The following is a 56,768-nucleotide window of genomic DNA, read 5'->3' on the forward strand; positions in this document are numbered from 1 at the left end:
AAGGCGGCTGGACGTGGAGCAGATCAGCGGGTCGGCGAAGGCCGGGCCGAGACCCGGCAGCCGGTCGGGCGGGCGGCAGGCCGCCGACGGCCCCATCGAGGGCGTGTGGCGCTTCCGGGTGCCCGCCGTCGACGCCTCCGTGCCGCGCACCCGCCACGCGGTGCGCGACCGGCTGCTGGCCCAGGGCATGACCGGCGTGCGGTACCAGGAGCTGGTCGACGACGTGCTGCTGATCGTCTCCGAGCTGGTCGGCAACGCGGTGCGGCACGCGGCCGAGCTGTCACCCGAGGTGACGACGGAGCTGTCGGTGCGCCGCGGCTGGGTGCGGGTCTCGGTCGAGGACGGCGACCCGTACCGGCCGAAGGCCCTGGAGAGCGACACCGGCCGCACCGGCGGGCGCGGGCTGCTGCTGGTGAAGAGCATCACCCTGCAGGCCGGCGGGGTGTGCGACGTGGAGCACACGGGGGAGGGCGGCAAGGTCATCTGGGCCTCGCTGCCCGTCCCCCCGGAGCCCACGCACTGACGGCCGGCCCCGCGAGGGCCACGGCCCGCCCGAGGACGGCCGCTCCCGGGAGGACGACCGCCCGCGCGAAGGCGCGGCCGCTACCAGTCCCGCCCGGCGATCTCCCGGATCCCCGGCAGCGCCGCCTCGAAGACCGTCTCGAACCAGACCGAGAAGGGCCGCTCCGCCCGCAGCTCGCGCAGCTCCTGCGCGGTCACGAAGGCGAAGTCGTCCACCTCCTCCGGGTTCGGCTCGACCGGCGCGGTCACCAGCCCGACGAACAGGTGGTTCCACTCCCGCTCGATCAGCCCGGAGGCCTCGTCCGGTAGGTCGTAGCGGACCGTCCCCGCCTCGCACAGCAGCGCCGGCGCGACGCCCAGCTCCTCGGCGGTGCGCCGGGCGGCGGCGACGAACGGCGGCTCGTCCGGGTACGGGTGCCCGCAGCAGGTGTTCGACCAGACGCCGGGGGAGTGGTACTTGCCGAGCGCCCGGCGCTGCAGCAGCAGCCGGCCCTGGCGGTCGAAGAGGAACACCGAGAAGGCCCGGTGCAGCCGGCCCGGCTGCTGGTGGGCCCAGAGCTTCTCGGCGGTGCCGATCGTGACGCCCTCGTCGTCGACCAGTTCCAGCAGGATCTCGGCACCGGCGGGGGCGGCGGCGGAGGCCCGTGGGTCGACCGTCACGTCGGTCTCCACGTCGAGACCGGTGTCGATCTCGGCGGCGAAGTGCGTCGGGTCGGTCGGCAGACTCTGGGGCATGGGGCCTCTTTCGGGAGCGGGAGCAACGGAAGCATCGGGTGCGTCTCGTGCACCGGGTGGAGTGCACGGGACACATCGGGGGCACCGGCGCCGGCCTCCAGTCTGCCGTATGGGTGGCGGTCGGGACGGGTCCCACGCACAACCGGGCGGATCATGGCCCGGGGGAGTCCGGATCCGGGCAGAGAAGGATCCGGGAAGCGCCCGGAAGGGTCATTCGACCCGTAGACCAGTTCGATATCCGTTCCAATCCCGTTCGATCACGGCTCCTCCACCCGGCCGTCACCCCACCGCCTCCCGCCGCGTTCGGGAGGGTGGTCCGGGTCGCCTACCATCACTTACGACACGCTGCCCGGATCTGTGCCGGTCCGGCGCGCCGCCACCGGGCCCGGCCGAACGCCGGTCCGGAGCGATACAGCGCCGCCGCGCCCGTCGGCACATCCCGCGCGCACCGCACGACGCACGACGGATCAGGAGACCCCGCATGATCGGCCTCGTTCTGGCAGCCGGAGCCGGCCGCCGGCTGCGCCCGTACACCGACACCCTGCCCAAGGCGCTGGTGCCGGTCGACGGGGAGCGGACCGTCCTGGACCTCACCCTGGGCAACTTCGCCGAGGTCGGCCTGCGCGAGGCGGCGATCGTCGTCGGCTACCGCAAGGAGGCGGTCTACGACCGCAAGGACGCCCTGGAGAGCAAGTACGGCGTCAAGCTCCACCTGGTCGAGAACGACAAGGCCGAGGAGTGGAACAACGCGTACTCGCTCTGGTGCGCCCGTGAGCTGTTCTCCGAGGGCCTGCTGCTGGCCAACGGCGACACCGTCCACCCGGCCTCGGTGCAGCGCACCATGCTGGAGGGCAACCGGCAGCTCGCCGAGGCCGGCCGGGCCCCCGGCATCCTGCTCGCCCTCGACACGGTGAAGAAGCTCGCCGACGAGGAGATGAAGGTCGTCGTCGACCCGGCCGCCGGCATGCGCCGGATCACCAAGCTGATGGACCCGGTCGAGGCGACCGGCGAGTACATCGGCGTCACCGTGATCAACCCCGCCGCCGCCGACGACCTGACCGACGCGCTGCGCGCCACCTACGAGCGCGACCCGCAGCTGTACTACGAGGACGGCTACCAGGAGATGGTCAACCGGGGCCTGCGGATCGACGTGCAGCCGATCGGCGAGGTGTCCTGGGTCGAGGTCGACAACCACGACGACCTGGCGAAGGCGCGGGAGATCGCGTGCCAGTACTGACCCGGCTGGTCCCGTCGCCGCTGTTCGCCGAGATCCGCGCGGGCGCGCTGGACGCGCTCGGCGGCATCCTGGCGGACCAGCGGCTGTCGGCGTCGGGCCGGATCGCGGTGGCGATCAGCAACGGCTCCGGCGCCGCGATGCGCGAGCGCCTGGAGCCGGCCCTGCCCGGCGCCGACTGGTACAACGTGGACGACGGCAGCCTCGACAGCGCGGTGCGCTTCGCCGAGGAGATGCGCGGCCGGCACTACGACGCGGTCGTCGGCCTCGGCGGTGGCAAGATCATCGACGCCGCCAAGTACGCCGCGGCCCGGGTCGGCCTGCCGGTGGTCGCGGTCGCCACCAACCTGGCCCACGACGGCATCTGCTCGCCGGTCTCCACCCTCGACAACGACGCCGGCCGGGGCTCCTACGGGGTGCCCAGCCCGATCGGCATCATCGTCGACCTGGACGTGATCCGGCAGGCCCCGCGGCGCTTCGTGGCGGCCGGCATCGGGGACGTCGTCTCCAACATCTCGGCCTGCGCGGACTGGGAGTTGTCCCACGGCGTCACCGGCGAACCGGTGGACGGACTGGCCGTGGCGATGGCCCGCTCGGCGGGCGAGAACCTGCTGCGGCACCCAGGAGGCACTCAGGACCAGGACCTCCTGACGGCCCTCGCCGAAGCCCTGGTACTGTCCGGCATCGCGATGAACATCGCGGGCAGCACCCGGCCCTCGTCGGGCGCCTGCCACGAGATCTCGCATGCCCTGGACGTGTTGTACCCCAAGCGTTCCGCCCAGCACGGCGAACAGGTGGGCCTCGGCGCCGCGTTCGCCAGCTTCCTGCGGGGCGAGCGCGAGCTGACCGGCCTGATCGTGGAGCGCCTGGCGCGCCACGGACTGCCGGTGACCGCAGCTCAAATCGGCTTCACCGAAGCGGAGTTCACCGAAGCGGTGCACTACGCTCCGAACACCCGCCCGGGCCGCTACACCATCCTGGAACACCTCGACCTCTCCCCTTCCGCAATCAGGGACGCGTACGCCGACTATGTCCAAGCCGTCAACAGCTGACCCCTCCACCGCGGGCGCCGAGCGGCCCCCGGTGGACCTGACCCGCCGGCCCTCGATCGAGGAACTGCGCGCGGTGATCCACCCGGAGGGCATGCTCCAGCGCCGCAGCGCCGAGCACTGGGCCGGGCGCCTGTACATGCGGAAGATCTCGCTGCGGATCACCCGCGTGCTGTCCACCATGACGGCGATCACGCCCAACGGCCTGACCTACCTGATGATGTTCACCGGCATCCTGGCCGGCGCCGCGCTGGTCGTGCCGGGCATCACCGGCGCGGTCCTGGGCGCGCTGCTGATCCAGGTCTACCTGCTGCTGGACTGCGTGGACGGCGAGGTGGCCCGCTGGCGCCGGCAGACCTCGCTCACCGGCGTCTACCTGGACCGGGTCGGCCACTACATGTCCGAGGCGGCCCTGCTGACCGGCCTCGGCCTGCGCGCCACCGACCTGCTGCACCGCGAGGGCCGCGGCTCCCACTGGGAGTGGGCGTTCCTGGGCACGCTGGCCGCGCTCGGCGCGATCCTGATCAAGTCCGAGACGGACCTGGTGGACGTGGCCCGGGCCCGCAGCGGCATGACGGCCGTCGAGGACAGCGCCTCGGTGCCGCGCTCCTCCTCGGTGGCCAGGGCGCGCCGGGCGGCCTCCTTCCTGAAGTTCCACCGCCTGGTCGGCGCGGTCGAGGCCTCGCTGTTCATCCTGGCGGCCGGGATCGGCGACGCCGTGCACGGCGGGCTGTTCTTCACCCGGCTCGCGGTCGTGGTGCTGGCGGCGATCGCCATGCTGCAGACCGTGCTGCACCTGCTGAGCATCGTCCTGTCGAGCAGGCTCCGATGAACGCTTCCACCACCGCGGAGAACTTCCGCCTCGGCGTCGTCATCATCACCATGGGCAACCGGCCCGCCGAGCTCAACGCCCTGATCGAGTCCGTCCGCGCCCAGGAGGGCCCGGCGGTCGAGTTCGCCGTGGTCGGCCAGGGCATAAAGCTGCCCCCGCTGGCCGAGGGCGTGCGCACCGTCGAGCTGCCGGAGAACCTCGGCATCCCGGGCGGGCGCAACGTCGGCATCGAGCTGTTCGGGCCGCACGGCCGGGAGGTGGACGCCGTCCTCTTCCTGGACGACGACGGGCTGCTGCCCCGCACCGACTCGGCCCGCCTGCTGCGCGAGGCCTTCACCGCCGATCCGGAGCTGGGCATCGTGTCCTTCCGGATCGAGGACCCGGACACCGGCGTGACCCAGCGCCGGCACGTCCCCCGGCTGCGCGCCAGCGACCCGATGCGCTCCTCCCGGGTGACCACCTTCCTGGGCGGCGCCAGCGCCGTGCGCTGCAAGGTGTTCGAGCAGGCCGGGCAGCTGCCCGCCGAGTTCTTCTACGCCCACGAGGAGACCGACCTCGCGTGGCGCGCACTGGACGCCGGCTGGGCCATCGACTACCGGGCCGACGTGGTGCTGCACCACCCCGCCACGTCACCGGCCCGGCACGCCGCGTACTTCCACAACGTGGCCCGTAACAGGGTCTGGCTCGCGAGGCGGAACCTTCCGGCCCCGTTGGTGCCTCTCTATCTGGGAACCTGGTTTCTGCTGACCCTGGCCCGACGTCCCTCCGCGGAGGGACTGAAGGCCTGGATGGGCGGATTCCGGGCGGGCTTCCGCGAACCCTGCGGTCCGCGGCGGCCCATGCGATGGCGTACCGTCTGGCGACTGACCAGGATGGGCCGACCTCCGATCATCTGATTGGATCGAGTGATCGATCGCCGCGGCCGGTGACCACACACCGGCCGGAACCTCCCCCGTGATCCCAGTGGATCCCCATCGGCGCAAGGCCGGCGGACCCCCGCCGACCGGCCGCCCTGACAGATCCCGCGCGAAGGACGAATGTGTCGACAGTGAGTGAACCCGTCAGCCTCTCAGCCCCGAGGGGGGCGGACGCGGGCCTGACCCCCAAGCAGCTTGCGGACAAGTACGGCCTGTCGGTGAGCGGTGCCCGGCCCGGGCTGTTCGCCTACACCAAGCAGCTCTGGGCCCGGCGCCACTTCATCTGGGCCTTCGCCACCGCCCGCCTGGTGGCCCAGTACACGGACGCCAAGCTGGGCCAGCTCTGGCAGGTCGTGACCCCGCTGCTCAACTGCGGTGTGTTCTACCTGGTCTTCGGCGTGATCCTGAAGAGCAAGGACAACTTCCCGCCGAACACCTACATCGCCTGGCTCTGCATCGGCGTCTTCGTCTTCCAGTTCACCCAGAACGCGGTGCAGTCCGGCACCCGGGCGATCTCGGACAACCTCGGCCTGATCCGCGCGCTGCACTTCCCGCGCGCCAGCCTGCCGATCGCCTTCACCGTGATCCAGCTCCAGCAGCTGCTGATCTCGATGGTGGTGCTGGTCATCACCGTGCTGGCGGCCGGCATCAACCCGGGCCGGACCTGGCTGCTGATCGTCCCGGCGCTGCTCCTGCAGACGATGTTCAACACCGGCGTCTCGTTGATCTTCGCCCGGATCGGCGCCAAGACCAGTGACATCTCCCAGCTGATCCCGTTCGTGATGCGGGCCTGGATGTTCCTGTCCGGCGTGATGTTCAGCATCCAGGACCGGGTCCACAGCTGGCCGCACTACATCCAGGTGATCTGCAACGTGAACCCGGCCTCGGTCTACATGGACCTGCTGCGGCACGCCTTCGCGCCGGTCGTCTACAACAAGCACCTGCCCGCGCACCAGTCGCTGCCGCCGCACCAGTGGACGTACGGCCTGGCCTGGGGCGTCGGCATGTTCGTCATCGGATACGTCTTCTTCTGGAAGGCCGAGGAGGAGTACGGCCGTGGCTGACACCGACCTGCGCAAGGACATCACCGACCGGAAGCCCGACATCGCCCGCGAGCCCACCGTCGTCGTCGACGACGTGCACATCGTCTACCGGGTGCACGGCGCAGGCTCCGGCAAGGGCAGCGCCACCTCGGCGCTGAGCCGCATCGTCAGCCGCAAGCGCGCCGCCGGCGTGCGCGAGGTGCACGCGGTCAAGGGCATCAGCTTCACCGCGTACAAGGGCGAGGCGGTCGGCCTGATCGGCTCCAACGGTTCCGGCAAGTCGACCATGCTGGCCGCCATCGCGGGCCTGCTGCCGACCGAGAAGGGCGGCATCTACACCAACGGCCAGCCCTCGCTGCTGGGCGTCAACGCGGCCCTGATGAACGAGCTCACCGGTGAGCGCAACGTCGTGCTGGGCTGCCTGGCGATGGGGATGTCCCCGTCCGATGTGCGGGCGCGCTACCAGGACATCGTCGACTTCTCCGGGATCAACGACAAGGGAGACTTCATCTCCCTGCCGATGCGCACCTACTCCTCCGGCATGGGTGCCCGGCTGCGCTTCTCGATCGCCGCCGCCAAGACCCACGACGTGCTGCTGATCGACGAGGCGCTGGCCACCGGTGACCAGGCCTTCCAGCAGCGCAGCAAGAAGCGCATCGACGAGCTGCGCGGCTCCGCCGGTACGGTCTTCCTGGTCAGCCACGACAACAACTCGATCCGCGAGGTCTGCGAGCGGACCATCTGGATCGAGGCCGGCGAGCTGGTCATGGACGGCCCGACCGAGGAGGTCGTCGGCCGGTACGAGCGCGGCGAGCGCCCGTAAGCCCCGGCTTCCGAAAACCCCTGGCTCCCGAGGGCCGGCCCCGGAATACTCCGGAGCCGGCCCTTCGGCATGCGGCCCGTCGCTAGCCCGGCTGGGCGCCGCCGCGGGGGTGAGCGCCACCGTGCGCCGGGCGGGGCGCTCTTCTCGGGCGCGGCGCGTGGTGTCAGGCTGGGGGCGCGGGGGCGATGTGCCGTACGTGACGCCCGCGCTCGGACGCGTGTCCGAGTCGGACCGGTGGTACCCAGCGGTGTAGAACGGGGGAGTGACTGCAGTGTCGGCTTCGGCCCAGCCCAGAGATACGCCGGTGAACCCTTCCGCGGGACAGACCCTGGAGAAGGCGGGTGCGGAGAACTTCCCGGTCGCCCCCTTCTTCCTGCCCGCGGCCTGGCGCGACGACCTGATGGCCGTCTACGGCTTCGCCCGGCTGGTCGACGACGCCGGCGACGGCGACCTGGCCGACCCGGCCGCCACCGCCGCCCTGCTCGGGGTCGAGCAGCGGCCCCCCGCCACCCCTTCGGCCCAGTCCGGCCCGCCGAGCCCGGCGGAGGTCTCCTTCCGGCTCGCCCTGTTGGACGGGCTGGAGCGCGACCTCGACCGGGTGTTCGAGACCACCCTGCGGTCCGCCGACGCCGAGCGGCCCAGCCACCCGCTGATGACCGCGCTCGTCCCGCTGGTCGACCGGCACGGGCTGACCCCGGAGCCGTTCCGCCGTCTGATCGAGGCCAACCGGGTGGACCAGACCACCACCCGCTACTCCACCTACGACGACCTGGTCGGCTACTGCACGCTCTCCGCCGACCCGGTCGGCCGCCTGGTGCTGGCCATCGCGGGCGTCTCCACTCCCGAGCGGATCGCCCTCTCCGACGCGATCTGCACCGCCCTCCAGGTGGTCGAACACCTGCAGGACGTGGCCGAGGACCTCTCCCGCGGCCGGATCTACCTCCCCACCGAGGACCTCGAACGCTTCGGTGTCACCGAGGAGGAGCTCGCCGCCCCCTGCGCGACCGGAGCTGTTCGGGAACTGATCGCCTTCGAGGCCGAACGGGCCCGCACCCTGCTCGACCGTGGCGCACCATTGGTAGGTACGGTTCGGGGGAGGCTTCGACTGCTCCTGGCGGGATTCACCGCAGGCGGCTACGCGGCCCTGGCGGCCATCGAGGACGCCGGGTACGACGTGCTCGCCCGGCAGGCGAAGCCGGACAAGCGTCGCCTCGCAGTGAAGGCGGCGGCCATCTTCGCGAAGGGAAGGTGAACGCCCGAGTGGCGGCATCACCACTGGCGTCGGCCCAGGTCATGGCGGCGTACCGGTACTGCGAGGCAGTCACCGGACTGCAGGCGCGCAACTTCAGCTACGGCATCCGGCTGCTGCCCGAACCCAAGCGGCTGGCCATGTCGGCCCTGTACGCGCTGGCCCGCCGGGTGGACGACATCGGCGACGGCGACCTCCCGGCCGACCGCAAGGCCGAGGCGCTGGTGCGCACCCGGGAACTGGTGGACGAGGTCCGCTCCGGGACGGTCGCCGAGGACGACACCGACCCGATCAAGGTCGCCCTGGCCGACGCGGCCCGGCGCTTCCCGATTCCGCTCGGCGGCTTCGACGAGCTGATCGACGGCGTGGAGATGGACCTCAAGGGCGCCGAGTACCAGACGTACGAGGAGCTGAAGGTCTACTGCCGCTGCGTGGCCGGCGCCATCGGCCGGCTCTCGCTCGGCGTCTACGGCTGCGAGGACCCGGAGCGCGGGGCGCGCTACGCGGACACCCTGGGCCTGGCCCTGCAGCTCACCAACATCCTGCGCGACCTGCGCGAGGACGCCCTGAACGGCCGCACCTACCTGCCCACCGAGGACCTGGTCCGGTTCGGCTGCGAGCAGGGCTTCGCGCTGTCCAGGCCGCCGGCCGGCGCGGACTTCACCGGACTGGTGGCCTTCGAGGCCGCCCGCGCCCAGGCCGCCTTCGAGGAGGGCCTGCGGCTGCTGCCGATGCTCGACCGCCGCAGCCGGGCCTGCACCGCCGCGATGGCCGGGATCTACCACCGGCTGCTCGGCCGGATCGCCGCCGATCCCGAGTCGGTGCTGCGCGGCCGGGTCTCGCTGCCGGGCTGGGAGAAGGCGTACGTGGCGCTTTCCGGGCTCGCCGGGGGGCGTTCTTGATTCTCGCGACGGTTCTGTCACGCTGTGTCAGCGGGGAATCACATCCGGGTAGAGCCGCGTTGACCACGATGCTGACCACGACAGTGCCGGCCGCCAGCGCGCCGGCCACACCGACCGCCGTCGGGCGGTCCAGCGAGGGGGAGGGACGATGACCGGGCGAGCCGTTGCCGCGCGCCCGGCCGCCGTCGTGGTCGGCGGTGGCCTGGCCGGGATCACCACCGCACTGCGACTGGCCGAGGCGGGCCACGACGTCACCCTGGCCGAGGGGCGGCCCCGGCTCGGCGGCCTGGCGTTCTCCTTCCAGCGCGGCGAGCTGACCGTCGACAACGGCCAGCACGTGTTCCTGCGCTGCTGCACCGCCTACCGCGGCCTGCTGGAGCGCCTCGGCGCCACCCGGCTGACCCACCTGCAGGTCCGCCTGGACGTCCCGGTGCTCTCCGTCACCGGCCCCGAGGAGGCGCCGGTGCGCACCCTGGGCCGGCTGCGCCGGGCCGGCCTGCCCGTTCCGCTGCACCTGGCCGGCAGCCTCGCCCGCTACCCGCACCTGTCGCCGGCCGACCGCGCCCGGGTGGTCCGCGGCGCGCTCGCCCTGAAGGGCCTGGACCTCGCCGACCCGGCGCTGGACCGGCTCTCCTTCGGCGAGTGGCTGCGCCGCAACGGGCAGAACGCTGCCACCACGGCCGCGCTCTGGGACCTGGTCGGCGTCGCCACCCTGAACGCCCGGGCCGACGAGGTGTCGCTGGCGCTCGCCGCGATGGTGTTCAAGACCGGCCTGCTCTCCGACCCGGGGGCCTCCGACATCGGCATGGCCGCCGTCCCGCTCGGCGTGATCCACCACGACCGGGCGCTCGCCGAGCTGGAACGCGCCGGCGTGCGGGTGCTGCTGCGCGCCCGGGTCGCGGAACTCAAGCCGGCCACGCCCCAGCACGCCGTCCGGCTGGAGGACGGGCAGCTGCTCACCGCCGACACCGTCGTGCTGGCCGGTGCCCAGGACACCGCGGCCGCGCTGCTGCCGTCCGGCGCCGTCCCCGGGCAGGAGCGGCTGGCCGGGTTCGGCACCACGCCGATCCTCAACGTGCACGTGGTCTACGACCGCAAGGTGCTGCGCCGGCCCTTCTTCGCCGCGCTCGGCAGCCCGGTCCAGTGGGTCTTCGACCGCACCACCCACTCCGGCCTGGCCGGCACCGGGCTCGGCCGCGCCCACCCCGGTGCCCAGTACCTGGCGCTCTCGCAGTCCGCCGTCCAGGACGAGATCGACCTACCGGTGGCCGAGCTGCGCCGCCGCTACCTGCCCGAGCTGGCCCGGCTGCTCCCGGCCGCCGCCGGCGCCGAGGTGCTGGACTTCTTCGTCACCCGGGAGCGCACCGCGACCTTCGACGGGGCGCCCGGCAGCGCCGAGCTGCGCCCCGGGGCCGCGACCGGCGTCCCCGGCCTGCTGCTGGCCGGCGCGTGGACCGCCACCGGCTGGCCCGCGACCATGGAGGGCGCCGTGCGCAGCGGCCACGCCGCCGCCGACGCCGCGCTGGCCGCGGCCGGCGCCCGGGTGCCGGTGGACCGGGGTGACGGGCGGTGGCCCAGGTGACGGCGGGCCCCGTCGCCGGGGAGCCCGCCAGAGCCGACGGGCGTACCGTCGGCCCCATCGGCCCCATCGGCCGTGCGGACACCGTTCGCTCCGCCACCACCCGCATCGACAGCACCGGCATCGACACCAGCCGCACCGACAGCACCCGGCCGCCCCGGGCGGTCCGGCACCACGAGGGAGAGGGAACGCACGTGGAGTCACGCACCGGCTTCGCCGTCGGAGGCACGGCGCACGCCGAACCGGTCTCGGTGCCGGAGCTGCTCGCCCGCAGCCGTACGCTCTGCACCCCGCCGCTACGGGCCACCGTCGCCCGTCTGGCCGCACCGATGGACACCGTCGCGGCGTACCACTTCGGCTGGATCGACCGGGACGGCACCCCGGTGGAGGGGGACGGCGGCAAGGCCGTGCGCCCGGCGCTGGCCCTGCTCTCGGCCCAGGCCGCCGGTGCGGCGCCCGAAGTGGGCGTGCCCGGTGGGGTGGCTGTTGAACTGGTGCACAACTTCTCCCTGCTCCATGATGATCTGATGGACGGTGACGAGACCCGGCGGCACCGGGCCACCGCCTGGACGGTCTTCGGTCCGGCCCAGGCGATCCTGGTCGGCGACGCCCTGGCGACGCTCGGCACGGAGGTGCTGCTCGACGCCGGCGACACCGGCGGTACCAGCCCCGCCGACGCCGCGCGTGCCGTCCGGCTGCTCACCACGGCGACCCGCCGACTGATCGACGGCCAGGCCATGGACGTCGCCTTCGAACAGCGCGACAGCGTCACCGTCGCCGAGTGCCTGGAGATGGAGGGCGGCAAGACCGCGGCCCTACTGGCCGCCGCCTCGGCGATCGGCGCCGTCCTGGCCGGGGCCGACGACAAGGTCTCCGGCGCGCTCCAGCGCTACGGCCACCACCTGGGCCTGGCCTTCCAGGCGGTGGACGACCTGCTCGGGATCTGGGGCGCGACCGAGGTCACCGGCAAGCCGCACTGGGGCGACCTGCGCCAGCGCAAGAAGTCCCTGCCGGTCGCCGCCGCGCTCGCCGAGGGCGGGGCGGCCTCGCGCCGGCTCGCCGAGGAGCTTGCGGACCCGAAGGGCCGGGGCGAGGAGAGCGAGCCCGAGCTCGCCGCCCGGGCCGCGCTGATCGAGGAGGCCGGCGGCCGCGCCTGGACCCAGGAGGAGGCCCGCCGCCAGCACACGACTGCCCTCGCCGCCCTGGACGAGGTGCCCATGTCCGACGGGGTGCGCGAGCACTTCGTCGCACTCGCCGAATTCGTGGTGGTACGAGAGAGGTGACGTTACGTTGACAGCAACCGCGGACGGCCGGCTCGACCCTGAGTACGATTCCGAGCCGGTCGCGGTGGGCGACCGCCCCCCGGCCCTGCTGGGTGCGGGGCGGTGGCAGCCCGAGGACACCGTCCGGCCGCGGCCGGACGGTGAGGCGGACGGGCAGCCCGGCGACGCACGCGAGGCACTGGCGCGCGCCACCACCCACCTGCTCTCGCTGCAGTCCTCCGAGGGCTGGTGGAAGGGCGACCTGGAGACCAACGTCACCATGGACGCCGAGGACTTACTGCTCCGCCAGTTCCTGGGCATCAGGACGGAGGAGCAGACCCGGGCCACCGCCGAGTGGATCCGGTCCCAGCAGCGGGAGGACGGCACCTGGGCCACCTTCCACGGCGGGCCGGCCGAACTGTCGACCACCGTCGAGGCGTACGTCGCCCTCAAGCTCGCCGGCGACGACCCGAACGCCCCGCACATGCTGGCCGCCGCGCGGTACGTCCGCTCCGCCGGGGGCATCGCGGCCGCCCGGGTGTTCACCCGGATCTGGCTCGCGCTCTTCGGCTGGTGGCCCTGGGAGCGGTTGCCCGAGATGCCGCCCGAGATCATCTTCCTGCCCAAGTGGTTGCCGCTGAACATCTACGCCTTCGGCTGCTGGGCCCGCCAGACCATCGTCCCGCTGACCGTCGTCTCGGCCCACCGCCCGGTCCGTCCGGCCCCCTTCGCGCTCACCGAGCTGCACACCGACCCGGAGCACCCGTACCCCGACCGGCCGATCGCCCCCGCCACCAGCTGGGACGGCCTGTTCGAGCGCCTGGACAAGGTGCTGCACGCCTACCACCACCGGGCCTTCCGGCCGCTGCGCCGGCTCGCCGTCGCCCAGGCCTGCCGCTGGATCGTCGAGCGGCAGGAGGCCGACGGCTGCTGGGGCGGCATCCAGCCGCCGGCCGTCTACTCGCTGATCGCCCTGCACCTGGAGGGCTACGAGCTGGAGCACCCGGTGATGAAGGCCGGGCTCTCCTCCTTCGACCGCTTCACCGTGCACACCGAGGACGGCATGCGCTGGATGGAGGCCTGCCAGTCCCCGGTCTGGGACACCTGCCTGGCCACCATCGCGCTGGTGGACGCCGGGTTGCCGGCCGACCACCCGGCGCTGGTCTCGGCCGTCGACTGGATGCTCGGTGAGGAGATCCGCAAGCGCGGCGACTGGTCCGTCCAGCGGCCCGCCCTGCCGGCCGGCGGCTGGGCCTTCGAGTTCGAGAACGACACCTACCCCGACATCGACGACACCGCCGAGGTGGTGCTCGCGCTGCGCCGGGTCGCCCACCCCGACCCGGCGAAGGTCGACGCGGCGGTGGAGCGCGGCGTGCTGTGGAACCTCGGCATGCAGTCCAAGAACGGCGCCTGGGGCGCCTTCGACGTCGACAACACCAGCCTGCTGCCGAACAAGCTGCCGTTCTGCGACTTCGGCGAGGTGGTCGACCCGCCGTCCGCCGACGTCACCGCCCACGTGGTGGAGATGCTCGCCGAGACCGGCCGGGCCCGCGACCCGCGGACCCGGCGCGGCATCGAGTGGCTGCTGCGCAACCAGGAGGCGGACGGCTCCTGGTTCGGCCGCTGGGGCACCAACTACATCTACGGCACCGGCTCGGTGCTGCCCGCCCTGGTCGCGGCCGGCGTCCCGGACGAGCACCCGGCGATCCGCCGGGCGGTGCGCTGGCTGGAGGACCGGCAGAACACCGACGGCGGCTGGGGCGAGGACATGCGCTCCTACGAGGACCCGGCGCGCTGGGCCGGGCGCGGCGACTCCACCGCCTCGCAGACCGCCTGGGCGCTGATGGCGCTGCTCGCGGCCGGCGAGGGCCCGGACGGCCGGGCCAACCCGGCGGTGGAGCGCGGCGTGGAGTGGCTGGTACGCACCCAGCTGCCCGAAGGAACCTGGGACGAGCCGCAGTTCACCGGCACCGGTTTCCCGTGGGACTTCTCCATCAACTACCACCTGTACCGGCTGGTCTTCCCGGTCACCGCGCTCGGCCGCTACCTCAACGGCGCCCCGGGCATGGTGAAGCCCGGCGGTACCCCGGCGATCGGGGCGGCGCGGTGACCACCGCACCCCTGCTGGTGCTCTGCGCGCTGGGCCCCGAGGTGTGGGCCCTGCGCGGCGGCGACTGGCGCGGCGCGGCCGGCGGGCCCCCGGTGCTGGTGCGCACCGGGGTCGGCCGACGGCGCGCCGGGACGGCCGTCCGCCGGCTGCTCGGCTCCGCCCCGGGCAGCTACGGCGCGGTCGTGGTGGCGGGCTTCGGCGCCGCCGTCGGACCGGGCGTGGCACCGGGCGACGTGGTGGCCGCCGACGGCGTGCGCGACGCCGAGGGCCACCTCTACCCGGTCGACTCCGGGCCGGAGCTCGCCCGGGCGCTCAAGGAGCAGGGCCTCACCGCGCACACCGGGGTGCACCACACCGCCGACCACGTGGTGCGCGGCATCGAACGGCGCGCCCTGCACCTGCAGGGCGCGCTCGCCGTCGACATGGAGGCCGCCGCCGTCCTCGCCGCGCTGCGGGAGGTGCGTCCGGTCTTGCCCGCGGCCGTGCTGCGGGTGGTGGTGGACACCCCCGAGCACGAGCTGCTGCGCCCGGGCACCCTGCCCGCCGGGGTGCGCGCCTGGCGGACCCTGCGGGCGACGGTACCCGCCCTGGTCGACTGGTACCGGCAGGAGCCCGGCGACGGCTCCGCAGACCTGAACCACCCCACATCCTCGACGCTCCCCCAGGAGGCGAGCTAGCCATGGCCATGCCGTTGCGCCAGACCGTGCGGGTCGGCACCTATCTGATGCAGCAGAAGCTGCTCAAGCGACGGGACAAGTTCCCGCTGATCGTCGAGCTGGAGCCACTGTTCGCCTGCAACCTCGCCTGCGAGGGCTGCGGCAAGATCCAGCACCCGGCGGGCGTGCTCAAGCAGCGGATGCCCGTCGCCCAGGCGGTCGGCGCGGTCCTGGAGTCGGGTGCCCCGATGGTCTCGATCGCCGGCGGCGAGCCGCTGATGCACCCGCAGATCGACGAGATCGTCCGGCAGCTGGTGGAGCGCCGTAAGTACGTCTTCCTCTGCACCAACGCGCTGCTGCTGCGCAAGAAGATGGACAAGTTCAAGCCCTCGCCGTACTTCACCTTCGCGGTGCACATCGACGGCCTGCGCGAGCGGCACGACGAGTCGGTGGCCAAGGAGGGCACCTTCGACGAGGCGGTGGCGGCGATCAAGGAGGCCAAGCGGCGCGGCTTCCGGGTCACCACCAACAGCACCTTCTTCAACACCGACACCCCGCAGACCGTCATCGACGTCCTCGACTACCTCAACGACGAGCTGAAGGTCGACGAGATGATGATCTCCCCGGCCTACGCCTACGAGAAGGCCCCCGACCAGGAGCACTTCCTCGGCGTCGAGCAGACCCGGGAGCTCTTCCGCAAGGCCTTCGCCGGCGGCAACCGCAGGCGCTGGCGCCTCAACCACAGCCCGCTCTTCCTGGACTTCCTGGAGGGCAAGGCCGACTTCGAGTGCACCCCCTGGGGCATCCCCAACTACTCGCTGTTCGGCTGGCAGCGGCCCTGCTACCTGATGGCCGACGGCTACGTGCCGACCTACCGCGAGCTGGTCGAGAAGACCGACTGGAGCAAGTACGGGCGCGGCAAGGACCCGCGCTGCGAGAACTGCATGGCCCACTGCGGCTACGAGCCGACCGCCGTCCTCGCGACCATGGGCTCGCTCCAGCAGTCGCTGCGCGCGATCACCGAGACCGTCACCTCCAACCGCGGGCGCTGAGCCCGGGCCCGCGATGCCCGGGTCCGACGCCGTACCGTCCTGAGCTCCCGTCCGGCCCGGGCCACCGTGCCCGGGCCGGCTCCGCCCCGCCGGGCGGAGGCACCACCGCACCGCTTCGAGTCGTGAGGTGTACCCATGTCACTGCTCTCCCGCGTCACGTCCCCGGCCGAGCTGCGCAAGCTCCCCGCGTCCGAACTGCCGCTGCTCGCCGACGAGATCCGCGACTTCCTGATCGACGCCGTCACCCGCACCGGCGGCCACCTCGGGCCCAACCTCGGCGTGGTGGAGCTCACCATCGCGCTGCACCGGGTGTTCGACTCGCCGTACGACCGGATCGTCTTCGACACGGGCCACCAGAGCTACGTCCACAAGCTGCTCACCGGCCGCCAGGACTTCTCCCGGCTGCGGATGAGGGGCGGCCTGTCCGGCTACCCCTCGCGGGCCGAGTCCGAGCACGACCTGGTCGAGAACTCGCACGCCTCCACCGCCCTCTCCTACGCCGACGGACTGGCCAAGGCCGCCCAGTTCCTCGGCCAGCACGACCGGCACACCGTCGCGGTGATCGGCGACGGCGCGCTCACCGGCGGGCTCGCCTGGGAGGCGCTCAACAACATCGCCGACGCCAAGGACCGGCCGCTGGTCATCGTCGTCAACGACAACGAGCGCTCCTACGCCAGGACGATCGGCGGCCTCGCGCATCACCTGGCCACCCTGCGCACCACCCAGGGCTACGAGCGCTTCCTCGCCCTCGGCAAGGGGGCGCTGCAGCGCACCCCGCTGGTCGGGCAGCCGATCTTCGACGCGCTGCACGGCGCCAAGAAGGGCTTCAAGGACGCCTTCGCCCCGCAGGGCATGTTCGAGGACCTCGGGCTGAAGTACCTCGGGCCGATCGACGGCCACGATGTGGGCGCGGTGGAACAGGCGCTGAGGCAGGCCCGCAACTTCGGCGGACCGGTCATCGTGCACTGCCTGACCGTCAAGGGGCGCGGCTACCTGCCCGCCGAGCAGGACGAGGCGGACCGCTTCCACGCCGTCAACCCGATCGACCCGTACACCTGCCTGCCGATCTCGCCCAGCGCCGGGGTCTCCTGGACCTCGGTGTTCGGCGAGGAGCTGGTCGCGCTCGGCGCCGAGCGGCCCGACCTGGTGGCGATCACCGCCGCGATGCTCCAGCCGGTCGGGCTGGCGCCGTTCGCCAAGGCGTACCCCGACCGGACCTTCGACGTCGGGATCGCCGAACAGCACGCCGTCACCAGCGCGGCGGGCCTGGCCACCGGCGGGCTGCACCCGGTGGTGGCGGTGTACTCGACCTTCCTGAACCGGGCCTTCGACCAGGTCCTGATGGACGTCGCCCTGCACCGGCTGGGCGTCACCTTCGTGCTGGACCGCTCCGGGGTGACCGGCTCGGACGGGGCCTCGCACAACGGCATGTGGGACATGTCGATCCTCCAGGTCGTCCCCGGGCTGCGGCTCGCCGCGCCGCGCGACGCCGAGCAGCTGCGGGCCCAACTGCGCGAGGCCGTCGAGGTCGGGGACGCGCCGACGGTGGTCCGCTTCCCCAAGGGGAACGTCGGGCCGGCCGTCCCGGCGGTCGAGCGGATCGGCGGGACGGACGTGCTGCTGCGCACCGGACCGGTGCCGGAGATCCTGCTGGTGGCCGTCGGCAGCACCGCCTCCGCCTGCCTGGACGCCGCCCGGCTGCTGCTCGCCGAGGGCTTCACCGCGACCGTGGTCGACCCGCGCTGGGTCAAGCCGGTCGATCCGGCGCTGCCCGAACTCGCCGCCGCCCACCGGCTGGTGGTCACCGTCGAGGACAACGGCCGTACCGGCGGCGTGGGTTCGGCCGTCTCCCAGGCGCTGCGCGACGCCGACGTGGACGTCCCGGTGCGGGTGCTCGGCCTGCCGCAGGAGTTCCTCGACCACGCCGCGCGCGGCGAGATCCTCGAGGAGGCCGGTCTGACCGGCACCGGGGTCGCTGCCCAGACCGCCGTCTTCGCCAAGAACCTGCTACCGACCCGAGGAGCGAACCCGCGCCATGCCGGCTGACCCAGACCGCCCCGCCTTCGACCTCGCCGCCCTGCTCGCCGAACGTCGGGGCGAGCGCTACGAGTTGCACAGTCGCTACCTCAACCCGCAGCTGCCGCGGATGCTGCGCACGATCGGCTTCGACAAGTACTACGAGCGCGCGGAGGGCCAGTACTTCTACGACGCCGAGGGCAACGAGTACCTCGACATGCTGGCCGGCTTCGGCATCTTCGCGCTCGGCCGCCACCACCCGGCGGTGCGCTCGGCGGTCCAGCAGGTGATGGACCTGGACCTGCCGGACCTGCTCCGCTTCGACTGCTCGCCGCTGCCCGGACTGCTGGCCGAGCGGCTGCTGTCGTACGCGCCCGGCCTGGACCGGGTGTTCTTCGGCAACAGCGGCACCGAGGCGGTGGAGACCGCGCTGAAGTTCGCCCGGTACGCCACCGGGCGCAAGCGCGTCCTCTACGCCGACCACGCCTTCCACGGGCTGACCACCGGCTCGCTGTCCGTCAACGGGGAGAGTGGCTTCCGCAAGGGCTTCGAACCGCTGCTGCCGGACACCGCCATCCCGCTCGGCGACATCGGGGCGCTGGCCAAGGAGCTGAAGCGCGGGGACGTCGCGGCGCTGATCGTGGAGCCGATCCAGGGCAAGGGCGTCCAGGCGCCGCCGCCCGGGTGGCTGCGCGCGGCCCAGGCGCTGCTGCACGAGCACAAGGCGCTGCTGATCTGCGACGAGGTGCAGACCGGGATCGGCCGCACCGGCGAGTTCTTCGCCTACCAGCACGAGGAGGGTGTGCTGCCCGACCTGGTGTGCGCGGCCAAGGCGCTCTCCGGCGGGTACGTGCCGATCGGGGCGACGCTCGGCAAGAGCTGGATCTTCGAGAAGGTGTACTCCTCGATGGACCGGGTGCTGGTGCACTCGGCCAGCTTCGGGTCCAACGCCCAGGCGATGGCGGCCGGGCTGGCGACCCTGGAGGTGATGCGCGAGGAGAAGGTGGTGGAGAACGCCCGGCAGGTCGGCGACCGGTTCCGGTCGCGGCTCGCCGAGCTGGTCGACCGGTACGAGCTGCTCGCCGAGGTACGCGGCCGCGGGCTGATGATCGGCATCGAGTTCGGCCGGCCCAAGTCGCTGAAACTGCGTACCGGTTGGACGGCCCTCCAGGCGGCGCGCAAGGGGCTGTTCGCGCAGATGGTGGTGGTCCCGCTGCTCCAGCGGCACCGGATCCTGACCCAGGTGTCCGGGGACCACCTGGAAGTGATCAAACTGATCCCACCGCTGATCATCACCGACCGGGACGTGGACCGGTTCCTGGACGCCTTCGCCGAGATCATGGACGAGGCCCACCGGGGCAACGGACTGATGTGGGACTTCGGCCGGACCCTGGTGAAGCAGGCGGTGGGCAACCGGTAGGGCCGCGCGGAGTGGGAAGTCGGCCGGACCGACTTCCCACTCCATGGGAGACACCGCGTCAGAGCTCGGTCCGGCGACGCCGGATGACCACCACGAGGTCGACGACGGCGAACAGGGTGATCAGCCCGAGGGCGATCGCGAAGCCGGTCAGGGTGCCCCGGCTGGGCGCGCCGTCCACCGGCGAGGAGGCCGCCCAGAACGCGAAGCCCGCGGTCCCCAGCGCGAACAGCGGGGTGAAGGTCAGCGAGAGCAGGTAGCGGAGCTTGAGATCGCTGCGGGCGGTGGCCGGCTCGGTGCCGCTGCGCCACCGTCGCCGGGTGGTGGTGCGCATCGCCGTTCACCTCCGGGCCGTGCGGGTGGGGGCTACGATTCCAGCGTACGTCCGAGGGGGAGAGCCGGGGAGGCATGATGACGGGATCGGACGCCGCGGGGGCGGGCACGACGGGGGAGGACGCCGAGGGGTACACGGGGCTGCGGATCGAGCGGGCCCGGGAGCTGGCCCGGCGGCACGGGTGGGCCTCGGTCCGGGTGCTGGAGCCTGGGCAGCTGATCACCATGGAGTACCGGGAGGGGCGGCTCAACCTCACGGTGCGGGACGGCGTGGTCGAGCGCAGCTGGGAAGGGTAGGGGCCCGTCCGTGCGGTGGGGCTCAGCGCGCGAACCGTCGATGGAGCCGTTGTTCGGCGACGGCGACCAGGGGTTCCAGCAGCGGCAGGGAGAGCAGCACCAGCAGTCCGGCGGCCCAGCCGGCCAGCACGTCGGAGACCCAGTGGGTGCCCAGGTAGACGGTGGTCAGGCCGATCGAGCAGGCGGTGGCGGCGGCGATCACCGCGCCGGTGCGCCGCCAGCGGACCGCCAGGTAGGCGAGCACGCCCCAGGTGACCACGGCGTTGGCGGTGTGGCCGGAGGGGAAGATGGTGCCGCCCGAGAACAGCTCGGGCGAGCCGACGTACTGGGCGTAGTGCGGGCCGAGCCGGCCGGTGACGATCTTGACCGCGCCGACCGTGACGTTGAGCAGCAGCAGGGCGACGCCCATGACCAGCAGCGGGCGCAGCCGGCCGAGCCGGCGGGCGCGCCAGAGCAGCCAGGCGAAGGCGGCGATGGCGCTGGGCCCGCGCTGGCCGACCACCACCCAGGAGTTGAGCAGCGGCTCCAGGCTGGGCCACCGCTCGTACGGGCGCAGCAGGCGGACCGACCAGTCGAGGTCGACCAGGTCGGTGTTGAGCAGGACGCCGGCCAGGACCAGCAGGTAGACCGCGAAGGTCCCGGCGAACAGGGCGGCCCGGCGGCGGCTCATCGGGGGCCAGCCGGGCTCGCCGCGGTCGGGGCCGGTCGGGCTGGGGTCGGTCAGGCCGGGGCGGGTCGGGCCGGGGCCGGTCGGGCCGGGCAGGCGGGCCGGGGTGCGGCCGGGGACCGGGAGTTCCCGACGTTCGGCGGTGCGGCGTTCCGGCTCCTGCCGCGGAATGCGAGCGGCGGTACTTCTGGATTGCACGGGGTGACCATACCCATTCGACCGGGGGTATCCCGGAGCGAATTGTCATTTTCCCGGGAAATCGACAATTGGGTCGCTGTCAGGTGACCCGGGGAGTGATTTCCAGTATTCCAGGATCGAATGCCAGTGTGGTCTTCGAATGATTCTGCAAAAGCCCCGGTAAAGAAAACAGAGCGGGAGGCCGGCTCGCCCGGCTTCCCACTCCGTGGTAACCCTGTGTAGGTTCGGTGCTCAGTCGAGGGGGCCGCCCGCGACGTAGATCACCTGTCCGGAGACGAAGCCCGCGCCCTCGCCGGCGAGGAAGGAGATGGTGTTGGCGACATCCTTCGGCTCGCCGACCCGCTGGACCGGGATCTGGGAGGCCGCGGCGCGCTTGAAGTCCTCGAAGTCCATGCCGACCCGGGCGGCGGTGGCCGCCGTCATGTCCGTGGCGATGAAGCCGGGGGCGACGGCGTTGGCGGTGATGCCGAACTTGCCCAGCTCGATGGCCAAAGTCTTGGTGAAGCCCTGCAGGCCGGCCTTGGCGGTGGAGTAGTTGGCCTGGCCGCGGTTGCCCTGGGCGGACGAGGAGGACAGGTTGACGATGCGCCCGAAACCGGCGTCCACCATGTGCTTCTGCACCGCGCGGGTCATCAGGAAGGCGCCGCGCAGGTGAACGTTCATGACCGTGTCCCAGTCGGACTCGGACATCTTGAAGAGGAGGTTGTCGCGGAGCACGCCCGCGTTGTTGACCAGCACGACGGGGGCGCCGAGCTCGGCGACCACGCGGTCGACGGCGGCCTGGACCTGCTCGGCGTCCGAGACGTCGGCGCCGACGGCCAGGGCCCGCCCGCCGGCGGCGGTGATCCGGTCGACGGTGTCCTTGCCGGCGGCCTCGTCCAGGTCCAGGACGGCGACCGCGTAGCCGTCGGCGGCCAGCCGGACGGCGGTGGCGGCGCCCAGCCCGCGGGCGGCGCCGGTGACGACCGCGACCCGGGTGGCGGTGCTCTGCTCGGTCATGCGCGCTCTCGTCTCTCTCGGGGGTGCCTCCGGGGAGTGCCCCCGGAGAGGGTGCCCACACCCTACCGGCGGGTAGGGGTGGCGGCCAGGGCGGAGAGGCGCAGGTGACGGTCGGTAAGGACCGACCGGTCGGCTTTCTGCTGAGAACGGGTTACTGCAAGGGCGTGGCAGCGCGTAAATATGCCAATGTTGCCGAACCTGCGTCTACTATCCGCCCCTGCCTGCCAGCAAGGGCCCGCCGTTTGTATAGTGTCCGCCAGCAGCCACCGGCTGCACGGCTGGAGCGCCCTCCCTCATAGCTGGACGCCCACTCGCCGTTACTGCCCCACCCGGGTGTCCCACACACACCGGGTGTGACATCGGGACGGATACATGGTGCTGGGGGAGATCCCGACAACCCGCGGGTCCGCGCGACTGCAGCAGTCGCCCGGACACCTCATTCGCGTTGCACAGCAGGTTCACACCCGGCTGTGGTCCGAGCACGTCGGAGCCGATCTCACAGCTCCGCAGTTCGCGGTCCTGCTGGTGCTCGCCCTCGAACCGGGCGCGGACCAGCGGACGGTCGGCGAGCGCGCCTCGCTCGACAAGGCCACGATGGCGGAGATGGTCGCGCGGCTGGTCCGCCGCGGCCTCGTGCTGCGAAGGCGCGACCCGGCCGACGGCCGGCGCAAACTGCTCGCCCTCTCGCAGGGCGGCGCCCAGGCGGTGCGTGAGGCCACCGGTGGTGTGGTCCGCGTCCAGCGGGTGCTGTTCGAGCCCCTCACGCCGGAGGAGCAGGTCGAGATCGTCCGGGTGATGGCCAAGATAGCCAGGCTGGAGCCCGCGGCGGTGGCCGTCTTCTCCGACGCGCGGCCGATACTGGACGCCCAGCGGGCGATCGGCTACCTGATCAGGGTCGGCCAGCAGGTGCACACCAAGCTCTGGTCGGAGCACGTCGGCGCGGAGCTAACGGCTCCGCAGTTCGCCGTGCTGGACGCGCTGGAGCTGGAACCGGGCGCGGACCAGCGCACGGTCGGCGAGCTGGCCTCGCTGGACAAGGCCACGATGGCCGAGATGGTCAGCCGGCTGGTGCGCCGCGGTCTGGTGCAGCGCCGGCGTGACCCCTCGGACGGGCGGCGCAACCTGCTCTCGCTCTCGCCGGCGGGTCAGGACCTGTTGCACCGCTCGGCCGCCGGGGTGGCCGAGGTCCAGCGGCTGCTGCTCGCACCGCTGGCGGAGGAGGAGCACGAGGCTGCACTCGCGCTCATCGCCAAGGCGGCCAGGCTCTAGCCCAAGCTTTGGTAACAATAGCCAAAACGATTCACCAAAGCTCCTGAAGTCCTCGGTTGTCGACATCGGCCGCCGTTGGCGCAGGTGAATCCGGGCACACCGAAGTGCCGCTCGTCCCTGACCGGAACGGGCGGTACTTCGATATGACCGACTGTCAGAACTGTCAGAACTGTCAGAACTGCCAGGACCGTCAGAGCTGTCAGAGCTCTCGGAACCGTCAGGACCGTCGGGACTGTCGTTGTCGGGGGCGCCGGGCCGGTTCGGCCGGCGCCCCCACGGCCGGCGTCAGTTCCAGTCGAACCCCTGAGGGTCCGGGCCGATCCGCTTGCCGGTGGCGACACCGGCGACCGCGGCGAGGTCCTCGGCGTCCAGCTCGAAGCCGGTGACGTCGAGGTTCTCCCGGATGCGGGACGGGGTGACCGACTTCGGGATGGCGATCACGCCGTTCTGCAGGTGCCAGCGGAGCACCACCTGGGCGATCGTGCGGCCGTGCTTCTCGGCGATCTTCGCCAGCGCCGGCTCGGCCAGCAGCTCCCCGCCCTGGCCCAGCGGGCTCCACGCCTCGGTGGCGATGCCGTGCTGGGCGTGGAAGGCGCGCAGCTCCTCCTGCGGGAAGTACGGGTGCAGCTCGACCTGGTTCAGCGCCGGGACGACCGAGCCCTCGTCCAGCAGGCGGGTCAGCTGCTCGGGGCCGAAGTTGGACACGCCGATCGACTTGACCCGGCCGCCCTCCTTCAGCTGCTCCAGGGCCTTCCAGACGTTCAGGAAGGTGCCGTGCATCGGGCGCGGCCAGTGGATCAGGTACAGGTCGATGTAGTCGAGGCCGAGCTTCTCCAGGGAGGCGTCGAACTCGCGCAGCACCGCGTCGCGGCCCTGCTCGCCCGACCAGTCGCGGGTGCCCGAGTTCCACAGCTTGGTGGTGACGTAGAGGTCCTCGCGCGCGAGGCCGCCCGCCAGTGCCTCGTTGATGGCCGCACCGGTGCCGGTCTCGTTCTCGTAGATCGCGGCGGTGTCGATGGAGCGGTAGCCCGCCTCGATCGCGGTGCGGACCGCGGGGGTGGCCTCGGCGTCCGGCACCTGCCACACACCGAAACCGAGCTGCGGGATCTGCGCGCCGTCGTTCAGGGTGACGCTGGGGATGTTGCTCACGGGAAGGGGTGCCTTCCTGGTCGTCCGTTGGTTCCAGAGGGGCAACTGGTGCCCCGGCACGATTGTTCCCGCCGTTCGGGCGAATCTTTGGCGAAGCTTTACGACGGCGTGGCGTGCACCGGGGGCGTGCGCCGGGGCCGCCGCGACCGGGGCGGCGGAAAACCTGTTGCGCGGATCACACCGGGCTTGGCAGGCTCGCGGACATGACCTCCTGAGACTCGGGTCCTTCGTGCCCATCCCTTGTCCGTCCGGCGCCTGCGTCGGACGTGTCGACGTCGCCGCGCCGCTGCGCCGCGCGTCCATCGCCCGTCCTCGTGCGTGAGCGGGGCGGCCGCGCCGTACGGCCTGCGCCCGTGTCTCCCGCATCTGCGTAACTCCGTACCTCCGCTCCTCGGTACCTCCGCACCTGCCGCAGCTTTCGCACCTTTCACACCTTCCGCATCGGAGTGTCATGCCGCTCACCCCCCTGCCGCTGGCCGACCCCGGCAGTCCTGACCTCTCCTCACCCCTCGCCTTCCTCCGCTGGCTGCAGCGCGCCCAGCGGCGCGGGCAGATCCGCGCCACCTGCTGGGCACTGGTCGAGATGGGCGCCCAGGCCGCGCTGCCGGTGTCGCTCGGGCACGGCGTCCAGGCCGCCGTCGACGGCGACGCCGGCGGCATCTGGCGGGCCGGCGCGCTCGCCCTGCTGCTGTCCGCCGTCGCCGCGGGCGGCACCGTGCTGCTGCACCGGCAGGCGGTCTGGAACTGGATCCACGCAGCTTGCCACGTACGGCAGTTGGTGGCCGGCCATGCCTCGCACCTCGGGGCCGGGCTGTCCCGGCGGATCGCCACCGGCGAGGTGGTCGCGGTCGGCAGCGGGGACGTCGAGCGGATCGGCTGGTACGTCGAACTGGTCGCCCGGGTCCGGGCCGCGGTGATCGTCTGGCTGGCCGTCAGCTCGGTGGTGCTGGTGGTCGAGCCGGTGCTCGGGGTCGGGGTGCTGCTCGGCGTCCCGGTGCTGGCCGCCTCGGTCTGGCCGCTGATCGGGCCGTTCGAACGGCGTTACGAGAAGCAGCGCGAGCTCGGTGGCAAGGCCACCGAGCTGGCCGCCGACACCGTGGCCGGGCTGCGGGTGCTGCGCGGCATCGGCGGCGAGGAGCTGTTCCTGGAGCGGTACCGGGCGGCCTCCCAGAAGGTCCGCGCGGCGGCGGTGCGCTCGGCCCGGGTGTGGTCGCTGATGCAGGCCCAACAGGTGCTGCTGCCCGGCCTGTTCGTGGTCGGGGTGACGTGGTGCGGCGCCCGCCTGGCGGCCTCCGGCGAGCTCGGCGTGGGCACCCTGATCGCGGTCTACGGCGCGACCGCCTTCCTCGCCGCGCCGCTGCGGATCCTGGGCGAGGCCGCGCACGCCTGGAGCGTCGCCCGGGTCTCCGCCGGACGGGCCGTGCGGTTGCTCTCGCTCAGCCGGACCAGCGGCGGGGCCGAGGGCGTGCTGACCCGGCCGGGCCGGTCCGACCTGCACGACCCGGTCACCGGGCTGACCGCCCGGGCCGGCGAGCTGACCGCGGTGGTCTGCGGGGACCCGGACTTCGCCGGGGCGCTCGCCGAGCGGCTCGGCGGGCACGTCCCGCCGGCCGAGGGCGAGCCGGAACTGCCCTCCGTCCGGCTCGGCGGCACCGAGCTGGACACCGTGCCGCTGGCCGAGGCCCGGGCGGCGGTGCTGGTCCACGACAAGGAGCCGGTGCTGCTCTCCGGCACGCTGGCCGAGCTGTTGGACATCCCGTCCTCCGGTCGGGTCCCGGCGGCCGAGGCGCTCGCCGCGGCCCGCTCCGAGGACGTGCTGGAGGCGCTCGTGGACGGCTCGCCGGAGTGCGCGGGCGACCCGATGCGCGCCCGGATCACCGAGCGCGGGCGCTCCCTGTCCGGCGGGCAGCGCCAGCGGCTCGCGCTGGCCCGCGCACTGCTGGTCGACCCGCCCGTGCTGGTGCTGGACGAGCCGACCAGCGCGGTGGACGCCCACACCGAGTCCCGGATCGCCGGCGGGCTGCGGGACATCCGGGCCGGGCACACCACCGTGGTGTTCGCGACCAGCCCGCTGCTGCTCGACCAGGCGGACCGGGTGGTACTGGTGCGCGACGGCCGGGCGGTCGCGGCCGGCCGGCACCGCGAACTGATGCGCACCGAACCGGCCTACCGGGCCGTGGTCACCAGGGACGAGGAGGCCGCGTCGGTATGAGCACCGCCGTCAACCGTCCGGCCCAACGAACGAGGAGTACGTCATGAAGCCTCCCGTCCACGAGGAACAGGGGCCGGCCACCACCCTGCCGGTCGGCTCCCCGGCCGCCGTCCGCCGCTATCTGGGGCTGCTGGCGCGGCGGCACCGGGGCGGGTTCGCCGCCGTGGTGTCGCTGCACTCGGTGGCCACCCTGGCCGGGCTGGTCGGGCCCTGGGTGCTGGGCAGCCTGGTCGAGTCGCTGGCCACCGGCACCGCCGGGGCCACCATCGCGGTGGCGGTCGGCTGGTACCTGCTGGCGCTCGCGGTGCAGTCCGCGTTCACCGGCTGGTCGCGGATGCGCGGTGCCGTACTCGGCGAGCGGGTGCTGGCCGACCTGCGCGAGGACTTCCTGGTCCGCTCGGTCGCGCTGCCGACCGGCGTGCTGGAGCGGGCCGGCACCGGGGACCTGGTCTCGCGGGGGACCACCGACATCGACCGGCTGGACAAGTCGGTGCGCGAGGCGGCGCCCGAACTCGCCGTCGCGATCGTGTCGTTGCTGCTGGTGATCGGCGCCCTGCTGGTGACCTCGCCGCTGCTCGCGCTGACCTCGCTGGTCGGGCTGCCGCTGCTGCTGGCCAGCTCCCGCTGGTACTTCCGGCGCGCCCCGCAGTCCTACCGCAACGAGGCGGCCGGGTACGCGGCGGTGAGCAACGTGCTGGCCGAGACGGTGGACGCCGGGCGGACGGTCGAGACGCTGCGCCTCGGCGAGCAGCGGGTCCGGCTGACGGACCGCAAGCTGCGCGAGTGGCTGGCCTGGGAGCGCTACACCCTGTGGCTGCGCTCGGTCTGGTTCCCGACCATCGAAGCGGTCTACACCTCGGCCGTGCTGGCCACCCTGGTGGTCGGCGGGCTGTTCACCCTCAAGGGCTGGCTCACCGTCGGCCAGTTGACCACCGGCGTGCTGTACGCCCAGATGCTGATCGGCCCGGTGGACCTGATCCTGCGCTGGTACGACGAGCTGCAGATCGGGCAGGCCTCGCTGGCCCGGCTGGTCGGCGTGCACGAGGTGCCGGAGCACGAGGGGGACGAGTCGGCGCATCCGGAGGGCCGCCGGGTCGAGGCCCGGGACGTCCGCTTCGGCTACCGCGAGGGCGCGGACGTCCTGCACGGGATCAGTCTGGACGTCGCCCCGGGCAGCCGGGTCGCGCTGGTCGGCCCGTCCGGGGCCGGGAAGTCCACCCTCGGGCGGCTGCTGGCCGGGATCTACGCGCCCGGCCGCGGCAGCGTCACCCTCGGCGGGGCGGCGCTGTCCCGGATGCCGGCCGAGCGGGTCCGCTCCGAGGTCGCCCTGGTCAACCAGGAGCACCACGTGTTCGTCGGCACCCTGCGGGACAACCTGCGGCTGGCCGCGCCCGAGGCGGACGACACCGAACTGCGGGCCGCGCTGGACGCGGTGGACGCCGGGGCCTGGGTGGACGCCCTCCCGGAGGGGCTGGACACCGAGGTCGGCTCCGGCGGCACCTCGCTGACCCCGCCGCAGGCCCAGCAGCTCGCCCTGGCCCGGTTGGTGCTGGCCGACCCCCACACCCTGGTGCTGGACGAGGCCACCTCGCTGCTGGACCCGAGGGCCGCCCGGCACCTGGAGCGCTCGCTGTCCCGGGTGCTGGAGGGCCGGACGGTCATCGCCATCGCCCACCGGCTGCACACCGCGCACGACGCGGACGTGATCGCGGTGGTCGAGGGCGGGCGGATCAGCGAGTACGGCAGCCACCCGGAGCTGGTCGCGGCCGGCGGCCCGTACGCGGCGCTCTGGCGCTCCTGGCGGGACGAACGGTAGGGCGCACCTTCGGACTCCCGCCCGGGGGAGTCCGAAGAACCGCCCGGGAGAGGCGCGGCAGTGTAATGGGTGTCCGAAACCCGTGCGGCGCCGGATTGCCCCGTGCGGGTTACTCCATGGTCCGGAAGGGCGCGTAACCGGGCAAATCGTCAGCCCGGCCAGCAGACTGCTCCGGTGACCAAGATTTCAGACGGCTCGTCCCGCCCCCAGCGCAGCGAGATCGGCGGGATCCCCACGCGGTACATCGGGATCGGCGTCATCGTCGTCCTCGCGGTGTGGTTCCTGTTCGCCAACCTCGACAAGGTCGAGATCCAGTTCTGGGTGTTCACCGTGACCGCGCCGCTCTGGATCGCGCTGCTGGCGACGCTGGTCGCCGGCGGCGTGCTGGGCTGGCTGCTGAAGGGACGGCGCGCCCGGTGAGCACCGTTCCCGAACCGGCCCCGACCGGTTCCTCGGCCTTCACCCCGCTGATCGAGATGCGCGGGGTCAACAAGCACTTCGGCGACCTGCACGTGCTGCAGGACATCGAGCTGACGGTCGGCCGGGGCGAGGTCGTCGTGGTGATCGGCCCGTCTGGCTCCGGCAAGTCCACGCTCTGCCGGGCGATCAACCGGCTGGAGCCGATCGAGCGCGGCACCATCGTGATCGACGGCCAGCCGCTGCCCGCGGAGGGCAAGGGGCTGGCCAAGCTGCGCGCCGAGGTCGGCATGGTGTTCCAGTCCTTCAACCTGTTCGCGCACAAGACCGTGCTGCAGAACGTCTCGCTCGCCCAGATCAAGGTCAGAGGCCGCGCCAAGGCGGAGGCGGATGCCAAGTCCCGCTCGCTGCTGGAGCGGGTCGGCCTCTCGGCGCACGCCGACAAGTACCCGGCCCAGCTCTCCGGCGGCCAGCAACAGCGGGTCGCGATCGCCCGCGCGCTGGCGATGGACCCCAAGGCGCTGCTGTTCGACGAGCCGACCTCGGCGCTCGACCCCGAGATGATCAACGAGGTGCTGGACGTCATGCGCCAGCTCGCGAGCGAGGGCATGACGATGGTCGTGGTCACCCACGAGATGGGCTTCGCCCGGGCTTCCGCGAACCGGGTGGTGTTCATGGCCGACGGCCGGATCGTCGAGGACCGCGCCCCGGAGAACTTCTTCAGCGCCCCCGAGAGCGAGCGTGCCCGGGACTTCCTGTCCAAGATCCTGAAGCACTGAGGGCGGCGCCGTGAACCGTATGACGACGCCCGCCGCGCGGGCGCGCGGCCGCCTGACCGCCGCCGCCCTGCTGCTCGCCGTACTGGTGGCCGGCTGCGGCAAGGCCGGCACCCCGCCGCCCAAGGGCCCCCAGCCCAGCGCGCTGCCCAGCTACCAGGTGCGGGACGCCTCCTCGATCACCGGCTCGCCGACCCTGGACGCCGCCCGCAACCGGGGCCACCTGGTGGTCGGCGCCAAGGAGGACCAGCCGTACCTGGGCCAGAAGAACCCGGCCACCGGTGTGTACTCCGGCTTCGACATCGAGATCGCCAAGATGGTCGGCGCCTTCCTCGGCTTCCCGCCGGAGAAGATCCAGTTCAAGACCATCGCCTCGGCCAACCGCGAGACCGCGCTGCAGAACGGCCAGGTGGACTACTACGTCGGCACCTACACCATCAACGACAACCGCAAGAAGCTGGTCGGCTTCGCCGGGCCGTACTTCATCGCCGGGCAGTCGCTGCTGGTGCGCAAGAACGACAACAGCATCCACGGGCCGCAGGACCTGGACGGCAAGAAGGTCTGCTCGGCGGCCGGCTCGACCCCGTACCAGCGCATCCAGTCGCAGTACCCCAAGGCGCACCTGATCGGCTACGACACCTACTCGGCCTGCGTGGACAACCTGATCACCGGCCAGGTCGACGCCGTCACCACGGACAACGCGATCCTGCTGGGCTACGCGGCCAAGGTGCCGGACGAGCTCAAGGTGGTGGGCCCGCTGTTCTCGACCGAGCCCTACGGGATCGGCACACCGAAGAACGACACCGTGCTGCGCGGGGCGCTGAACGACGCGCTGGCGCACCACGAGCAGAACGGTGACTGGAAGAAGGCCTTCGACGCGACCCTCGGCCTGTCCGGGGAGCCTGCGCCGAACCCGCCGACGATCGACCGGTACTGAGGGGGCTGCGCCGTGAAAACGCTGACCGACAACTGGTCGACCTACTGGGACGGCTTCCTCGGCACGCTCTCGCTGTTCGTGGTGAGCGCCGTGCTGTCGCTGGTGCTGGGCGTGCTGATCGCGGGCTTCCGGGTCTCGCCGGTCCGGCCGCTGCGGGTGTTCGGGACGGTGTGGGTGACGGTGCTGCGCAACACGCCGCTGACCCTGCTGTTCTTCATCGTGGTGCTGGGCCTGCCCCGGTTCAACATCACCCTGCCCTTCTACGCCTTCGCCGTGCTCGCCCTCGGCTTCTACACCTCGGCCTTCGTCTGCGAGTCGATGCGCTCGGGCATCAACACCGTGCCGTCCGGGCAGGGCGAGGCGGCCCGCAGCCTGGGCATGAGCTTCGGGCAGACGATGGGCCTGGTGGTGCTGCCGCAGGCGTACCGCTCGGTGGTGGCGCCGATCGGCAGTGTGATGATCGCGCTGGCGAAGAACACGGCGATCGCCGGCTCGTTCAGCGTCACCGAACTGCTGGGCACCTACCGGACCATCAACGAGCTGGGTTACAGCATCATCTGGACCTTCCTCTGGATCGCCGTCGGCTACCTGATCATCACCCTGGCCATCAGCGCCGTCTTCAACCTGCTGGAACGACGAGTGGCGGTGTCCCGATGACCGTTGAATCCTCGGCGCTGTACGACATCCCCGGCCCGAAGGCGCTGGCCCGGCACCGGCTGTACGGCGGGATCGCGCTGCTGCTGATCGCGGCGCTGGTCGGCTGGGTCGTGTACATGCTGTTCCACACCCACCAGTTCATCTACGCAAAGTGGGAGCCCTTCGAGTACCGGGGCGTGCAGGACCTGCTGCTGCGCGGGCTGGGCAACACCCTGCGGGCCTTCGGCTGGACGGTGCTGTTCGCGCTGCCGTTCGGCGCGCTGTTCGCGGCCGGCCGGCTGTCCGACCACCGGGTGGTGCGCTGGTTCGCCACGCTGGTGGTGGAGTTCTTCCGGGCCATGCCGGTGCTGGTGATGATCTTCTTCGTCTTCGTCGCCCTCAAGGTGCAGCCGCTGTGGGCGCTGGTGGCCGGGCTGGTGCTCTACAACGGTTCGGTGCTGGCCGAGGTGTTCCGGGCGGGTGTGCTCGCGGTGCCCAAGGGGCAGCGGGAGGCGGCGTACGCGCTGGGCATGCGCAAGACCCAGGTGATGACGTACGTGCTGGTGCCGCAGGCCAACCGGGCGATGCTGCCGGCCATCATCAGCCAGCTGGTGGTCGCGCTCAAGGACACCTCGCTGGGCTTCCTGATCACCTTCGAGGAGTTCCTGCACGCGGGCAAGCTGATCGCCACCAACCTGGACTACGACCTGCCGTTCATCCCGGTGGTGATCGTGATCGCGCCGATCTACATCGGCATGTGTCTGCTGCTGTCCTGGCTCGCCCGCTGGGTCGAGCAGCGCAGTCGGCGCAGCCCGAGCGTGCGGGGCGGGGCGCCGGTGGCCGAGGCCGGGGTGACTATGGGGCTGCCGCCGTCGGCGCAGTAGCGCGCGTGCGTCGTGGGCCCGCGGTGGTGGTCGGCGTGTCGTGAGGCCCTGGTCGGGGAAGCCTGGTTCGAGGCTGAACCATAGGTGCGGATGGGGTCGGGGCCTGGACCTCCAAATTCCTCTTATGATTGCGGAGGCAGGCGACAGACGACCGGGCGGAGGGGCCATGGAGCCGGTGTTCGACTCGCGGCACATCAGGACGTTCCACGAGGTCGTCCGGGCCGGCTCCTACTCGGCCGCCGCCCGGGAGCTCGGCTACACCCAGCCCGCCATCACCCAGCAGATGAAGGCCCTAGAACGCACCGTCGGCGTCCCGCTGTTCACCCGCGCCGGGCGCGGTCTGCGGCTCACCGAGGCGGGCGAGGCGCTCTCCCGGCACGCCGAACTGATCCTCGGCAGCCTCTCCGCCGCCCAGCAGCAGCTCGCCGCGCTCGCCCGGCTGCGCGCCGGGCGGGTACGGGTCTGCGCCTTCCCCAGTGCCAACGCCACGCTGATACCGGAGGCGATGGCCCGGCTGCTCGCCGAGCACCCCGGCGTCCGGGTCGAGCTGCTGGAGGCCGAGCCGCCGGACTCCGTCCAGCGGCTGCTGCGCGGCGAGTGCGACATCGCGCTGGCCTTCCGCTATCCCGGCCAGGCCACCGAGGTGCCGGACGGGCTGGACGAGATCCCGCTGATGGAGGACCTGCTCACCGTGCTGCTGCCGGTCGGGCACCCGCTCGGCCGCCGGCACGCCGTCCGGCTGGCCGACCTCGACGGCGAGCGCTGGATCGCCGGCTGCCCGCGCTGCCGGGCCAACCTGCTGCACGTCTGCGCGGAGGAGGGCTTCGCGCCGGACATAGTGTTCTCCACCGACGACAACCTCGCGGTGCAGAGCCTGGTCGCCGCCGGGGTCGGGATCGCGCTGATGCCCGCGCTGGTGCTCTCCTTCATGTGCCACCGCAAGGTCACCGGGCGGGCCGTCGAGCCGCACCTGCGGCGGCAGGTGAGCGCGTACGTGCTGCGCGAGCACCGGCGGATCCCGGCCACCGCGCTGGTGCTGGACCACCTGCGGCAGGCGGCGGCGAGCCGGGTCGGGTGCTGAGGCCCGTCCGACTCCGGCCTGTGGCCGGTCCGAACTCGGTCGATCCATAAGCACGAGTGGGGGTATTGCTTAGAAGCCCTCGTTGGACGTGATAGGTCGGTCGGTCCGAACCTGCTGGTATGACATCCTCAGCCACGGTCGGCAGCGACCGGCTCACCGAGCGGATGACCGCGCTGGTCAGCGAGATCCGCGCCGTCGTGGACCGCGGACTGCCACCCGAACTCACCGCGTACCTGGTCGGCGAACGCCTCGCCCCGCACCTGCTCACCGCCCCCGACGGGCCCGACGCCCTGCTCACCCCCGCCCAGCGCGAGGGCGACCCGCAGCGCTACCGCCAGCACGTCCTGCACGCCGAGGCGGACGGCAGCTTCTCCGTCGTCGCGCTGGTCTGGCTGCCCGGACAGCACACCCCGATCCACGACCACGTCTCCTGGTGCGTAGCCGGGGTCCACCAGGGCCAGGAGAGCGAGACCCGCTACCGGCTGGTCTCCGACGGGCGCAGCTCCCGACTGGTCGAGACCGAGCACGTGGCCGGCCCGGCCGGGACGGTCGCCGCCTTCGCCCCGCCCGGCGACATCCACCTGGTGCGCAACGCCTGCAGCACCACCGCCATCTCCATCCACGTGTACGGCGCGGACGTCTCGCGGCTCGGCACCAGCATCCGGCGGGTCTACCAGCTCCCCGCCGACCAGGAGCGGTGAGCCGCGACGTGGCACTGACCCTCCGGGAGCGGGCCGCCCGCACCCGCTCTCTCCCCCCGCTCGGCGGGGACGCCCCCGGCCTGCTGCTCGCGGCGGTCGGGGTGGCCGCCGCGATCGCCGTCCACGCGGCCGTCCCGGCCGTGCCCAAGCTCACCGCCGCCGTCGTGCTCGGCATGGCCGCGGCCCACCTGCCCGGGCTGCGCCCGGTGGTTCGCGGGGTCGCCCGGCCCGGGCTGTCGATGGCCGGGAAGCGGCTGATGCGGCTCGGGATCGTCCTCCTCGGGCTCAAGCTCAGCCTGGACGACGTGCTCGGCCTCGGCTGGGCCACCGTCGCCATGGTGCTCACCGTGGTCGCCGCGACCTTCGCCGGCACGCTCTGGCTGGGCCGGCGGCTCGGACTGCCCGGCGACCAGCCGCTGCTGGTCGCCACCGGGTACTCGATCTGCGGGGCCTCGGCGATCGGCGCGGTCAGCCAGGCGGCCGGTAGCGAGGAGGAGGACGTCGCCTCCTCGGTCGCGCTGGTCACCCTCTGCGGGACGCTGGCGATCGCCGTACTGCCGCTGCTGCAGCACCCGCTGGGGCTCGGCGAGATCGAGTTCGGGCGCTGGGTCGGTGCGAGCGTGCACGACGTCGGGCAGGTGGTCGCCACCGCGCAGACCGGCGGGCCGGGAGCCCTGCGCGAGGCCGTGCTGGTCAAGCTGATGCGGGTCGTGCTGCTGGCGCCGCTGGTCGCGGGCGTCGCCGTGGTGGCGCGGCGCAACGCGCGCGGGGCCACGGCGGACGGTGTCGCCAAGAGTGGCAGCCGGCCGCCGATCGTGCCGCTGTTCGTGGCCGGGTTCCTGGCGATGATCGTGCTGCGCACCACCGGGGTACTGCCCGAGCGGGCGCTCACGCTGGCCGGGGACGCGCAGGAACTGCTGCTCGCCGCCGCCCTGTTCGGGCTGGGGAGCGCGGTGCACCTGCCGACCATGGTGCGGACCGGTGGACGGATCGCGCTGCTCGGGCTCGGTTCATGGGTGGTCGTCGCCGGTGTGTCGTACGCGGGCGTGCTGATCACGACCTGACGGCGGCGGCTTGCGTCCGGGCCGGGTCCCTTCGGGGGCCCGGCCCCGTCCGTAGGCTCGGCCCTGTCGGGCCCGGCCCGTGTCCGTGGGGCCGGTCGATTTTCACGGGCCGGGCGGGTGCGGACTCGGTTATTGTCGGGCGGGTGATCGCCCGCACCGGGACGATCCTGCTGCCGAGTCCGTCGAGGAGGACGTATGACCACCGCACTGCCCGAACGGGACGGCCACGAGGCCGTCGTCACGCTCGACCGGCGGGAGGGCCCGTTCGGCGAGGTGGTGTTGCGGCAGCGCGGACGGCACTACGAGATCATCGCCAACGGGTGCTTCCTGATGGACACCGCCGACGGGCGCTCGGAGCGGCTGCTGATCCAGGCGGCGCTGGACGAGCTGGACCGGACCGGCGCCGGCGTGGCCGCGCCGTCGGTGCTGATCGGAGGGCTCGGGGTCGGCTTCTCGCTCGCGTACGCGGTGGCCGAGCCGCGATGGGGGCGGATCGCCGTCGTCGAGCGGGAGAGCGCGATCATCGACTGGCACCGCAGCGGCCCGCTGGGCGGCTTCTCCGGCGGTGCGCTGGACGACGAGCGGGTCGCGGTGATCCACACCGACCTGCTGGAGTACCTGGCGGCGTCCGACGGCGAGTGCTACGACGCGCTGTGCCTGGACATCGACAACGGGCCGGACTGGACCGTCACCGACTCCAACTCCGGGCTCTACGGGGCGGACGGGCTCGCGGTGCTGTGGCACCGACTGCGGCCCGGCGGGGTGCTGGCGGTGTGGAGCGCGCAGCCGTCGTCGGACTTCGAGGAGGCGCTGCGGGCCGCGGGTTTCGCGGACGTGGTCAGCCGGGAGGTCCCGGTGAGCCGGGGCGTGCCGGACGTGGTGCACCTGGCGCGGCGCTCCGGCTGAACTGGGCTGCTGCTCGCTCCTGTTGGCGGCGGAGGCCGTCAACTGGCCGGAGGCTCGTTCGGGTTGGGGTTTGCCCGAGGGTTGTGGCCGACTGCTAGCGTGGGCGCCTGCGGTGCACTAGTGCGGTCGGTCGAGCGGGCGGTGGTGGTTGTGGTGGACGGCGGGACGCCTTCGGAGCGGATCGCGGCCGAGCTCCGACGCCGGATCGCGGCAGGGGAGTTGAAGCCGGGCGGCCGTGTGCCCTCCACGCGGCGGATCACGCAGGAGTGGGGCGTGGCGATGGCCACCGCGACCAAGGTGCTGAACCGGCTGCGGGAGGAGGGGCTGGTGCGGGCCGTCCCGGGGGTGGGGACGGTGGTGGTGGCCCGGCCGGCGCCTGTGGCGGCTCGTCCGGCTGCGACTACGGCTGCGGCTGTCGCTGAAGCCGCGGCTCCTGCCGCGGGTCGGGACGCAGCGCGGGCGCCGGGTGTGGCGGGCGTGCGGCGGGCGAAGGGCGGGGAGCGGGAGCTCGGCCGGGAGCGGATCGTCGAGGCCGCGGTGCGGGTCGCCGACACCGAGGGTCTGGCGGCACTGTCGATGCGCCGGGTCGCGACCGAACTGGGCGTCGCCACCATGTCGCTCTACCGTCATGTGCCGGGCAAGGACGAGCTGTTGCGGCTGATGATGGACAAGGTCTTCGGTGAGCAGCCGCTCCCGGGGGCGCCGGCGTCGGACTGGCGGACGGGGCTGGAGGAGGTCTCGCGGCTGCAGTGGCGGATCTACCGGACCCACCCGTGGCTGGCCTCCACGATGTCCTTCACCCGGCCGGTGCTGGCGCCCGACGCGGCGCTGCACACCGAGCGGGCGATTTCCGTCCTGGCGGGGCTGGGGCTGAGCTGGGAGGAGATGGCCCAGGCGTCGGTCAGCCTGGCGGCCTTCACCTGCGGGCTGGCTGTCCACTTCGAGCGGGAGGCGCAGGCCGAGCAGGACAGCGGGATGTCCGCGGACGAGTGGATGGACCGGCTGGACGACGAGGACCACGACCGGCTGATGGCGGACCCGGAGCGCTTTCCGATGTTCGACGCACTGAACCGGGGGCCGGAGATCGACCTCAGCCTGGACGCGTTGTTCGAGTTCGGGCTGGCACGGATGCTGGACGGGGTGGGGGCGCTGATCGAGGCGCGGGGGAAGGGCGGCGAGAAACAGATGACAACCGACAGCTGACACCTGACAGATGACAACTAACAGATTTCAGCGAACGAAATCTGAAATCTGTTAGTTGTCATCCATTATCCGTCGACAGTCGGCGGCCCGGCTATTGCCGTCCGTCAGCCGAACGGGCGGTGCTCCGGCGCCGCGTCAGCCTCCGCCTCGGTCTCCGCCTCCGGCTCGTCCGCGGTCGGGGCCAGGCCCGCGATGCCGAAGGGGTCGAAGTCCGGCGGCGGGATCATCACCGGAGTGCCCTTGCGCTTGGCCGGCTCCTCCGCGTTCGCTGCGGGCGCGGTCACCGGCGTGGTCTGGGCCGGGATCAGCGGTGGGGTCGAAGGCGGCGGCGGGACGGCCGGGCCCTGAGAGGCGAGGGCGGTGCCGAAGGGGTCGGGCTTCTGCTCGGCCGCGACCGTCGTCCCGAACGGGTCGGGGGCCGCCGTTCCGGCGCCCGCGGCCGGCGTAGCGGGTTCGTCCGCGGTCGGGGCCAGGCCCGCGATGCCGAAGGGGTCGAAGTCCGGCGGCGGGATCATCACCGGAGTGCCCTTGCGTTCCGCCGGCTCCGCGCTGACGGCAGCGGCGGCGGCGTCCGCCGCCGCCTCCTCCTGCGCGACGGGCGCGAATGGGTTGAAGTCCGCGGGCGGGATGCGCACCGGCGTGCCGCGCAGGTGCACCGGCTTCTCCTCCGGCTCCTCCTCCGGCTCCTCCGGCACGGGCGCAGCGGTCGAAGCGGCGGGAGGCGCCACCGGCACCGGCACCGGTGCGGCCTCCTGCGCGGGCGCGGCCGCCGCCGTCAGCGGCACGCCGTCCCAGCCGAACTGGATGCTCTTCAGCAGCTCCGCGAACGCCTCCGTGTACAGCTCCCAGTCCTCCGGCCGGGCCGTGGACAGCTGGGCGCACAGCACCGTTCCGCCGTCCGGCAGCGGCACGAACGCCTGGACGGCCGAGGTGACCACCCAGCGGCGCTGTCCGTCGGCGGCCAGCGGCCCGGGCACCGGGACGGTCCGCCCCTCGACCAGGACGGCGGCCGGACCGGCCGGCAGCAGCACCGTCCAGACCTCGGCGTGCCGCCGTACGGTGGCCAGCTCGGTGGCGAAGGCGGTGATCGGCAGCGGGTGGCGGGCGAGCGAGATGACGAGGGTGGCCTCGGAGGCGCGCCCGTCGACCTCCAGCGCGCACACGCCCGCATAGCGGACGCCCGCGTCCTGGACCAGGTCGGTCAGGGTCGCCGAGATCACCGCGAAGTCGCGGCGCGGCTCCGGGCCGGTGGCGCTGAACAGCTCCTCGGCGACCTCGGCCAGGTGCCCGGTCAGCTCGGCGGCCGCCGCCACGGTGGCCCGGTCGGCCCCGTCGGCGTCCGTGGTCCCGTCGCCGCCGTCCGGAAGCGGGGGCACCGTACGGGCGGAGACCCCGGGGGGCCCGCCGGGGGAGGTCAGCGGGTGGAAGCCCGGCGGGACGACCAGCCGGACCTCGGTGCCCGCGCCGGTGGCGAGTTCGACCGGCTGCCGGGTCTGCCGCCCGGCCGCCAACGCGGCCAGCGCCGGGGCGAACGGCGGGCGCAGCTTGGCGTCGGCGAACTCGCCGGTGACCGGCAGCTGGAACAGCGCGGCCGAGGTGGTGCCCCGGTCGGCGATGGCGCCGCGCACCGCCCCGCCGCCGTAGCGGTGGTGCAGCGCGGTCGTCACCCGGTCGGCGATCCGCGCGCCGGTGCCCGGCCGGGCCGTGCCGGCGGTGATCACCGTGCCGAGCCGGTCGAGGGCCTCGTGCACCGGCCCGTTGGGGGCCAGCGGCAGGCCGAACAGCGCCTCGGCGGCGGGGTGTTCAGCCGGTTTCAGGGCGCTCAGCGAGGCCGCCGGGTGGCGCGAGGTGTGCTCGTCGAAGAGGGCGTCGGTGAGGGTGCCGAGGGTCGCGCAGACCTGCTCGGCCGCCGCGAAGGGGTTGGCCTCCGCGCTGAACTGGACGTCCTGGGTCAACTGGTGAGCCCCCCGCTCTGCTCCGTCTGCCGTCGGTGGTTCGGGTGGGACGGGGCCCGCCGGGGCGGCGCGCCGTCAAGTCCCCGCCCATTCCTATCAGAGCCGACCGTCGTCGCCGAACCGCAGGATCACCCGATGATCACTCCGCGGGGTCCTCGGCGGAACCCTCCATGGCCTGCGCGGACGCTTCGCCCACCGACCCGGCGGGCTGTGTCCCGGTGGCCAGCGCGGTGACCGCGTCGAGGATGCCGGGCACGGCGAACAGCCCGGCGAGGTCCTGGACCAAGCGCCCGGTCGGTCCGTCGGGCCGCTCATCGGCGAAGAAGGATGCCAGCTCGGCGGCGAGCGCGGGCTCCCTGGCGGCGGTCAAGGTGAGCGAGGCGACGAACTCCTGCACCAGGTGCAGCTGCAGTTCCTCCAGCGGAACGGACCGTTCGGCCAGCCACTCCAGCGAGGTGATCTCGGCGTTGGCGATCCAGGCCCGGACGGTCAACCGCAGCCCGGCGCTCGGCGCGGGGATCGCCAGGTGGCTGAGGATCTGGTCGTGCGCGGCCCGGCGCACCTCGTCGATCACCGCCGAGGTGCCCGCGCTGGCCGCCACCGAGCCGCCCCGCAGCAGTGCGGCGAAGCCCGGCCCGTGGCTCTGCACGAAGTCCAGGTAGCGGCCCATCACCCGGTACAGCCGATCCGACAGCGGCCCCTCCATCGGCTCCTCGAACCGGGCCGAGAGTTCCCGCCCGGCGCGCCGCAGCGAGGCCTCGTAGAGCGCCTGCTTGCCCGGGAAGTAGTGGTACACCAGCGGCCGGGAGGCGCCCGCGGCGGCGGCGATGTCGTCGATCGACACCTCCTCCGGCGGACGCCGGCTGAACAGCTCCAGCGCCACGGCGATCAGCTGCTCCCGCCGCTCGTCCACGCTCAGCCGCCGGCGCGGCCGCTCACCCGCGGCGCCCCGGTCGGGGGCGGCGGCGGTCCGTGCTGCGCGGTCGGCCGTCGGCGACGGCGTACGGGAGGCCATGCGCGTCAGCCTATCCGGCGCCCGCCCGCGGGCCCATGCGGCCTGGCCCGCCCTGCCTGACCGCGCTGCCTAGCCCTGGCGCTCCAGGTAGCGGCGGTGGGCCTCCAGGCCGTCGGGGACGAAGGTGTCGCGGGCGAGGCGCTCGGACAGTTCGGCGGGGGTGAGCCAGGCGTGCCAGGCGACCTCGGACTCCTGCGGGGAGACCGGGCCGTCCCACTCCGCCTCGTACATGTCGCACCACCAGGAGAGCTTGCCGCCGTCGGGCTCCCGGAAGAGGAACTTGAAGATCGGGCGCGGCGCGATGCCGTGCACCCCGAGCTCCTCCTCGGCCTCGCGGACGGCGGCCTCGGCGTAGGTCTCGCCGGAGCCGACCACGCCGCCGACCCACATGTCGTACGCGCCGGGGGCGAACAGCTTGGTGTCGGTGCGGCGATGGACGAAGATCCGGCCGGCCGGGTCGCGGACCATGATGAAGACGCAGCGGTGGGTCAGCCCCTGCCGGTACACCTCCCCGCGCAGCGCGGTCCCGATCACCCGGTCGTTGTCGTCGACGATGTCCAGCAGCTCTTCGGCAGGGTTGGTCATGAGCGACAGGTTAGGGTTTCGGGGCCCGCTTCGAACGCGGGATCGATCAATTGGACGGCGACGAACGACCTGAGGACGGCACGCGGTGGTGGACATCTGGGGCGAGACGGCCGAGGGGTTCGAGCCCGTACGGGAGGCCTTCGCGCGGAACTTCGCCGAGTACGGCGAACTGGGCGCGGCGTTCGCGCTGTACCTGCGCGGGCGCAAGGTGGTCGACCTGTGGGGCGGGGACGCCCGGCCCGAGGTCGGCGGGCGGCCGGCGCCCGCGGTGCCGTGGACGGCGGACACCGCCCAGGTGCTGCGCTCGGTCACCAAGGGGCTGACCGCGGCCACCGCGCTGCTGCTGGCCGAGCGCGGCCTGCTCGACCTGGACGCGCCGGTGGCCTCGTACTGGCCGGAGTTCGCGGCGGCCGGCAAGGGCGCGGTGCCGGTGCGCTGGCTGCTGTCGCACCAGGCCGGGGTGCCGGCGCTGGACGTGCCGCTGCGCCTGGAGGACGTGCTGACCTGGGAGCGGGCGGTGGCCGCGGTGGCCGCGCAGGCGCCCGCCTGGGAGCCGGGCACGGCGCACGGCTACCACCCGTACACCTTCGGCTGGCTGGTCGGCGAGGTGGTGCGCCGGGTGAGCGGCCGCACCGTCGGCCAGTACTTCGCCGAGGAGATCGCCCGGCCGCTCGGGCTGGACCTGTGGATCGGGCTGCCGGCCGGCGCCGCGCCCCGGGTCGGCAAGCTGGTCGACCTGCCCGCCCCGGAGGCGGCCCGGACCGGCCCGAGCGGGCTGCGGCTGCGGCCCAAGCAGTCCGTCCGGGACGCCTACCAGGACCCGACCTCGCTGACCGCCCGCGCCTTCGCCTCGGTGCTGCCCGGGGTGAACATGAACGACCCGGCCGTGCAGGCCGCCGAGATCCCGGGGGCGGGCGGCATCGGCACCGCCCGCTCGGTGGCCCGGTTCTACGCGGCGCTGATCGGCGTGGCCGACCGTCCGGACGGCTCCGGCGCACTGCTGCCGCCGCTGTTCGGCCCGGAGGTGCTGGCCCGCGCGGTCGGGCCGGTGGTGAACGGCCCGGACCAGGTGCTGATCGTCAACTCCACCTTCGGCCTGGGCTTCTGGCGCCACGGCCCGACCGCGCCGATGACGTCCCCGGCGAGCTTCGGCCACCCGGGCCGGGGCGGCTCGCTGGGCTTCGCCGACCCGGAACTCGGGCTCGGCTTCGGGTACGTCACCAACGGCATGCAGCCGGGTGTCACCGGGGACGTCCGCTCGCGCAACCTGATCCGCGCGGTGCGGGGGTGCCTGGGGCTGTCCTGAGACCGGCCGGGTGCCGGGTCAGGCCTGGCCGGTCTCGAAGCGGCTGATCTTCCCGTCGTCGACGGTGAACCGCCAGGCGGTGCGCATCTCGCCCCAGGTCTCGTTGGTGAAGTTGGCGACCAGCGCGTGGCCGCCGGAGGACTCGGTCTGGACGTCGATCCGGCCGTTCGGCCCGAAGATCTCCCGGTCCACCCACTCGTTCAGGTCGCGGTCGGAGCCGTCGTCGGACATGGTCGCGTCCGTGGTGAGCACGTGGAAGAAGGCCTCACGGTCGCCCGCGTTGATCGCGGTGACGAAGGCGCGCACGGCGGGGTCGGTGAGCTTGGCGGGGGCGATGGTCATGCCGGACTCCCTGGGAGGGATCGGGAACGGGGAGTCCTGTCTACGGCGTTCGCGGGGGCTGCCCGGGCATGTCGGCGGCGCGTCGGGAAAATCAGCCGATTCATGTGCTTGGATCCCGAACCAGGCGAAATTCCCGGAACAGGGGATTTGCCCCGAAAGCCCGCCGCGGGGAGTGGCGGTGGAGCGGGAGACCGGACGAGGTCTCCCGCTCCACTTCTGCCGGGGCCTGCCAGCCGAGGGGCCTAGAAGAAGCCGACCGCGTCGGGGGAGTAGCTGACCAGCAGGTTCTTGGTCTGCTGGTAGTGCTCCAGCAGCGCCTTGTGGTTCTCCCGCCCGATGCCGGAGTTCTTGTAGCCGCCGAACGCCGCGTGCGCCGGGTAGGCGTGGTAGCAGTTCGTCCAGACCCGGCCGGCCTGGATGGCGCGCCCGGCCCGGTGGGCGGTGTTGATGTTGCGGGTCCACACGCCCGCGCCGAGCCCGTACTGGGTGTCGTTGGCGAGCGCGACCGCCTCGTCGAAGCCGTCGAAGCGGGTGACCGAGACGACCGGTCCGAAGATCTCCTCCTGGAAGACCCGCATGCTGTTGACGCCCTCGAAGACCGTCGGCGTCACGTAGTACCCGCCGGACAGCGAGCCGCCGAGGTCGGCGCGCTCGCCGCCGACCAGGACCTTGGCGCCCTCGGCCTGGCCGATCTCGAAGTAGGACAGGATCTTCTTCAGCTGTTCGGCGCTGGCCTGCGCGCCGACCTGGGTCTCGGTGTCCAGCGGGTTGCCCTGGCGTATCGCGCGCACCCGGGCCAGCCCGTCGCCGAGCAGCCGCTCGTAGACCGAGGACTCGATCAGCGCGCGGCTGGGGCAGGTGCAGACCTCGCCCTGGTTGAGGGCGAACATCGCGAAGCCCTCGACGGCCTTGTCGTAGAAGGCGTCGTCGGCGGCGGCGACGTCCGCGAAGAACAGGTTGGGGCTCTTGCCACCGAGCTCCAGGGTCGCCGGGATCAGGTTGTCGGCGGCGGCGCGGGCGATCAGCCGGCCGGTGCTGGTCTCGCCGGTGAAGGCGAGCTTGCGGACCCGCGTGCTGGCGGCCAGCGGGGCGCCCGCCTCCTCGCCGAAGCCGGTGACGATGTTGAGCACGCCCGGCGGCACCAGGTCGGCGGTCAGCTCGGCCAGCAGCAGTACCGAGGCCGGGGTCTGCTCGGCGGGCTTGAGCACCACCGCGTTGCCGGCCGCGAGCGCCGGGGCGAGCTTCCAGATCGCCATCAGGATCGGGAAGTTCCACGGGATGATCTGGCCGACCACGCCCAGCGGCTCGTGGAAGTGGTACGCCACGGTGTCCTCGTCCAGCTGGGAGAGGCTGCCCTCCTGGGCCCGCAGCGCGCCGGCGAAGTAGCGCAGGTGGTCGACGGCGAGCGGGAGGTCGGCGGCCAGCGTCTCGCGCACCGGCTTGCCGTTCTCCCAGCTCTCCGCGACGGCCAGCTGCTCCAGGTTGGCCTCCATCCGGTCGGCGATCCGCAGCAGGACCTGCGCCCGCTCGGCGGCGGAGGCGCGGCCCCAGGCCGGGGCGGCGGCGTGCGCCGCGTCCAGGGCGGCCTCGACGTCCTCGGCGGTGCCGCGGGCGACCTCGGTGAACACCTCGCCGGTGACCGGCGTCGGGTCGCCGAAGTACTCGCCGCGCACCGGGGGCGCCCATCCGCCGCCGATCCAGTGGTCGTACCGGGAACGGTAGGCGACGATGCTGCCGGGAGCGCCGGGGGGCTGGTAGACCGTCATGTTCTGTGTCTCCTCGCGACGTCGGGCGCCCCCGGCGCCGATCGGACCGGGGGCGGCGCGCCGGGCCGCCCGGTCAGGGGGCGGTCCGGCGGGAGGGTGCGGACACGCAGTCGGGCGGCGCCCCGCCGGGGCGCCCGCCGACGAGCACGATAGCCGTCGGGTGTGCGGCGCGGCTACGGTCCGTACGCCGGACCCGTACGGAGGGTCCGCGTTCCGGCCGTTCCCGGGGCGGCCGCGCCCGGCGGTGCTCCGACGTCGGGGCCGGGGTTCGCTCAGACCGTGTGGTACCGGCCGGTGCGGGCTTCCCAGCTCAGGTAGCCGGCCAGCCAGGTGAGCAGCCCGTCGGCGTACCGCTGGGCTATCGTGCGTTCGATCCGGGACAGGCCCAACTCCCGGAAGACGTCGGGCAGTCGCTCGTGCAGCTCGGCGCAGCGCTCGACCATCAGCTGCGCCTCCGCCATCACCGCGGAGCAGGCCTCCTCGGCCGAGCAGTGGCGCTCGCGCTGGACGATCATCACCAGGTTGTTGACGTCGCCGCGCGGGGCTTCGAGCGGGAAGGAGCGCACGTCGTTGCTGAGGGACGGTATGTCGGCGGCCAGTTGCCGGATCTGACGCAGCACCGGGTGGTGCAGCACCGAGGCGGGGACCTCGAACACGCCGATCCGTTCGACCATGTCGAAGATGGTCTCCATCGCCGCGGTGCCCCGTCTGAGCACCAGGTAGCCGTCCCGGTCCGGCGGCCGGGCGGAGATCCGGCCGGCCGCCTCGGCCGGGTGACTGGCGAAGTAGTACTCCCAGTTGTAGGCGGCCCGGGCCTGCCAGCGGGCGGGCATGCCGCGCACGCTGCGGCTCCACAGGTCGGCGAAGGCGGTCTCGACCGGGGAGCGCTGGTCGGGCCGGGCGCCGTGCAGGACGGCGATCAGGCGCTCGCAGATCGGGGCGACCTCGGTGGGGCGGCGGCCGAGCGGGCCGTCGAACTGGTCGTCGAAGAGGAAGTAGAAGCCCATCAGGTCGGCCGCCAGGGCGAGTTCGTCCGGGCCGGCGTCCGGGTAGCCGAGCGCGGCGAGGTCGACCACCTCCCAGTGCGCGTAGCCGGGGTGGTCGGCGTCGGGCAGCAGCGGGTGGCGGATCAGCCAGTCCCGGTGCAGCGCGGTGGCGTACGGGCCGTGCGGACTGCGGCGGTACGGGAACGGGATCTGAAGTGAACTGTCGTCAGACATCGGACTCCCGGTGCAGCGGAGGGTGGGGGCGCTTGTGGTTCGAGCACTTCTCGTGGGGGAGTTGACGCGACGGGGCGCGGCGGGTGAGGGTGGGTCACGCAAGATCATCCGCGCCTCGCGGGCCGTAGGGTATCTGATGCAATGATCGGACGTTAGGGATATAGGGCAATTGCCCTTGGCAAGCCGCCCGAACCCTCACCGTCCGCCCCAGCCTGCACGAATGCCGCACGGGGAGCCGTACGCGGCGCTAACCTCGGCTCCACGAACAGTGATGGACCGGCTCCCTCCGCGCGGCGGCGGAGCCGTCCCGCGAGCGGGTGAGGCGGAGGGCAAGACGGTGACCGATCAGGGTAACGAACTTCGGACGGGAACCGGTTCCGGCGGGGGCGACGGCGGAGCCGCGGTCCGGGTCCGGCTGCGCGACCGCGACGCCGAACTGCGCTCCGTCGAGGCGGCCGTCGACCGCCTCTGCCGCGAGTTCGCCGCCGGCGGCACCGAGATCGGCGAACTGCTCGCCTTCTCCGGCCGTCCCGGCATCGGCAAGACCAGCCTGCTGCACGAGGTCCGACGGCTCGCCAGCCTGCGCGAGGGCGCCACCGTGCTGTTCGCGCGCGGCGGCGAACGGCAGTTCAAGGAGCCGTACCACGTGCTGCGCCAGCTCCTCCAGCCCGTCCTGACCCGGCTGGAGCCCGACGAGTTCAGCCAGGTCATGGGCACCTGGGAGGAGGTCGTCGGACCGGCCATGGGCCTCAAGCAGCCCAAGGCCGGCGCCCGCCGCCTCGACCCCCAGGGCGTGCGCGACGGCCTCGACTACGTCCTCACCCAGCTCGCGCCGCGCCGCGCGCCGATGGTGATGATCGTCGACGACCTGCACTGGGCGGACGCCGAGTCCCTCTCCTGGCTCGCCAAGTTCGCCGTCCGCTCCGGCGAACTGCCCGTACTGCTGGTCTTCGCCTTCCGCGAGGACGAGAACGACTGGCCCACCGAGACCCAGGACCTACGCCGGGGCGTCCTCAACCTCGCCAGCCGCAAGCACGAGCTCAGCCGGCTCACCCTGAACTCCGTCACCGACATGATCCGCGCCGAACTCGGCGACAAGGCCGAGGACGCCTTCTGCTACGAGTTCTGGAACGTCGTCAACGGCAACCCCTTCGAGGCCGGCCGCCTGCTCGACCAGGTCCGCGACCAGGAGCTCGAACCGGTCGAGGAGAACTCCCGTCAGCTGCGCGAACTCGCCGTCGACGCCACCGGGATGACCCTCAAGAGCTGGCTGGACCGGCTCGGCCCCGCCACCCTGCGCTTCGCCTGGGCCTGCGCCATGCTGGGCACCGACATCCGGGTCGACCTCGTCACCCGGATCTCCACCCAGAGCACCGAGGGCGCCCGCGAGTCCATCAAGCAACTGCGCAAGCAGCGCGTGCTCACCCAGGCCCCCAACGGGAACCTCGAGTTCGTCCACCCGCTGATCGCCAGCTCCATCTACAACACCATGCCGGAGGCCACCCGCCTCGGCATGCACGGCATCGCCGCAGTCGAGATCGAGAACGCCGGGCTCGGCCTGCTCGCCGCCTCCCGCCACTTGGTCGAGACCCACTCCGGCGAGGGCGACGACCGGATCGTCAAGAAGCTGCGCCGCGCCGCCGTCGAACACCAGCTGATCGGCGCCCCCGAGGCCGCCCAGCGCTGTCTGCACCGCGCGCTCAACGAGCCGCCCGCCGACGACATCAAGGCCGAGGTGCTGTACGAGCTCGGCTGCTCCGCACTGCTCACCGACCCCGGTGCCACCGTCAACCAGCTCAGGCTGGCCCTCGACCCCGACGAGGGGCCGCTGCGCCCCGAACTGCGGGTGGACGCCACTTTCCGGCTCTCCGAGGTGCTCGCCCACAGCGGCGAACTGGGCCAGGCCGCCCTGGTCTGCCAGGAGGAGGCCGAGCAGACCATCGACCCGGCCCGGCGCCAGCGGCTCCAGGCGGCCTCGTTCAGGTGGCACGCCTTCCGCAAGTCCGAGGAGGACGGCCCCGGCCGCTCCGCCCGGCTCGCGGAGCTGTGCCGGAACCTGACCGGCCGGGAGGCCGCGGACCGGGCCGTGCTGGCCATGCGCGCCTGGGACCTGACCCTGCGCGGCGCCTCCTCCGCCGAGGCGCTGGCGCTCGCCGACGAGGTCCTGGACGGCGGCCGGCTGCCCAAGGGCCTCGGCTGGACCGACACCACCTGGGGCTTCGAACTGCCCTCGATGCTCTGCCTCACGTACATCTACAACGACCGCATCGCCCAGGCCGAGCGGCTGGCCGCGGACGCCATCATCCAGTTCGAGCTGGCCGGTTGGAGCGGCGCCCACCGGGGCTTCGCGTACTTCCTGATGGGGCTGGCGCGGTTCCGCCGCGGACTGCTCGCCGAGGCCGAGGACTTCCTGGGCCGGGCCTACCGCATCTCCGAGCGGATCGGGGCCAAGCTGCCGCTGGCCTGGGACGCCGTCGGCGTGCTGGTGGACACCCTGATCGCCCGCGGCCGGGTCGAGGAGGCCTGGGAGGAGGCCAACAGGTTCGGGTTCCACCCGCCCTACCACGCGACCGCCATGGTGCTGCCGGACGCCGCCTCGCTGTACGGCAAGCTGCTGGTCGCCAAGAAACGGCACGCCGGTGCGGCCGCCGCGCTCACCGAGGCCGGGGCCCAGCTGGAGGTCCGCGGCTGGCGCAACACCGTGTGGGCGCCGTGGGCCGGGCACCTCGCAATCGCGATCGCGGCCGACGAGCCCGAGCGCGCCCGCGAGTACGCCCAGAAGGCCGTCCGGGACGCCCGCGCCTTCGGCACCGCCTCGGCGATCGGCAGCGCACTGCGGCTGCAGGCGCGGATCGAGGACGGCCAGCAGGCGGTGGAGCTGCTGGAGCAAGCCGTGGAGCACCTCGGGCAGTCCCCGGCCGGGTACGAGCACGCCATCGCGCTGGTCGACCTCGGCGCCGCGCTGCGCCGGGTCGGGCGGCTGGAGGACGCCCAGGAGTACCTGTACCAGGGCATCGAGCTGGCCCAGCACTGCTCGGCGGAGAAGCTGGTCGACCGGGCCCGGCGGGAGCTGGCCAACTACGGACTGCGGCCCAACCGGCTGGGGCTGCACGACTTCAAGGAGACGCTGGAGGCGCTCAGCGGGCCGGAGCGGGAGGTGGCCAACCTGGCGGTCAAGGGCGTGCCGCCGCAGCGGATCGCCGAGCAGCTCGGGGTGCACCTGAGCCTGGTCAACCGGCGGCTGGCGGCGGTCTACCGCAAGGCGGGCACCGGGCCGGACGGGCTGGCCTCGGCGCTGGGGCTGCAGCAGCGGCAGGTCGAGGAGCCGGGGGAGTAGCGGCGCGCGCGACACGGCGGCGGCCGGTGGACGTCGGCGGCCGTGAGGCGGTGGCGGCCGGTGGCGTTCGGGCGGCGCGCGGAGGCGTGGAAGCGCCCCCGCTGCCGCCGCCGTCGCTAGGCTGACGGACACCACGGGGGGTCGCCGCGAAGCCCCCTGGACGGACCGGGACCGGGCGGAGTCGGCGCACTGCCGCCGCCAGTGAGGAGCAGGCCATGGCGAGCGAGGCCACCACGGTGCGCCGCGAACCCCTCGACCCCTCGGGTGCGGGCGCGGCGATCCAGCGCTGGACGCTGACGGCCGGCCCGTACGAGGCGAGCGTGCTCACCCTCGGCGCCACCCTGCACACCCTCAGTGCGCCGGACCGGGCCGGGCGCCCGGCCCAACTGCTGCTTTCCACGGATGAGTTGGCGCAGATCCTGGGCCCGGCGCGGCACTACGGCACGGTGGTGGGCCGGTACGCCAACCGGATCGACGGCTCCAGCGTCACCATCGACGGCCAGGACCACCCGCTGGCCCCGACCGGCGGCGGGATGACCATCCACGGCGGGCCGGACGGCTTCGCCCAGCGGATGTGGGCGGCCGAGCCGGTCGAGGGCGGGGTGCTGTTGCGGCTGCACAGCCCGGACGGCGACCAGGGCTTCCCCGGCGCGCTGGACGTCACCGTCTCCTACACCCTGTCGTACGCCCCCGGTACCGGCGGTGAGCTGGTGATCGCCTACCGGGCCGTCACCAACAGGCCGACCGTCGTCAACCTGACCAACCACGCCTACTTCAACCTCGCGGGTGAGGGCAGCGGTGACGTCCTGGGCCAGCTGCTCACCCTGGACGCCGACGAGTACACCCCGGCCGACGAGCGGCAGATCCCGTACGGGCGGACCGAGCCGGTGGCCGGCACGCCCTTCGACTTCACCGTGGCCACCCCGATCGGCAAGTCGGTGCACGACGACCACCCGCAGCTGGCCGGCCCGGGCGGCTACGACCACAACTGGGTGCTGCGCGCCCGCCCGGTGGACGGCGGCCCGGCGCGGGCGGCGCTGCTGGAGGACCCGGTCAGCGGCCGCACCCTGGAGGTGCTGACCACCGAGCCGGGCGTCCAGGTCTACACGGCGAACAAGTTCCAGGGCGCGGTCACCGGCGCGAGCGGGGTGCCGTACGGGCCGTTCGCCGGGATCGCGCTGGAGACCCAGCACTTCCCGGACTCCCCGCACCACCCGGCCTTCCCGAGCACCGAGCTGCGGCCGGGGGAGGAGTTCCGCTCGACCACCGTGCTGCGGCTGGGCGTGCACTAGCCCGGGGCCCGGCCGACGTAGGCCCCGGTCAGCGCAGGTCCCGGCGCATGCAGAGCCGGGGCCAGCGGTCGAGGCCGTGCTCGGCCTCCTTGCGGCGGATCTCGCGCAGGCCGGGGGTGAGTTCGGCGTCGGTCAGCGGGCGGAAGCCGCAGCGGGCGTAGTAGGGGGCGTTCCAGGGGACGTCCGCGAAGGTGGTCAGGGTGAGCGCGGGGGCGTCGGTGTCCTCGGCGAGGTGCTCGATCAGCGTCCGGCCGATGCCCCGGCGGGCGTGGTCGGGGTGGACCGAGACCTGTTCGATGTGCAGCGCGCCGTCCACCGGCTCGGCCAGCAGGTAGCCGGCGATCGTCCCGTCGGGGGCCTCGGCGACCAGGGCGGTGCCGTGCTCCAGGTAGGGTGCCAGCTCCTCCGGGGCCGGGGGTTCGTCCTCCGCGATCTCCGGCATCCCGATCTCGGCGAAGAGGGCCCCGGCGGCCCGCTCCAGTTCGCCCAGCAGGGGCAGTTCGTCCTCGGTGGCGGCTCTGATGCGCATGCGTCCAGTCTGCTGCAAGCGCCTTTCAGCCACCCAGGGTGGTTGCTTCGGCCACCCAGGCCGGGGTGAATCGGGCGAAGGCGGACATCGCGTCGCGCCGTCAACTACCGTGCGGCTACGTCCAGGACACGTGGGCGTAACGATCGCCATTTCTTGCAGAAACTTGCTGCAAGGACTTTCCGTCGCTGTTGCGCCGCTGTTAACTTCCTTCCGAGCCCGACGGCAGCAACGGTGCGGTCGGCACGAGGCAGCCATTATGCGCCTGTCTCCGAACATCTCGGGCACCCCCACCCTCCCAAGGAGTTCTCATGCGGCGTGGCATCGCGGCCTCTGCCCTCGTTGTGGCCCTCGCGGTCTCGATGGCTGCCTGTGGCAGCAGTGGCGGCTCCGGCTCGGACGGCAAGGCCGACGGCCCGGTCACCCTCACGTACTGGGACACGTCGAACGCCACCAACGAGGCTCCGAACTACCAGGAACTGGCCAAGAAGTTCGAGGCGGCCAACCCGAACATCAAGGTCAACTTCGTCAACGTGCCGTTCGACCAGGCGCAGAACAAGCTGCAGACCGCCATGGGGGCCAAGGGCGCACCGGACGTGTTCCGCTCCGACGTCGGCTGGACCGCCGCGTTCGCCAAGGCCGGCTTCCTGGAGCCGCTGGACGGCACCCCGGCCGCCGCCGACACCTCCGCCTTCCAGCCCAGCCTGATCCAGCAGGCCAAGTACGACGGCAAGCTGTACGGCGTCCCGCTGGTCACCGACACCCTCGGCTTCCTCTACAACAAGGACCTGTTCGCCAAGGCCGGCATCACCGACGCCCCCAAGACCTGGGACGAGCTGAAGACCGACGCCGCCACCATCAAGGACAAGGCGGGCGTCGACGGCTTCTGGCTGAAGGCCGCCGACGGCTACTACGCGATGCCGTTCCTGTTCGGCGAGGGCACCGACACCGTCGACGCCGCCAACAAGAAGATCACCATCACCTCGCCCGAGGCCGTCAAGGGCATCGAGACCTACAAGTCGATGTTCACCTCGCCCGGCACGGCCAAGGCCGACGTCACCACCGACGCCTACGCCCACATGATGGACGCCTTCAACAGCGGCAAGGTCGCGGCGATCATCCAGGGCCCCTGGGAGATCACCAACATCTACAAGGGCTCCGCCTTCGCGGACAAGAAGAACCTCGGCATCGCCCCCGTCCCGGCCGGCTCCGGCGGCAAGGCCGGCGCCCCCACCGGCGGCCACAACATCGCGGTCTACGCCGGTGCCGACAAGGCCCACAAGGCCGCCGCCGAGAAGTTCGCCGCCTTCATGACCTCGGCCGAGAGCCAGGCCTTCATCGCGCAGAAGAACTCCACCCTGCCGACCCGCTCCGACGCCTACACCGCCGACGTCAAGGCCGACCCGGGCATCGCCGGCTTCCAGGCCATCCTCGGCAGCGCCAAGCCGCGCCCCGAACTGCCCGAGTACGGCTCGCTGTTCGACTCGCTCGGCACCAACCTGGGCAAGGCCGTCCAGGGCACCAGCACCCAGGACGCGCTGAACACCGTGGCCACGGACTACGCCAAGCTCCTGCCGGGCTTCGCCAAGTAGTCCCCGCAGCCCGGCCCGCCGACACCGGCGGGCCGGGCCGTCGGCTCCCCCGAGAATTCCCCCCGAGAAGGTGCAAACGATGTCAGTCGCCGTGCAGGGCGCCACCGGCAAGGGCAGCCGGGAGCGCGATCAGCGTCCGGGCCTGCTGGAACGCCTCAAGCGCTCCTACGCCAAGCACTGGTACGCCTATGCGATGATCACCCCGGTCGTGCTGGTGCTCGGCGTCCTGGTGTTCTACCCGCTCGTCCAGGGCGTCTGGCTGACCCTCACCGACGCCAACAGCCTCAACGTCGCCCGCAAGATCGGCGTCAACGAGATCCCGGCCAGCTACCACTACATCGGCTTCCACAACTACGCCGACATCCTCTGGGGCCCCGGCTCGTACGACCGGTTCTGGTCCCACTTCGTGTGGACCATCGGCTGGACGGTCATTTGCGTCTGCCTGCACTACACCCTCGGCCTCGGCCTCGCCGTACTGCTCAACAAGAAGCTGCGCGGGCGTGCCGCCTACCGGATGCTGCTCATCCTCCCGTGGGCCGTCCCGACCTTCGTCACCGTCTTCTCCTGGCGCCTGATGCTCGCGGACGGCGGCGTCGTCAACACCATGCTCTCCGCGCTGCACCTGCCCGAGCCCGGCTGGCTCACCGACCCGTGGGCGCAGAAGGCGGCCGCGATCCTGGTCAACACCTGGGCCGGCGTGCCGTTCATGATGATCTCGCTGCTCGGCGGCCTGCAGTCGATCCCGGCCGAGCTGTACGAGGCCGCCGAGATGGACGGCGCCACCCGCTGGCAGCAGTTCCGCCACATCACCCTGCCCGGGCTGCGCAGCGTCTCCTCCACCGTCGTGCTGCTCGGCGTGATCTGGACGTTCAACCAGTTCAACGTCATCTTCCTGCTGTTCGGCAAGGGCGCCCCCGACGCCCAGCTGCTGGTCACCTGGGCCTACCGCCTCGCCTTCGGCCAGATTCCCCAGGACTTCGCGCAGTCCGCCTCGTACGGCGTGATCCTGCTGTCCATCCTGATCGTCTTCACCGCCTTCTACCGGCGCTGGCTCGCCCGCAACGAGCAGGCCAACGGCTGAGGCGCCGGACCCAGTTGACCCACGAAGGCAGGTAACCCCGATGAGCACCACCACCGAACGCCCCGCCGCCGCGGCGACCGCGGCCCCGGCCGCCCGGCCCGCCAAGTTCCGGCCGCGCGGCGAGAGCAGCCCGCTGTCCAAGGCGCTGTCCCACGGCGTCCTGATCCTGGCCAGCCTGATCGCGCTGTTCCCGGTCGGCTGGATCCTCTTCGTCTCGCTCGGACCGGACAAGACCGACTACCTCCACCCCGGCCAGATCTTCGGCAAGCTCACGCTGTCGAACTACCAGCACGTGCTGGCCGACACCGACTTCTTCACCTGGTTCGGCAACGCCCTGCTGGTCTCCGGCGTCACCACCGTGTTCGGCGTGCTGCTCGCCGCCACCACCGGCTACGCCGTCTCCCGGATGAAGTTCCCCGGGCACAAGCCGCTGATGTGGTCGCTGCTGGTCACCCAGATGTTCCCGATCGCGGTGCTGATCGTGCCGATGTACACGATGCTCTCCGAACTCGGCCTGCTGGACAGCTACACCGGCCTGATCCTGGTCTACTCGACCACCACCGTGCCGTACTGCGCCTGGCTGCTGAAGGGCTACTTCGACACCATCCCGGTGGAGATCGACGAGGCCGGCCGGGTCGACGGGCTCAGCCCGTTCGGCACGTTCTGGCGGCTGGTGCTGCCGCTCGCCCGCCCGGGCCTGGCGGTGGCCGCCTTCTACTCCTTCCTCACCTACTGGGCCGAGGTGCCGTTCGCCTCCACCTTCATGCTCAGCTCCGACAAGTACACGCTGGCCGTCGGCCTGCAGAGCTTCGTCAGCGAGCACGACGCCCAGTGGAACCTGATGGCCGCCACGGCGGTGCTGATCGCGATCCCGTCCGCGGCCTTCTTCTACCTGGTGCAGCGCCACCTGGTCACCGGCCTGACCGCCGGTGCCTCCAAGTCCTGAGGCCCACCGCCGTTCCAGCGCTGCCCGACGACCCAGCGCTCCCCGCTCCTCTAGTCCCCAAGGGATACCGTCCATGACCCAGAACCTGGCCGACACCTCCCGGCCTGCCGCCGACACCGCTCACGAGGCGGCCGCCCTGGATCCTGTGACTGGCAGCGCGTCCAGAGGCTGGTGGCGGGACGCGGTCATCTACCAGGTGTACCCGCGCAGCTTCGCCGACTCCAACGGGGACGGCATGGGCGACCTGCCCGGCATCCGCAGCCGCCTGCCGTACCTGCGCGACCTCGGCGTGGACGCCGTCTGGCTCTCTCCCTTCTACGCCTCGCCGCAGGCCGACGCCGGCTACGACGTCGCCGACTACCGCGCCGTGGACCCGATGTTCGGCACCCTGCTGGACGCCGACGCGCTGATCCGCGACGCCCACCAGCTGGGGCTGCGGATCATCGTCGACCTCGTCCCCAACCACTCCTCGGACCAGCACGAGTGGTTCCAGCGCGCCCTGCGCGAGGGCCCCGGCTCCCCGCTGCGCGAGCGCTACCACTTCCGCCCCGGCAAGGGCGAGCAGGGCGAACTGCCGCCCAACGACTGGGAGTCCATCTTCGGCGGCCCGGCCTGGACCCGCACCGAGAACCCGGACGGCACCCCCGGCGACTGGTACCTGCACCTGTTCGCGCCGGAGCAGCCCGACTTCAACTGGGAGAACCCGGCCGTCGCCGACGAGTTCCGCTCGATCCTGCGGTTCTGGCTGGACATGGGCGTGGACGGCTTCCGCATCGACGTCGCCCACGGCCTGGTCAAGGCCCCCGGCCTGCCCGACCTCGGCGGCGCCGACCAGCTCAAGCTGCTCGGCAACGACGTCATGCCGTTCTTCGACCAGGACGGCGTGCACGAGATCTACCGCAGCTGGCGCCGGATCCTCGACGAGTACCCGGGGCAGCGGATCGGCGTCGCCGAGGCCTGGACCCCGACCGTCCAGCGCACCGCCAACTACGTCCGCCCCGACGAGCTGCACCAGGCCTTCAACTTCCAGTACCTGGGCACCGATTGGGACGCCGCCGCGCTGCGCGAGGTGATCGACCTCTCGCTCGACTCGATGCGCCCGGTCGACGCCCCCACCACCTGGGTGCTGTCCAACCACGACGTCACCCGGCACGCCACCCGCTTCGCCAACGAGCCCGGCCTCGGCACCCAGATCCGCACCCCCGGCGACCGTCCGCTCGGCCTGCGCCGCGCCCGCGCCGCCACCCTGCTGATGCTCGCGCTGCCCGGCTCCGCGTACGTCTACCAGGGCGAGGAGCTCGGCCTGCCGGACGTCACCGACCTGCCGGACGAGGTCCGCCAGGACCCGTCCTTCTTCCGCCAGGCCGGCCAGGACGGCTACCGCGACGGCTGCCGCGTCCCGATCCCGTGGTCCGGCAGCGAGGCCCCGTACGGCTTCGGACCGGTCGCGGGCGGGCCGTCCTGGCTGCCGCAGCCGGCCGAGTGGGCCGAGTTGAGCGTCGAGGCGCAGACCGGCGACCCGTCCTCCACCCTGGAGCTCTACCGCAGCGCCCTTGCCGTCCGCCGGGCCCGGCCCGACCTCGGCGCCGGCACCGAGGTCGAGTGGCTGGACAGCCCCGAGGGCACCCTCGCCTTCCGGCGCGGCTCCTTCGTCTGCACGGTGAACACCACCGGCGAGCCGGTGCGGATCGCCGCCCCGGGCCGGCTGCTGCTCGCCTCGACCGAACTCGTGGTGGACGGCGGCGAGACGGTGCTCGCTCCGGACACCACCGGCTGGTGGGCGGTCTGACGTGGTTGCAATAGGCTCAGGGACCGTGACTACGGCGCGACTCTCAGACATCGCGGCGCAGGCGGGGGTCAGCGAAGCCACCGTCTCCCGCGTGCTCAACGGCAAGGCGAACGTCTCCGCCGCCACCAGGCAGACCGTCCTGGCGGCGCTCGACGTGCTCGGCTACGAGCGGCCGACCCGGCTGCGCCAGCGCAGCGCCGGGCTGATCGGGCTGATCACGCCGGAGTTGAGCAACCCGATCTTCCCCGCGCTGGCGCAGGTGATCGAGCAGGTGCTCAGCCGGCACGGCTTCACTCCGGTGCTGTGCACCCAGACCCCGGGCGGGTCCACCGAGGACGAACTGGTCGAGATGCTGGTAGACCGGGGAGTGGCGGGCATCGTCTTCGTCTCCGGGCTGCACGCCGACTCCACGGCCGACCACGACCGCTACGCCCGGCTGGCCGGGCGCGGGGTCCCGTTCGTGCTGATCAACGGCTTCAGCGAGAAGATCGACGCGCCGTTCATCTCGCCGGACGACCGGTCCGCGATGTGGATGGCCGTCCAGCACCTGGCCGAACTCGGGCACGAGCGGATCGGCCTGGCGGTCGGGCAGCGGCGGTACGTGCCGGTGCTGCGCAAGATCGAGGGCTTCACGGCGGCCATGCGCGAGGTGCTCGGGTTCGGGCAGGAGGAGGCGGAAGGCCTCGTCCACCACACGCTGTTCAGCGTGGAGGGCGGGCACGCGGCGGCCGGTGCGCTGCTCGACAAGGGCTGCACGGCGATCGTCTGCGGGAGCGACATGATGGCGCTCGGGGCGATCCGGGCGGTGCGGCAGCGCGGGCTGTCGGTGCCGCAGGACGTGTCGGTGGTCGGCTTCGACGACTCGCCGCTGATCGCCTTCACCGAGCCGCCGTTGACCACGATCCGCCAGCCGGTCGAGGCGATGGCGACGGCGGCGGTGGACGCGCTGCTGGAGGAGGTCGGCGGGAACGCCGCCCAGCGCGGCGAGTTCATGTTCCAGCCGGAGCTGGTGATGCGCGGTTCCACGGGGGCCTGCGCGCGCTGAGGCTGTCCGGTGCGGCTGTTCAGCGGCC

General features: G+C 72.6%; 50 protein-coding genes (1 of these 50 only partly in view). 38 read left to right on the top strand and 12 right to left on the bottom strand.

Annotation, left to right across the window (positions count from 1 at the left end; genetic code table 11):
- Positions 1-523: the 3' portion of an ATP-binding protein gene (locus ACIG5E_RS02280; protein ID WP_396530927.1), read on the top strand. 35 nt of this gene lie to the left of the window's left edge; 523 of the gene's 558 nt are visible here — the last part of the coding sequence; its start codon lies off the left edge, out of view; the stop codon is at positions 521-523.
- An 80-nt stretch (positions 524-603) separates the two neighbouring features.
- On the opposite strand, the gene idi is transcribed toward ACIG5E_RS02280, so the two are convergent.
- Positions 604-1,257, bottom strand: a complete 654-nt coding sequence (gene idi, locus ACIG5E_RS02285) for an isopentenyl-diphosphate Delta-isomerase (RefSeq protein ID WP_396530929.1) — start codon at positions 1,255-1,257, stop codon at positions 604-606.
- A gap of 481 nt (positions 1,258-1,738) precedes the next feature.
- On the opposite strand from idi, the gene ACIG5E_RS02290 reads away from it, so the two are divergent.
- The 15 genes from ACIG5E_RS02290 (at position 1,739) to ACIG5E_RS02360 (ending at position 19,401) form a co-directional block, all read left to right on the top strand.
- Positions 1,739-2,494: a sugar phosphate nucleotidyltransferase gene (locus ACIG5E_RS02290; RefSeq protein WP_396530930.1), complete on the top strand. Its 756-nt coding sequence runs from the start codon at positions 1,739-1,741 to the stop codon at positions 2,492-2,494.
- Positions 2,482-3,543: an iron-containing alcohol dehydrogenase family protein gene (locus tag ACIG5E_RS02295; protein WP_396530931.1), complete on the top strand. Its 1,062-nt coding sequence runs from the start codon at positions 2,482-2,484 to the stop codon at positions 3,541-3,543. Before ACIG5E_RS02290 ends, ACIG5E_RS02295 begins: the two co-directional genes overlap by 13 nt.
- A gap of 91 nt (positions 3,544-3,634) precedes the next feature.
- Positions 3,635-4,372, top strand: a complete 738-nt coding sequence (locus ACIG5E_RS02300) for a CDP-alcohol phosphatidyltransferase family protein (RefSeq protein WP_396531020.1) — start codon at positions 3,635-3,637, stop codon at positions 4,370-4,372.
- Positions 4,369-5,268, top strand: a complete 900-nt coding sequence (locus tag ACIG5E_RS02305) for a glycosyltransferase family 2 protein (protein WP_396530932.1) — start codon at positions 4,369-4,371, stop codon at positions 5,266-5,268. The genes ACIG5E_RS02300 and ACIG5E_RS02305 overlap by 4 nt, the downstream gene beginning before the upstream one ends.
- Positions 5,269-5,411: 143 nt before the next feature.
- Complete coding sequence (locus tag ACIG5E_RS02310; protein ID WP_396530933.1) at positions 5,412-6,353, top strand: ABC transporter permease; 942 nt, start codon at positions 5,412-5,414, stop codon at positions 6,351-6,353.
- Positions 6,346-7,155 carry an ABC transporter ATP-binding protein gene (locus tag ACIG5E_RS02315; protein WP_396530934.1) on the top strand — a complete coding sequence of 270 codons (810 nt, stop codon included), beginning with the start codon at positions 6,346-6,348 and terminating at the stop codon, positions 7,153-7,155. The genes ACIG5E_RS02310 and ACIG5E_RS02315 overlap by 8 nt, the downstream gene beginning before the upstream one ends.
- Positions 7,156-7,459: 304 nt before the next feature.
- Positions 7,460-8,407, top strand: a complete 948-nt coding sequence (hpnC, locus tag ACIG5E_RS02320) for a squalene synthase HpnC (RefSeq protein ID WP_396530935.1) — start codon at positions 7,460-7,462, stop codon at positions 8,405-8,407.
- Positions 8,408-8,448: 41 nt separating this feature from the next.
- Positions 8,449-9,306 carry a presqualene diphosphate synthase HpnD gene (hpnD, locus tag ACIG5E_RS02325; RefSeq protein ID WP_396531021.1) on the top strand — a complete coding sequence of 286 codons (858 nt, stop codon included), beginning with the start codon at positions 8,449-8,451 and terminating at the stop codon, positions 9,304-9,306.
- A gap of 148 nt (positions 9,307-9,454) precedes the next feature.
- Positions 9,455-10,888 (top strand): hydroxysqualene dehydroxylase HpnE, encoded by a 1,434-nt coding sequence (gene hpnE / locus ACIG5E_RS02330; RefSeq protein WP_396530936.1) that lies wholly within the window; start codon positions 9,455-9,457, stop codon positions 10,886-10,888.
- A gap of 191 nt (positions 10,889-11,079) precedes the next feature.
- Positions 11,080-12,168 carry a polyprenyl synthetase family protein gene (locus ACIG5E_RS02335; RefSeq protein ID WP_396531022.1) on the top strand — a complete coding sequence of 363 codons (1,089 nt, stop codon included), beginning with the start codon at positions 11,080-11,082 and terminating at the stop codon, positions 12,166-12,168.
- Between the two features lie 7 nt (positions 12,169-12,175).
- Positions 12,176-14,257, top strand: a complete 2,082-nt coding sequence (shc, locus tag ACIG5E_RS02340) for a squalene--hopene cyclase (RefSeq protein WP_396530937.1) — start codon at positions 12,176-12,178, stop codon at positions 14,255-14,257.
- Positions 14,254-14,934 (top strand): 1-hydroxy-2-methyl-2-butenyl 4-diphosphate reductase, encoded by a 681-nt coding sequence (locus ACIG5E_RS02345; protein ID WP_396530938.1) that lies wholly within the window; start codon positions 14,254-14,256, stop codon positions 14,932-14,934. The genes shc and ACIG5E_RS02345 overlap by 4 nt, the downstream gene beginning before the upstream one ends.
- A 2-nt stretch (positions 14,935-14,936) precedes the next feature.
- Positions 14,937-15,965, top strand: a complete 1,029-nt coding sequence (hpnH, locus tag ACIG5E_RS02350; protein ID WP_396530939.1) for an adenosyl-hopene transferase HpnH — start codon at positions 14,937-14,939, stop codon at positions 15,963-15,965.
- A gap of 135 nt (positions 15,966-16,100) precedes the next feature.
- Positions 16,101-18,011: a 1-deoxy-D-xylulose-5-phosphate synthase gene (dxs, locus tag ACIG5E_RS02355; RefSeq protein ID WP_396530940.1), complete on the top strand. Its 1,911-nt coding sequence runs from the start codon at positions 16,101-16,103 to the stop codon at positions 18,009-18,011.
- Positions 18,001-19,401, top strand: a complete 1,401-nt coding sequence (locus tag ACIG5E_RS02360) for an aspartate aminotransferase family protein (RefSeq protein ID WP_396530941.1) — start codon at positions 18,001-18,003, stop codon at positions 19,399-19,401. Before dxs ends, ACIG5E_RS02360 begins: the two co-directional genes overlap by 11 nt.
- Positions 19,402-19,459: 58 nt before the next feature.
- Here the strand turns inward: ACIG5E_RS02360 and ACIG5E_RS02365 are convergent, their stop codons facing one another.
- The gene (locus ACIG5E_RS02365; RefSeq protein ID WP_396530942.1) at positions 19,460-19,732 is read right to left on the bottom strand and encodes a DUF6343 family protein; all 273 of its coding nucleotides are present in this window, start codon (positions 19,730-19,732) and stop codon (positions 19,460-19,462) included.
- Between the two features lie 77 nt (positions 19,733-19,809).
- On the opposite strand from ACIG5E_RS02365, the gene ACIG5E_RS02370 reads away from it, so the two are divergent.
- Positions 19,810-20,028: an I78 family peptidase inhibitor gene (locus ACIG5E_RS02370; RefSeq protein ID WP_396530943.1), complete on the top strand. Its 219-nt coding sequence runs from the start codon at positions 19,810-19,812 to the stop codon at positions 20,026-20,028.
- 22 nt (positions 20,029-20,050) lie between these two features.
- Here the strand turns inward: ACIG5E_RS02370 and ACIG5E_RS02375 are convergent, their stop codons facing one another.
- Both ACIG5E_RS02375 and fabG read right to left on the bottom strand, forming a co-directional pair.
- Positions 20,051-20,893: a phosphatase PAP2 family protein gene (locus tag ACIG5E_RS02375; RefSeq protein ID WP_396530944.1), complete on the bottom strand. Its 843-nt coding sequence runs from the start codon at positions 20,891-20,893 to the stop codon at positions 20,051-20,053.
- Between the two features lie 231 nt (positions 20,894-21,124).
- Positions 21,125-21,892: a 3-oxoacyl-ACP reductase FabG gene (gene fabG / locus ACIG5E_RS02380; RefSeq protein WP_396530945.1), complete on the bottom strand. Its 768-nt coding sequence runs from the start codon at positions 21,890-21,892 to the stop codon at positions 21,125-21,127.
- Positions 21,893-22,264: 372 nt separating this feature from the next.
- Here fabG and ACIG5E_RS02385 point away from each other — a divergent pair, with 372 nt between their 5' ends.
- Positions 22,265-23,161 (top strand): MarR family winged helix-turn-helix transcriptional regulator, encoded by an 897-nt coding sequence (locus ACIG5E_RS02385; RefSeq protein WP_396530946.1) that lies wholly within the window; start codon positions 22,265-22,267, stop codon positions 23,159-23,161.
- 285 nt (positions 23,162-23,446) lie between these two features.
- Here ACIG5E_RS02385 and ACIG5E_RS02390 read toward each other — a convergent pair whose 3' ends face one another.
- Positions 23,447-24,310 carry an aldo/keto reductase gene (locus ACIG5E_RS02390; protein ID WP_396530947.1) on the bottom strand — a complete coding sequence of 288 codons (864 nt, stop codon included), beginning with the start codon at positions 24,308-24,310 and terminating at the stop codon, positions 23,447-23,449.
- Positions 24,311-24,761: 451 nt separating this feature from the next.
- Between ACIG5E_RS02390 and ACIG5E_RS02395 the strand changes: the two genes are divergently transcribed.
- From ACIG5E_RS02395 to ACIG5E_RS02450, 12 genes are all read left to right on the top strand, one after another.
- A complete protein-coding gene (locus tag ACIG5E_RS02395) occupies positions 24,762-26,522 on the top strand; it encodes an ABC transporter transmembrane domain-containing protein (RefSeq protein ID WP_396530948.1) in 1,761 nt (586 codons plus the stop codon).
- 43 nt (positions 26,523-26,565) lie between these two features.
- Positions 26,566-28,338, top strand: a complete 1,773-nt coding sequence (locus ACIG5E_RS02400) for an ABC transporter ATP-binding protein (RefSeq protein WP_396530949.1) — start codon at positions 26,566-26,568, stop codon at positions 28,336-28,338.
- A 174-nt stretch (positions 28,339-28,512) separates the two neighbouring features.
- A complete protein-coding gene (locus ACIG5E_RS02405; protein WP_396530950.1) occupies positions 28,513-28,758 on the top strand; it encodes a lipopolysaccharide assembly protein LapA domain-containing protein in 246 nt (81 codons plus the stop codon).
- A 47-nt stretch (positions 28,759-28,805) separates the two neighbouring features.
- Positions 28,806-29,534, top strand: a complete 729-nt coding sequence (locus ACIG5E_RS02410) for an amino acid ABC transporter ATP-binding protein (RefSeq protein ID WP_396531023.1) — start codon at positions 28,806-28,808, stop codon at positions 29,532-29,534.
- Between the two features lie 19 nt (positions 29,535-29,553).
- The gene (locus tag ACIG5E_RS02415) at positions 29,554-30,468 is read left to right on the top strand and encodes a glutamate ABC transporter substrate-binding protein (protein ID WP_396530951.1); all 915 of its coding nucleotides are present in this window, start codon (positions 29,554-29,556) and stop codon (positions 30,466-30,468) included.
- A 12-nt stretch (positions 30,469-30,480) separates the two neighbouring features.
- Positions 30,481-31,125 carry an amino acid ABC transporter permease gene (locus ACIG5E_RS02420; protein ID WP_396530952.1) on the top strand — a complete coding sequence of 215 codons (645 nt, stop codon included), beginning with the start codon at positions 30,481-30,483 and terminating at the stop codon, positions 31,123-31,125.
- Complete coding sequence (locus ACIG5E_RS02425) at positions 31,122-31,988, top strand: amino acid ABC transporter permease (RefSeq protein WP_396530953.1); 867 nt, start codon at positions 31,122-31,124, stop codon at positions 31,986-31,988. Before ACIG5E_RS02420 ends, ACIG5E_RS02425 begins: the two co-directional genes overlap by 4 nt.
- A gap of 175 nt (positions 31,989-32,163) precedes the next feature.
- Positions 32,164-33,069 (top strand): LysR family transcriptional regulator, encoded by a 906-nt coding sequence (locus tag ACIG5E_RS02430; RefSeq protein WP_033348451.1) that lies wholly within the window; start codon positions 32,164-32,166, stop codon positions 33,067-33,069.
- Between the two features lie 119 nt (positions 33,070-33,188).
- Positions 33,189-33,770 carry a cysteine dioxygenase gene (locus ACIG5E_RS02435; protein WP_396530954.1) on the top strand — a complete coding sequence of 194 codons (582 nt, stop codon included), beginning with the start codon at positions 33,189-33,191 and terminating at the stop codon, positions 33,768-33,770.
- A 14-nt stretch (positions 33,771-33,784) separates the two neighbouring features.
- Positions 33,785-34,834, top strand: coding sequence for a YeiH family protein (locus ACIG5E_RS02440; RefSeq protein ID WP_396531024.1), 1,050 nt, complete (start codon positions 33,785-33,787; stop codon positions 34,832-34,834).
- A 195-nt stretch (positions 34,835-35,029) separates the two neighbouring features.
- On the top strand, positions 35,030-35,740 hold the full coding sequence (locus ACIG5E_RS02445; RefSeq protein ID WP_396530955.1) for a spermidine synthase: 711 nt from the start codon (positions 35,030-35,032) through the stop codon (positions 35,738-35,740).
- 153 nt (positions 35,741-35,893) lie between these two features.
- Positions 35,894-36,943: a TetR/AcrR family transcriptional regulator C-terminal domain-containing protein gene (locus ACIG5E_RS02450; RefSeq protein ID WP_396531025.1), complete on the top strand. Its 1,050-nt coding sequence runs from the start codon at positions 35,894-35,896 to the stop codon at positions 36,941-36,943.
- Positions 36,944-37,047: 104 nt separating this feature from the next.
- On the opposite strand, the gene ACIG5E_RS02455 is transcribed toward ACIG5E_RS02450, so the two are convergent.
- From ACIG5E_RS02455 to ACIG5E_RS02465, 3 genes are all read right to left on the bottom strand, one after another.
- On the bottom strand, positions 37,048-38,898 hold the full coding sequence (locus ACIG5E_RS02455) for a hypothetical protein (RefSeq protein WP_396530956.1): 1,851 nt from the start codon (positions 38,896-38,898) through the stop codon (positions 37,048-37,050).
- A gap of 139 nt (positions 38,899-39,037) precedes the next feature.
- Complete coding sequence (locus ACIG5E_RS02460) at positions 39,038-39,913, bottom strand: TetR/AcrR family transcriptional regulator (protein WP_396530957.1); 876 nt, start codon at positions 39,911-39,913, stop codon at positions 39,038-39,040.
- Positions 39,914-39,982: 69 nt separating this feature from the next.
- Positions 39,983-40,498: an NUDIX hydrolase gene (locus tag ACIG5E_RS02465; RefSeq protein ID WP_396530958.1), complete on the bottom strand. Its 516-nt coding sequence runs from the start codon at positions 40,496-40,498 to the stop codon at positions 39,983-39,985.
- An 85-nt stretch (positions 40,499-40,583) separates the two neighbouring features.
- Here ACIG5E_RS02465 and ACIG5E_RS02470 point away from each other — a divergent pair, with 85 nt between their 5' ends.
- On the top strand, positions 40,584-41,804 hold the full coding sequence (locus ACIG5E_RS02470; protein ID WP_396530959.1) for a serine hydrolase domain-containing protein: 1,221 nt from the start codon (positions 40,584-40,586) through the stop codon (positions 41,802-41,804).
- A gap of 18 nt (positions 41,805-41,822) precedes the next feature.
- On the opposite strand, the gene ACIG5E_RS02475 is transcribed toward ACIG5E_RS02470, so the two are convergent.
- From ACIG5E_RS02475 to ACIG5E_RS02485, 3 genes are all read right to left on the bottom strand, one after another.
- Positions 41,823-42,146, bottom strand: coding sequence for a nuclear transport factor 2 family protein (locus ACIG5E_RS02475; RefSeq protein ID WP_396530960.1), 324 nt, complete (start codon positions 42,144-42,146; stop codon positions 41,823-41,825).
- Positions 42,147-42,388: 242 nt separating this feature from the next.
- Positions 42,389-43,912 carry an aldehyde dehydrogenase family protein gene (locus ACIG5E_RS02480; RefSeq protein ID WP_396530961.1) on the bottom strand — a complete coding sequence of 508 codons (1,524 nt, stop codon included), beginning with the start codon at positions 43,910-43,912 and terminating at the stop codon, positions 42,389-42,391.
- 272 nt (positions 43,913-44,184) lie between these two features.
- On the bottom strand, positions 44,185-45,132 hold the full coding sequence (locus tag ACIG5E_RS02485) for a terpene cyclase (RefSeq protein WP_396530962.1): 948 nt from the start codon (positions 45,130-45,132) through the stop codon (positions 44,185-44,187).
- Positions 45,133-45,469: 337 nt separating this feature from the next.
- Between ACIG5E_RS02485 and ACIG5E_RS02490 the strand changes: the two genes are divergently transcribed.
- Complete coding sequence (locus tag ACIG5E_RS02490; protein WP_396530963.1) at positions 45,470-48,469, top strand: AAA family ATPase; 3,000 nt, start codon at positions 45,470-45,472, stop codon at positions 48,467-48,469.
- Between the two features lie 215 nt (positions 48,470-48,684).
- A complete protein-coding gene (locus tag ACIG5E_RS02495) occupies positions 48,685-49,761 on the top strand; it encodes an aldose epimerase family protein (RefSeq protein ID WP_396530964.1) in 1,077 nt (358 codons plus the stop codon).
- Between the two features lie 28 nt (positions 49,762-49,789).
- Here the strand turns inward: ACIG5E_RS02495 and ACIG5E_RS02500 are convergent, their stop codons facing one another.
- Positions 49,790-50,290, bottom strand: a complete 501-nt coding sequence (locus ACIG5E_RS02500) for a GNAT family N-acetyltransferase (RefSeq protein ID WP_396530965.1) — start codon at positions 50,288-50,290, stop codon at positions 49,790-49,792.
- A 308-nt stretch (positions 50,291-50,598) separates the two neighbouring features.
- Here ACIG5E_RS02500 and ACIG5E_RS02505 point away from each other — a divergent pair, with 308 nt between their 5' ends.
- From ACIG5E_RS02505 to ACIG5E_RS02525, 5 genes are all read left to right on the top strand, one after another.
- Positions 50,599-51,879: an extracellular solute-binding protein gene (locus ACIG5E_RS02505; RefSeq protein WP_396530966.1), complete on the top strand. Its 1,281-nt coding sequence runs from the start codon at positions 50,599-50,601 to the stop codon at positions 51,877-51,879.
- Positions 51,880-51,958: 79 nt separating this feature from the next.
- A complete protein-coding gene (locus ACIG5E_RS02510; protein ID WP_396530968.1) occupies positions 51,959-52,960 on the top strand; it encodes a carbohydrate ABC transporter permease in 1,002 nt (333 codons plus the stop codon).
- A gap of 40 nt (positions 52,961-53,000) precedes the next feature.
- Complete coding sequence (locus ACIG5E_RS02515; RefSeq protein WP_396530970.1) at positions 53,001-53,906, top strand: sugar ABC transporter permease; 906 nt, start codon at positions 53,001-53,003, stop codon at positions 53,904-53,906.
- Between the two features lie 73 nt (positions 53,907-53,979).
- Positions 53,980-55,695, top strand: coding sequence for a glycoside hydrolase family 13 protein (locus tag ACIG5E_RS02520; protein WP_396530971.1), 1,716 nt, complete (start codon positions 53,980-53,982; stop codon positions 55,693-55,695).
- Between the two features lie 25 nt (positions 55,696-55,720).
- Complete coding sequence (locus tag ACIG5E_RS02525) at positions 55,721-56,740, top strand: LacI family DNA-binding transcriptional regulator (protein ID WP_396530972.1); 1,020 nt, start codon at positions 55,721-55,723, stop codon at positions 56,738-56,740.
- Positions 56,741-56,768 lie beyond the last annotated feature (28 nt).

Origin of the sequence: Kitasatospora sp. NPDC053057, from assembly GCF_044546945.1 — a bacterium.
Classification (GTDB): domain Bacteria; phylum Actinomycetota; class Actinomycetes; order Streptomycetales; family Streptomycetaceae; genus Kitasatospora.

What these genes read in the sequence shown, in the direction of transcription:
- ACIG5E_RS02415 (WP_396530951.1), top strand. Translation starts at nt 29,554, where the DNA reads ATGACGACGCCCGCCGCGCGGGCGCGCGGCCGCCTGACCGCCGCCGCC.
- ACIG5E_RS02495 (WP_396530964.1), top strand. Translation starts at nt 48,685, where the DNA reads ATGGCGAGCGAGGCCACCACGGTGCGCCGCGAACCCCTCGACCCCTCG.
- ACIG5E_RS02520 (WP_396530971.1), top strand. Translation starts at nt 53,980, where the DNA reads ATGACCCAGAACCTGGCCGACACCTCCCGGCCTGCCGCCGACACCGCT.
- ACIG5E_RS02480 (WP_396530961.1), bottom strand. Translation starts at nt 43,912, where the DNA reads ATGACGGTCTACCAGCCCCCCGGCGCTCCCGGCAGCATCGTCGCCTAC.
- ACIG5E_RS02365 (WP_396530942.1), bottom strand. Translation starts at nt 19,732, where the DNA reads ATGCGCACCACCACCCGGCGACGGTGGCGCAGCGGCACCGAGCCGGCC.
- idi (WP_396530929.1), bottom strand. Translation starts at nt 1,257, where the DNA reads ATGCCCCAGAGTCTGCCGACCGACCCGACGCACTTCGCCGCCGAGATC.
- ACIG5E_RS02500 (WP_396530965.1), bottom strand. Translation starts at nt 50,290, where the DNA reads ATGCGCATCAGAGCCGCCACCGAGGACGAACTGCCCCTGCTGGGCGAA.
- ACIG5E_RS02400 (WP_396530949.1), top strand. Translation starts at nt 26,566, where the DNA reads ATGAAGCCTCCCGTCCACGAGGAACAGGGGCCGGCCACCACCCTGCCG.
- ACIG5E_RS02305 (WP_396530932.1), top strand. Translation starts at nt 4,369, where the DNA reads ATGAACGCTTCCACCACCGCGGAGAACTTCCGCCTCGGCGTCGTCATC.
- ACIG5E_RS02370 (WP_396530943.1), top strand. Translation starts at nt 19,810, where the DNA reads ATGACGGGATCGGACGCCGCGGGGGCGGGCACGACGGGGGAGGACGCC.
- ACIG5E_RS02395 (WP_396530948.1), top strand. Translation starts at nt 24,762, where the DNA reads ATGCCGCTCACCCCCCTGCCGCTGGCCGACCCCGGCAGTCCTGACCTC.
- ACIG5E_RS02290 (WP_396530930.1), top strand. Translation starts at nt 1,739, where the DNA reads ATGATCGGCCTCGTTCTGGCAGCCGGAGCCGGCCGCCGGCTGCGCCCG.
- hpnH (WP_396530939.1), top strand. Translation starts at nt 14,937, where the DNA reads ATGGCCATGCCGTTGCGCCAGACCGTGCGGGTCGGCACCTATCTGATG.
- ACIG5E_RS02425 (WP_396530953.1), top strand. Translation starts at nt 31,122, where the DNA reads ATGACCGTTGAATCCTCGGCGCTGTACGACATCCCCGGCCCGAAGGCG.
- hpnE (WP_396530936.1), top strand. Translation starts at nt 9,455, where the DNA reads ATGACCGGGCGAGCCGTTGCCGCGCGCCCGGCCGCCGTCGTGGTCGGC.
- ACIG5E_RS02515 (WP_396530970.1), top strand. Translation starts at nt 53,001, where the DNA reads ATGAGCACCACCACCGAACGCCCCGCCGCCGCGGCGACCGCGGCCCCG.
- fabG (WP_396530945.1), bottom strand. Translation starts at nt 21,892, where the DNA reads ATGACCGAGCAGAGCACCGCCACCCGGGTCGCGGTCGTCACCGGCGCC.
- ACIG5E_RS02435 (WP_396530954.1), top strand. Translation starts at nt 33,189, where the DNA reads ATGACATCCTCAGCCACGGTCGGCAGCGACCGGCTCACCGAGCGGATG.
- ACIG5E_RS02445 (WP_396530955.1), top strand. Translation starts at nt 35,030, where the DNA reads ATGACCACCGCACTGCCCGAACGGGACGGCCACGAGGCCGTCGTCACG.
- ACIG5E_RS02510 (WP_396530968.1), top strand. Translation starts at nt 51,959, where the DNA reads ATGTCAGTCGCCGTGCAGGGCGCCACCGGCAAGGGCAGCCGGGAGCGC.
- ACIG5E_RS02385 (WP_396530946.1), top strand. Translation starts at nt 22,265, where the DNA reads ATGGTGCTGGGGGAGATCCCGACAACCCGCGGGTCCGCGCGACTGCAG.
- ACIG5E_RS02360 (WP_396530941.1), top strand. Translation starts at nt 18,001, where the DNA reads ATGCCGGCTGACCCAGACCGCCCCGCCTTCGACCTCGCCGCCCTGCTC.
- ACIG5E_RS02465 (WP_396530958.1), bottom strand. Translation starts at nt 40,498, where the DNA reads ATGACCAACCCTGCCGAAGAGCTGCTGGACATCGTCGACGACAACGAC.
- dxs (WP_396530940.1), top strand. Translation starts at nt 16,101, where the DNA reads ATGTCACTGCTCTCCCGCGTCACGTCCCCGGCCGAGCTGCGCAAGCTC.
- ACIG5E_RS02485 (WP_396530962.1), bottom strand. Translation starts at nt 45,132, where the DNA reads ATGTCTGACGACAGTTCACTTCAGATCCCGTTCCCGTACCGCCGCAGT.
- ACIG5E_RS02300 (WP_396531020.1), top strand. Translation starts at nt 3,635, where the DNA reads ATGCTCCAGCGCCGCAGCGCCGAGCACTGGGCCGGGCGCCTGTACATG.
- ACIG5E_RS02475 (WP_396530960.1), bottom strand. Translation starts at nt 42,146, where the DNA reads ATGACCATCGCCCCCGCCAAGCTCACCGACCCCGCCGTGCGCGCCTTC.
- hpnD (WP_396531021.1), top strand. Translation starts at nt 8,449, where the DNA reads ATGGCGGCGTACCGGTACTGCGAGGCAGTCACCGGACTGCAGGCGCGC.
- ACIG5E_RS02505 (WP_396530966.1), top strand. Translation starts at nt 50,599, where the DNA reads ATGCGGCGTGGCATCGCGGCCTCTGCCCTCGTTGTGGCCCTCGCGGTC.
- ACIG5E_RS02460 (WP_396530957.1), bottom strand. Translation starts at nt 39,913, where the DNA reads ATGGCCTCCCGTACGCCGTCGCCGACGGCCGACCGCGCAGCACGGACC.